The sequence below is a fragment of the Enterobacter cloacae complex sp. OE43NF genome, assembly GCF_023544405.1.
Taxonomy (GTDB): Bacteria; Pseudomonadota; Gammaproteobacteria; order Enterobacterales; family Enterobacteriaceae; genus Enterobacter; species Enterobacter cloacae.
The window spans coordinates 1-57177 of record NZ_JAMJFW010000008.1; the positions used below are offsets into that span (position 1 = coordinate 1).

Here is a 57177-nt window from a genome sequence, read left to right on the forward strand (position 1 = left end):
TCCTGCGGGAGAGGGCATCAGACCGCACACCACCCCACAATAAACTCAGCAATCTTATCCTCATCATTTAAATCCAGCACCGGAACCTCAACATCGAGAGCGACATCGCTGGCCACCGCAATGACATGCTCATCCAGCGTTAACTCGCTAACATCATGCCCGGCATCGTTTCTGAACAGCAGGATCTTTGCAACGGCCTCATGCTTAAACCCCTCAACCAGCACCAGATCAAGCGTGGAGTGATCCATCCGACTGACCAGATACGCGAGATCCAGCGGTGCTTCATCGGGCGTTTCCGTCATTAATGCCCACCGCTCACGACTTGCCACCATGGTTTGCGCGGCACCTGCCTTACGCAGTTCATAGCTGTCTTTACCCGGTTTATCGACGTCCATATTGTGGTGGGTATGCTTAATCAGCCCAGGGCGGATGCCTCTGGCACAAAGTGCGGGTATCAGCTTTTTGAGCAGCGTCGTTTTCCCGGTACCACTCCAGGCGGCGATAGCTAAAACAGGCGTCATTTTTTCTCCTGCATGGTCTGTAAATCTTCCGTCGTATTCACGTTCACAAATGCAGACTTCCAGTCGCTAAAATCAACGGAATGGCCGCCTGACTGACGCATAAACACCATGACTCTTCGCTCTCCCGCCGTCAGGTAATCCTGCAGCGCTGGAACTAATGATCTATGAATCAGCGTAATAGCAGGATGGTCGCGCTCACCGTCATGCACCCAGACAACCGGTGCACCATCACGAGACTGCACGAGACGCTCGACAAGGCAGGAGGGAATAAACGGCGTATCACACGGGCAGAAAACAAACCACTCTGCCTCAGACTGCTGCATGACCGAGAGCATGCCGGCCAACGGTCCTGGGTAATCCCCAAGAGTATCCTGATAAACGGGGTATCCGCTGCGCTGATAAATATCGATATGGCGATTGGCACTGATGGCTATTGCCGCAACCTGATCTGCAAGCGTGGCAGCAACATGCTGCCAAAGTGGCTTACCGTTAAGGTGCTGAAGCCCCTTATCTTTTCCCGCCATGCGCGTTGCCTTGCCACCCGCCAGAACCACTCCGATGATTTCCTGACCCGGATTCACGAATATCGCCTCTTTTATTGTGGGATTGACCCTGCTAACGTGTCACTCTAAATGAAAGGAGCACCACCATGAAATGTAAACGTCTGAATGAAGTCATTGAACTCCTCCAGCCAGCCTGGCAAAAAGAGCCAGAGCTGAATCTGATGCAATTTTTACAGAAACTGGCGAAAGAGTCAGGTTTTGAAGGTGAACTGACAGACCTTTCTGACGACATCCTGATCTATCACCTCAAAATGCGTGACTCTGCCAAAGATGCTGTTATTCCTGGTATTCAGAAAGATTATGAGGAAGATTTTAAAACCGCATTGCTGCGCGCCCGAGGCGTAATTAAAGAGTAAAAGCTTGTAAGCGGCGGCACCGAAATCGCCACAAGATGATATCCTGAATCATTCGTATAATTTCCGGATGATCGGATGAACGACCAGGCTTTTACTTTCCAGACATTACACCCGGATACCATTATGGATGCGCTGTTTGAGCAGGGTATTCGGGTGGATTCCGGGCTAACCCCGCTAAATAGCTACGAAAACCGCGTCTATCAATTCCAGGACGAGGATCGTCAGCGCTTCGTTGTTAAGTTCTATCGCCCCAAGCGCTGGTCCGCTGAACAAATTCAGGAAGAGCATCAGTTTGCTCACGATCTACTGAATGACGAAGTTCCTGTTGCCGCACCGATAAAATTCAATAACCAAACGCTGCTTACGCACGAAGGGTTCTACTACGCTATATTTCCCAGTCTGGGTGGTCGCCAGTTTGAAGCGGATAATATCGACCAAATGGAGTGGGTTGCCCGCTATCTGGGACGCATCCACCAGACGGGACGCAAAACGTCGTTTATTGCCCGCCCGACTATCGGTATTCAGGAATACCTTATTGAACCCCGCCAGGTCTTCGAAACCTCAGCGCTTATTCCCTCTGCATTAAAGGACGCGTTTCTCAGCGCGACGGATAAACTTATTGGGGCGGTAAAAGCCTGCTGGCGCGATGATATTTCTGTCCTGCGTTTGCATGGTGATTGTCATGCCGGGAATATTCTCTGGCGCGATGGCCCTCTGTTTGTTGACCTCGATGATGCGAGGATGGGGCCTGCAGTGCAGGATTTGTGGATGTTGCTCAACGGCGACAAAGCCGAGCAACGTATGCAGCTTGAAACGATTATTGAAGCCTATGAAGAGTTTAGCCCTTTTAATTCAGACGAAATTGCCCTGATAGAACCTTTACGTGCGATGCGTTTTGTTTATTATCTCGCATGGTTAATCAGGCGTTGGGATGATCCCGCATTTCCTCGTAATTTCCCGTGGCTTACCGGAGAGGATTACTGGCGCAGCCAGATATCCACATTTACTGAGCAGGTTAAGGTTCTTCAGGAACCCCCACTGCAACTAACGCCGATGTATTAATTGGACACACCCAGGAGAGAGTTAATCATGAAAAAAATTTGGCTGGCGCTGGCAGGTATGATTCTGGCATTTAGCGCTTCTGCTGCACAGTTTACCGACGGCAAACAGTACATCACGCTGGACAAGCCCGTCGCTGGCGAGCCACAGGTTCTCGAGTTCTTCTCGTTCTATTGCCCACACTGCTATGAGTTTGAGCAGGTGCTGCATGTTGCTGACAACGTGAAGAAAAAGCTGCCGGAAGGCACCAAAATGACCAAATACCACGTTGAGTTCCTGGGCCCATTGGGTAAAGACCTGACCCAGGCGTGGGCGGTTGCGATTGCGCTGGGTGTGGAAGATAAGATCACCTCCCCTATGTTTGAAGCGGTGCAGAAAACCCAGACCGTCCAGACCGCAGCAGATATTCGTAAAGTGTTCGTTGACGCAGGCGTGAAAGGTGAAGACTACGACGCCGCGTGGAACAGCTTTGTCGTGAAATCGCTGGTTGCTCAACAGGAAAAAGCCGCAGCCGATCTGCAGCTCCAGGGCGTTCCGGCGATGTATGTTAACGGCAAATATCAGCTGAACATGCAGGGCATGGACACCAGCAGCATGGATATCTTCGTACAGCAGTACGCAGACACCGTGAAATACCTGGTCGAGAAGAAGTAAACCCAATGATATAAAAACGCCGGTCAATGACCGGCGTTTTTGTTTGAAGCTTTGATGTTCTCTATCTGCTCATCTTTCTCTTTCCAGAGCGTATTAAGCCAAAGCTGGAAACGACGTTTGAAGTTCTTATCGTTAACGTAATCCCCATGCAGTTCGGTATCAATTGGCACCAGATCGACACGAACCACTATACGCGTCAGCTTGCCGCTGAGCATATCGAAGAAAGGCGTCTTATCGTTTTCCGGATAGCAGAGCGTCACGTTCAGTAATTTATCGAACTGTGCCCCCAGCACGTTAAGCGCCATGGCAATACCCGCCGCCTTGGGTGGCAGCAGGTTCTGATAAGGGGAGCGAGTCTGAAGACGCTTCTCTTCTGTAAACCGCGAGCCTTCGACAAAATTCACAATCGTTGTCGGATGTGCGCGAAACTTCTCGCAGGAACGACGCGTCGTTTCCACATCCTTACCCCGCCGCTCCGGGTGGCGAATCAAATAGCTGCGCGAATAGCGTTTCATAAACGGCATATCCAGCGCCCAGCAGGCCAGGCCGATAAACGGTACCCAGGCCAGCTGTTGCTTCAGGAAGTATTTGTTCATCGGGATATGCTTACGGAACAGCACACATAACACCACGATGTCGGCCCAGCTGTGATGATTACAGATCAGCAGATACCAGTTCTTTTTGTTGAGTCTTTCCAGACCCTCAACGTCCCACTTCAGGTGAGGATTCAGGCGCAGCAGGATGGCCAACCCTTCGCACCAGCAGTACATCATGAAATTACAAAACGCCGACACGGCTCGCCAAACCGTAGGCAAAGGTAACAGCAGTTTAATTATCCCGGCGATGATGATCGGTACAGAACAGGCGATCGTTACCAGAATAGTTAAAATGATGCTTAACAGTAATGTTATTGCAGCGAGCAATCTCGACATGATGAGCTTTTTCAAATGGTTAGCTGTAAGTTAGCGACCGACTATCCGGTGCAGGGCGCTGATTTTATCAGAAATCAGACAAAATAATGGCGCTTTCATACGGAGAGTTGACAGGCAGCATTTCGCTGCAGAAGATTTCACTACTATTACGCAGCAAACCGGGCATATATCCACATATGCTATATCCTCATTAGCTAGCAATATAAATCACTGTCCTTATATAACTAATTGATAAATAGATGGTAATTATGTAGCTTCACGCTTTTTTTGCCTTTGTTAGTCATATGAAGTGAAAGTATTCACAAACTTATCCACAGTTTAAATTTTGCGAGCGATCCTTACGATCGTAAAATCTTTTCCTGTATCAGGCGCTAATAACTGATGTTTTCATCCTTCTGTGGCATCCTTTAGTCATAAATTGATTAAAGGCACGGACATTATGGTTCAGATCCCAGAAAACCCTCTTATTCTCGTCGACGGCTCTTCTTACCTGTATCGGGCGTATCATGCGTTTCCTCCTCTGACCAATAGCGCAGGGGAACCCACCGGCGCGATGTACGGTGTACTTAACATGCTGCGTAGCCTGATCCTTCAGTATCAGCCAACCCATGCGGCAGTCGTTTTTGATGCGAAAGGCAAAACTTTCCGCGACGAGTTATTTGAGCATTACAAATCTCACCGTCCGCCAATGCCTGACGATCTGCGTGCGCAGATTGAGCCGCTGCACGCGATGGTGAAAGCGATGGGGCTGCCACTGCTGGCGGTTTCTGGTGTTGAAGCGGATGACGTCATTGGCACCCTGGCGCGTGAAGCCGAAAAAATGGGCCGTCCGGTTCTCATCAGTACTGGTGATAAAGATATGGCGCAGCTGGTGACGCCAGGGATCACTCTGATTAACACCATGACCAACACCATCCTCGGCCCTGAAGAGGTGGTCGCAAAATATGGCGTGCCACCAGAGTTGATTATCGATTTCCTCGCGTTGATGGGCGACTCATCGGATAACATCCCAGGCGTGCCAGGCGTTGGCGAAAAAACGGCACAGGCACTCCTTCAGGGACTGGGCGGGCTGGATACGCTGTATGCAGAGTCTGACAAAATCGCCGGGCTCTCCTTCCGTGGCGCAAAAACCATGGCCGGGAAGCTGGAAGAGAATAAAGAGGTGGCTTATCTCTCCTATAAGCTGGCGACGATTAAAACCGATGTTGAGCTGGAACTGGGATGTGAGCAGCTTGAGGTACAACAACCATCTGCGGATGACCTGCTGAGCCTGTTTAAGAAATACGAATTTAAGCGCTGGACCAGCGACGTGGAAGCCGGTAAATGGCTGCAGGCAAAAGGCGCCAAACCGGCTGCGAAGCCAAAAGAGACGATTGTCATTGATGCCGACGATCAGGCTGAAGAAGAAGCCGCAGCGCTCTCTTTTGAGCACTACGAAACCATTCTTGAAGAGTCACAGCTGGTTGCCTGGATCGAGAAACTGAAAAAAGCACCGGTGTTTGCTTTCGACACGGAAACCGACAGTCTGGATAACATTACCGCCAATATGGTGGGCCTGTCCTTTGCGACAGAGCCGGGTATCGCTGCCTATGTTCCCGTCGCGCACGATTACCTGGACGCACCGGAGCAACTCTCTCGCGAACGCGTGCTGGAACTGCTGAAGCCGATTCTGGAAGACGACAACGCGTTGAAGGTGGGGCAAAACCTCAAATACGACCGCGGTATTCTGCAAAACTACGGTATTGAGCTGCGCGGTATCGCGTTTGATACCATGCTGGAATCCTACATTCTGGACAGCGTAGCAGGCCGTCATGATATGGACTCCCTGTCTGACCGCTGGTTAAAGCACAAAACCATCACGTTTGAAGAGATTGCCGGTAAGGGCAAAAATCAGCTCACCTTTAACCAGATTGCGCTGGAAGAGGCGGGACGCTATGCGGCAGAAGATGCCGACGTCACGCTGCAGCTGCACCTGAAGATGTGGCCAAAACTGCAGAAGCACGAAGGGCCGCTGAATGTGTTTCAGAACATCGAGATGCCGCTGGTACCTGTTCTTTCACGCATCGAGCGCAACGGCGTAAAAATCGATCCGACGGTACTGCATAACCACTCGGGCGAACTCGCCCAGCGTCTGACCGAACTGGAGCAAAAGGCGCATGAGCTTGCCGGTGAGCCGTTTAACCTCTCATCGCCAAAACAGCTGCAAACCATTCTGTTTGAAAAGCAGGGGATCAAACCGCTGAAGAAAACCCCTGGCGGTGCACCGTCCACCTCTGAAGAGGTGCTGGAGGAGCTGGCGCTGGATTATCCGCTGCCAAAAGTCATTCTGGAGTACCGTGGTCTGGCAAAGCTGAAATCGACTTACACCGATAAGCTGCCGCTGATGATCAACCCGAAAACGGGTCGTGTGCATACTTCATACCATCAGGCTGTGGCGGCCACCGGACGTCTCTCCTCGACCGATCCGAACCTGCAGAACATTCCGGTACGAAATGAAGAAGGGCGTCGCATTCGTCAGGCGTTTATTGCACCTGATGACTATCTGATTGTTTCTGCTGACTACTCGCAAATCGAGCTGCGCATTATGGCGCACCTCTCGCGTGATAAGGGCCTGTTGACGGCCTTTGCCGAAGGGAAGGACATCCACCGGGCAACCGCTGCGGAAGTCTTTGGTCTGCCGCTGGACAGCGTGACAAACGAGCAACGCCGCAGCGCGAAAGCAATCAACTTCGGCCTGATTTACGGCATGAGCGCCTTCGGTCTTTCACGCCAGCTCAATATTCCGCGTAAAGAGTCGCAGAAGTATATGGATCTCTACTTCGAGCGATATCCGGGCGTACTGGAATATATGGAACGCACCCGCGCGCAGGCGAAGGAAAAAGGCTACGTTGAAACCCTGGACGGTCGTCGTCTCTACTTACCCGACATTAAATCCAGCAACGCGGCACGCCGTGCCGGGGCAGAACGTGCTGCAATCAACGCCCCGATGCAGGGAACCGCAGCTGACATCATCAAGCGCGCGATGATCGCCGTGGATGCCTGGCTGGAAAAAGAGAAACCGCGCGTGAAAATGATCATGCAGGTACACGATGAACTGGTGTTCGAAGTGCACAAAGACGATCTCGATAGCGTGTCGAAGACGATCCACGAACTGATGGAAAACAGCATGAAACTCGATGTGCCGTTGCTGGTGGAAGTGGGAAGTGGTGAAAACTGGGATCAGGCTCACTAATGGTTCGGCGAATAACGCGCTTTTTATGTAAGTTAGCAACATAACGACGTGAGTTTTGTGACGATCATTAGAATTCCCTATGTAAAGAATGAAAAAAAACTACAAAAAGTGCTTTTTCTGCAGCAAAAAAAGGGGTAGAGTTAGCGGCGTAGGGTACAGAGGTAAGATGTTCTATCTTTCAGACCTTTTACTTCACGTAATCGGATTTGGCTGAATATTTTAGCCGCCCCAGTCAGTAATGACTGGGGCGTTTTTTATTGCGGCAAAGAAAATTTCGGACAAAAAAAAGCGCGGCCATGGCCGCGCCCGGTATTACTCTTCTTCCGCTTCTGTTGCGGGCTCCAGCTCACTGAACCAGCTGTCGAGCTTCTGACGCAGCTTATCCACACCCTGCTTTTTCAGCGAGGAGAACGCTTCAACCTGCACATCTCCGTTGAATGCCAGTACCGCTTCACGAACCATATTCACCTGCGCTTTACGCGCGCCGCTCGCCAGTTTATCCGCTTTTGTCAGCAGCACCAGAACGGCAATATCGCTTGCCACAGCCCAGTCGATCATCTGCTGATCAAGGTCTTTCAGCGGGTGGCGAATATCCATCAGCACCACCAGGCCTTTCAGGCACATGCGCTTTTCCAGGTATTCACCCAGCGCGCGCTGCCACTTGATCTTCATCTCTTCCGGTACCTGCGCGTAACCGTACCCCGGTAAATCGACCAGGCGTTTTCCTTCGGCCACTTCAAACAGGTTAATCAGCTGGGTACGGCCAGGTGTTTTTGAGGTACGCGCCAGGTTCTTCTGATTGGTCAGCGTATTCAGTGCGCTGGATTTCCCCGCATTCGAGCGGCCAGCAAAGGCCACTTCGATGCCGGTATCAGAGGGCAGGTGGCGAATATCGGGCGCACTGGTGACAAAATGCGTCTGTTGGTAGTTCCAGGTAGTCACGTGGTCGTCTCCAAAAATCGTAATCTGCGGGGGATTATACCTGAATGCAGGCAAAAGACTTTTTTGATTGCACCTGGTCTGTAGGCTTAAGCCCTGGCCGATGTGAGACATCGGCTATAGATGTTATGAGAAATTTCAGAGAAATCGCAGGTGTAAAAAAATACAAACTGTTTTAAATCATAAGATTAATATTGAGTGATTATCTGAAAATCCGTTTTTGTACCCTTTCGTTGCTTGTTAGTTTAAATGAACAAGGTAAAGTGTGCGTCAAGGCGGGGATGCCAACAGGATAATGACTTAGGGATAAGGGTCAGGAGCGCCAGGAGGCGAAGACGCAGGATTGTCAGGATGACCAGCGCCTGGAGGCGTTTTAACAGGAAAAGGAACCGTATCACGGACGGTATCAGCCAACGGATAAACAGGGTTTGTTGTAGGCAAACACGGAATGTCTGACCCGTTAAGGGTTATGAGTCAGGAAAAAAGGCGACAGATTGCTCTGTCGCCTTTTTTCTTTGCTTGCTTTCTGCTAGATTTCGCCGCAATTCTATACTGAAGAAAACGACTTAAAGATAAAACATCATGAAAAAACCGACCTCCGCAGCGGGCGCGAAACGCCCTGCCAAAGCACGCCGCAAAACGCGCGAAGAACTGAACCAGGAAGCGCGCGATCGCAAACGCGAAAAAAAACATCGCGGTCATGCTGCGGGTAGCCGTGCAAACGGTGGCGGTGCATCTGGCGCTTCTGCTAAAAATAAGCCGCAGAAAGATCCACGTATCGGCAGTAAAACTCCCATTCCACTGGGCGTGACAGACACCCCGGTCACTAAGCAGCACAAACCAAAGAGCGAGAAACCTATGCTTTCACCGCAGGCTGAGCTGGATTTGCTGGAGAACGATGAGCGCCTGGACGCGCTGCTGGAACGTCTTGAAGAGGGTGAAACCCTGACCGCTGAAGAGCAGTCCTGGGTGGATGCCAAACTGGATCGCATCGACGAACTGATGCAGAAGTTGGGCCTGTCATACGACGATGACGAAGATGAAGAAGAAGATGAAAAGCAGGAAGATATGATGCGTCTTCTGAAGGGTGGAAACTAACATTTGCACCCGGCAGGAACGATAGTCCTACTTATAACCCTTCCGGTTATATGTTATCTGGTGTGGTTATTCGTTAAACTACGGCGGTTGTCGCGGCGACAGAAGTGGCTGCGCACCCGAATGATGGTCCGCAATGGGGCCAGAACGGGCCGCCGTATACGAACGCGACACCAACGGAAGGAGTGAGCATGTCTGTACCATCTATCGACTGGGATTTGGCCCTGATCCAGAAATATAACTATTCCGGGCCGCGTTATACCTCATACCCCACCGCGCTGGAGTTCTCCGATGCCTTCGGTGAGGGTGATTTTCAGCAGGCCGTCGCGCGCTATCCAGAACGCCCGCTGTCGCTCTACGTCCATATTCCGTTCTGCCATAAGCTCTGCTACTTCTGCGGCTGCAATAAAATTGTCACCCGTCAGCAGCATAAAGCCGATCAGTATCTGGATGCGCTGGAGCAGGAAATTTTACACCGCGCGCCGTTGTTTACTGGCCGTCACGTCAGCCAGCTTCACTGGGGCGGCGGTACGCCAACCTATCTGAATAAAGCGCAGATCAGCCGTTTGATGGCGCTTCTTCGCGGCAATTTTCATTTTAATGACGACGCCGAAATCTCGATCGAGGTCGATCCGCGTGAAATTGAGCTGGATGTGCTGGATCATTTACGTGCCGAAGGCTTCAATCGCCTGAGTATGGGCGTTCAGGACTTCAATAAAGAGGTTCAGCGTCTGGTGAACCGCGAGCAGGACGAAGAATTTATCTTTGCCTTACTCAACCATGCGCGTGAAATTGGTTTCACCTCAACCAATATCGATCTGATTTACGGCCTGCCAAAGCAGACACCGGAGAGCTTTGCCTTTACGCTGAAACGCGTGGCTGAACTTAACCCGGACCGCCTGAGCGTGTTCAACTATGCGCATCTGCCGACGCTCTTTGCTGCGCAGCGCAAAATCAAAGATGCCGATCTGCCTTCTGCTCAACAGAAACTGGATATTCTCCAGGAAACCATTACCTCGCTGACCGAGACCGGATATCAGTTTATCGGTATGGATCACTTTGCCCGTCCGGATGACGAGCTGGCTGTTGCTCAGCGCGAAGGGGTACTGCACCGTAATTTCCAGGGCTATACCACCCAGGGCGATACCGATTTGCTGGGGATGGGTGTTTCCGCCATCAGCATGATTGGCGATTGCTACGCGCAAAACCAGAAAGAGTTGAAGCTCTACTATCAGCAGGTGGATGAAAAGGGCAACGCGCTGTGGCGCGGCATCGCGTTAACACGTGACGACTGCATTCGTCGTGATGTGATTAAGGCGCTTATCTGCAACTTCCGTCTCGATTTCAGCGACGTTGAGTCGCAGTGGGATCTGCACTTTAGCGATTATTTTGCAGAAGACCTGAAGCTGCTGGCGCCGCTGGCGAAGGACGGGCTGGTGGATGTGTCGGAGAATGCGATTGAGGTCACGCCGAAAGGACGTTTATTGATTCGTAATATCTGCATGTGCTTTGACGCTTACCTTCGGCAGAAAGCGCGTATGCAGCAGTTCTCGCGGGTGATTTAAGCCGCGAAAGCATGAAACGTAGGCCGGGTAAGGCGAAGCCGCCACCCGGCTTTTACATTTTTACCCGCTAGCTAAACAGACCAACCAGCGCCGCACACAACACTGCAGCAACTGCGGTTTGCGGCGTGTGGCTTTCTGCGGCTCCGCTAGAGAGCATATGTACTAATGTTTCCAGCATGATGTTCACCCCCAATTTCCGGGCACGATCATACAAAACTCATCGACACAGTAAAGCGCAAAATAACGGCAATTTGCGCTCAATTAGTAATCTTTACACAGCGGTGAAGATTACTCCATTCCCAGCTCTTTAAGCTTACGCGTCAGGGTATTACGTCCCCACCCCAGCAGGCGGGCTGCTTCCTGTTTATGGCCCTGCGTATGACGAAGCGCGGTGGTTAACAGCGTGCGTTCCATCTCCGGCTGCGCCTCAGAGAGCAAATTTTGATGACCGGAACGCAGCGCGCGATCGGCCCACTGCGCCAGCAGCGTCGCCCAGCTGTCCGGCAGCGCATGGCCCGTACTGCTTTCAGGGGCAGTTGCTTCAAACAGCTCGGCCGGTAGATCCTGAATCAAGACCTCCTGTCCGGCGGCCATGACGGTGAGCCAGCGACAGGTATTTTCCAGCTGACGCACGTTACCCGGCCAGGCCAGGCGGGTGAGAGCGGCATCGGTTTCCGGGTGAAGCTGTTTGGCTTCGACACCCAGTTCACGCGCGGCGACCTGCAGGAAGTGACGCGCCAGGCGAGGGATATCTTCGCGACGTTCACGTAGTGGCGGTAGATGGACGCGGATGACGTTCAGGCGATGGAATAAATCCTCACGGAATTTTCCCTCCTGCACGCGTTGCTCCAGGTTCTGGTGTGTCGCGGCAATAATGCGTACATCCACTTTCACCGGCGCATACCCGCCCACGCGATAAAACTGTCCGTCGGCCAGCACGCGCAGAAGACGGGTCTGAACATCCAGCGGCATATCGCCAATTTCATCCAGGAATAACGTCCCCCCGTCAGCCTGTTCGAAGCGGCCCTGACGAATGGTATTTGCCCCGGTAAAGGCGCCTTTTTCATGGCCGAACAGTTCGGATTCAATCAAATCTTTCGGGATAGCCGCCATATTCAGGGCGATAAACGGCGCTTTTGCCCGCGGGCTATGGCGATGTAAGGCGTGCGCGACCAGCTCTTTACCGGTGCCCGATTCGCCATTAATCAGTACGCTGATGGACGAACGCGACAGACGGCCAATAATGCGAAACACATCCTGCATCGCCGGTGCTTCGCCAATGATGTCCGTGGTAGGGCCGAAATCGGGCGCATTACGCGGCTGTTGCTGCTCCTGGTAATGGCTAATGGCGCGCTCAACCAGCGCGACTGCTTCGTCGATATCAAATGGCTTGGGCAGGTAGTCGAATGCCCCTTGCTGATAGGCGCTAACGGCGGCATCCAGATCGGAGTGTGCCGTCATTATGATGACCGGAAGCATAGGGTGGCGTTGTTTGATCTGCTTTAAAAGCGCCAGCCCGTCCATACCCGGCATACGAATATCCGACAGCAGAACATCCGGCGTTTTGGTGGTGAGTGCGTCGAGCACTTCGCTGCCGCTCTCAAACGTCGTGCAGCTTAATCCCGCCCCTGTGAGCGCGCGTTCAAGCACCCAACGGATGGAGCTATCGTCATCGACTACCCAGACTATCCCTCGTTGCATAAACGTCACCTTTATTTTTTAATCGGCAGGAAAACCGAAAACTCGGTATGTCCCGGCCAACTGGTAAATTCAATTTTTCCAGAGTGTTGATCGATCAAACTGCGGGCAATGGATAATCCCAGCCCGGTACCGCCTTCGCGACCGCTGACCATCGGGTAGAACAGGGTGTCCTGCAGATGAGATGGGATCCCCGGCCCGTTATCCTCAACGTCGATGCGTGCCGCCAGCCGATAGCGCACGCCATGCAAGGTGAGCTGGAATGCGGTACGGGTACGCAAAATGATTTCGCCGCCTTCCGGTCCCAGAGCCTGCAGCGCATTACGCACAATATTCAGCAGGACCTGCTCAATCTGGTCCGGATCGTGCGCCAGTTCCGGCAGGCTGGGGTCATAATCACGCACCAGCGTAACGTTCTCCGGCAGCTCCATTGAGACGAGCTTCACCACCCGTTCAGCTACTTTATGAATGCTTTCGGTGACATGCATACCCGGCTGTTGCGGCCCGAGCAGGCGGTCAACCAGGTTACGCAGGCGGTCGGCCTGCTCAATGATGACGTTGGTATACTCCGCCAGCGCAGGATCCGGCAGCGCTTTGGTTAACAGCTGCGCCGCCCCGCGTAATCCGCCCAGTGGGTTTTTGATTTCATGCGCCAGACCCCGCACCAGATCGCGGGCGGCAATTTGCTGCGCATGCTGAAGTTGCTCCTGGCTCAGTCGGCGCTGATTGTCCATCGGTGCCATTTCGAGCAGGATCAGCCCTTCAGGAAGACGTTGCGCGGTAAGCGACAAAATATGCGAGCGCCCGTCGATCACTAACGTCACTTCGTTATCGGTGAACCCCTGACCGGCCTGCAGACTTTCCTGCATCAGGCCAATGTTCAGCGAAAAATAGCTCAATAATTCTGGCAGCGGAGTGCCAAACAGTTTGCGTGCGCTTTGGGCGAGCAGTTGCTGCGCCGCCGGGTTGGCGTAATGAACAGCCAGCTCGTCGTCGACCAGCAAAATGCTGTTAATTAACGAATTGAGGATCTGCCCAGCATCGGGCAGCGTGCCAGTTGCCATTCAGCAGTCTCCTGGAGTTGGTTGCACTAATTTAGTGCAGTATAGCTTTTTCGTCGTAAAAAGCGCGTGAGATCAGGTTGTTGGTGGAGAAAAAAGCCCATCCGGAGATGGGCTGAAAGTTTCCACGGCAACAAAAAAAAGCTTTCGGGGCCGCGCCTGAAGGGGGGCGCGAAACCCGTTGTAACTTAAACGCTGTAATACAGTTCGAATTCAACCGGATGCGGAGTCATGCGCACGCGGTCGTTCTCTTCAGTACGCAGGGCGATGTAAGCATCGATAGCGTCGTCAGTGAACACGCCACCCGCAGTCAGGAACTCGCGGTCTGCGTCCAGTGCTTGCAGGGCTTCTTCCAGAGAGCCTGCAACCTGTGGGATCTCTTTCGCTTCTTCTGGCGGCAGGTCATACAGGTTTTTGTCCATTGCTTCGCCTGGGTGGATCTTGTTCTTGATACCGTCCAGACCGGCCATCAGCAGTGCTGCGAAGCACAGGTATGGGTTAGCTGCTGGATCCGGGAAGCGCACTTCGATACGACGCGCTTTAGGAGAAGCCACCACCGGGATACGGATAGAAGCAGAACGGTTACGCGCTGAGTAAGCCAGCATAACAGGTGCTTCGTAGCCTGGGACCAGACGCTTGTAAGAGTTGGTGGTTGGGTTCGCCAGGGCGTTGATCGCTTTAGCGTGTTTGATTACGCCGCCAATGTAGTACAGCGCCTGCTCAGACAGACCTGCATATTTGTCACCAGAGAACAGGTTGGTACCGTTCTTGGACAGGGACATGTGGCAGTGCATACCGGAACCGTTGTCGCCAAACATTGGTTTTGGCATGAAGGTCGCGGTTTTACCGAAACGGTGTGCAACGTTGTGCACAACGTATTTGTAGATCTGAATTTCGTCCGCTTTTTTGGTCATGGTATTGAAGCGGGTTGCCACTTCGTTCTGACCAGCAGTCGCCACTTCGTGGTGGTGAGCTTCAACTACCAGGCCCATCTCTTCCATCACCAGACACATGGTGGAACGGATGTCCTGTGAAGAATCGACCGGAGGAACCGGGAAGTAACCGCCTTTCACGCCAGGACGGTGACCTTTGTTACCACCTTCGTATTTGGTGGAGGAGTTCCATGCACCTTCGATGTCGTCGATAGCCACGTGGGAGCCAGAGATAGAGGCACCGAAACGAATGTCATCGAACAGGAAGAATTCTGGCTCTGGCCCGAACAGAACGGTGTCTGCGATGCCGGTAGAACGCAGGTACTCTTCTGCACGTTTAGCGATGGAGCGTGGGTCACGGTCGTAGCCCTGCAGCGTGCCTGGCTCGAGGATATCGCAACGGATGATCAGGGTTGGCTCTTCGAAGAACGGATCAATGACCGCCGTGGTCGCGTCTGGCATCAGAACCATGTCAGATTCGTTAATGCCTTTCCAGCCACCAATGGAGGAGCCGTCAAACATTTTGCCTTCTTCAAAGAATTCGGCGTTTACCTGATGAGCAGGAATAGTGACGTGCTGTTCTTTACCTTTAGTATCGGTGAAGCGCAGATCAACAAACTTCACTTCATGTTCGTTCAGCATCGTCAAAACGTGTTCAGCGGACATACTTAACTCTCCAGATTGGTCATTGTCGTCGTGGTAACGAGGTCTTCAACTTCTATCAAGGTGGCTATGAGGCCATCTTTTTGCCGTATTTTTATAAAGCGAAATCTGTGCCAACTTTTAAAACACCCCAAAAAGGCGTTATCATGCGCACCATAGTGCAAAAGTGCTGCACCACAATGGTTATGTTGCACCAGTATAGTGCTTCAGTGTGAACACTGAGCACCATATTGGTGCAATTTTCGTTAAAGTGCCCTTTTTACGCTCCGTGAAAGCGATCACAAAGCATCTCTGCAATACTTGTTTGCGGGGGATGTTTGTGATCCTGTTTTGTAGTGCGATTAATCCGTGTACAATAACGCGCTATTTCTAATGCCTGAGGCAAAGTTGTGATCGAAAATTTGCGTAACATCGCCATCATCGCGCACGTTGACCATGGTAAAACTACCCTGGTTGATAAGCTGCTGCAGCAATCCGGTACGTTTGATGCACGTGCCGAAACTCAAGAGCGTGTGATGGACTCCAACGATTTGGAGAAAGAGCGTGGGATTACCATCCTCGCGAAAAACACCGCTATCAAATGGAATGACTACCGTATCAACATCGTTGATACCCCAGGGCACGCCGACTTCGGTGGTGAAGTTGAGCGCGTGATGTCCATGGTGGATTCCGTGCTGCTGGTGGTTGACGCCTTTGACGGCCCAATGCCGCAAACGCGTTTCGTGACCAAAAAAGCATTTGCCCATGGCCTGAAGCCTATTGTTGTTATCAACAAGGTTGACCGTCCTGGCGCACGTCCTGACTGGGTTGTTGATCAGGTGTTCGACCTGTTCGTTAACCTTGACGCGACCGACGAGCAGCTGGACTTCCCTATCATCTACGCTTCGGCGCTGAATGGTATTGCAGGTCTGGATCACGAAGATATGGCGGAAGACATGACCCCGCTGTATCAGGCGATTGTCGATCACGTACCGGCTCCGGATGTTGATCTTGATGGTCCTCTGCAGATGCAGATCTCCCAGCTGGACTACAACAACTACGTTGGCGTTATCGGTATCGGCCGCATCAAACGCGGTAAAGTGAAGCCGAACCAGCAGGTTACTATCATCGATAGCGAAGGCAAAACCCGTAACGGTAAAGTGGGCAAAGTGCTGACTCACCTGGGTCTGGAGCGTATCGACAGCGATCTGGCTGAAGCGGGCGATATCATCGCAATCACCGGTCTGGGCGAGCTGAACATCTCTGACACCATCTGCGACCCGCAGAACGTGGAAGCGCTGCCAGCCCTGTCTGTTGATGAACCAACGGTAACCATGTTCTTCAACGTCAACACCTCTCCGTTCTGTGGTAAAGAAGGTAAATTCGTTACCTCTCGTCAGATCCTTGACCGCCTGAACAAAGAGCTAGTGCACAACGTTGCGCTGCGCGTTGAAGAAACGGAAGACGCTGATGCCTTCCGCGTATCCGGTCGTGGTGAACTGCACCTGTCTGTTCTGATCGAAAACATGCGTCGTGAAGGTTTCGAGATGGCGGTTTCCCGTCCGAAAGTTATCTTCCGCGAAATCGACGGCCGTAAACAAGAGCCGTTCGAAAACGTAACGCTGGACGTTGAAGAGCAGCACCAGGGTTCTGTGATGCAGGCTCTGGGTGAGCGTAAAGGCGACCTGAAAAACATGAATCCAGATGGCAAAGGCCGCGTACGTCTCGACTACGTGATCCCAAGCCGTGGCCTGATCGGCTTCCGTTCTGAGTTCATGACCATGACTTCCGGTACTGGTCTGCTGTACTCCACCTTCAGCCACTACGACGACGTACGTCCGGGTGAAGTGGGCCAGCGTAACAACGGCGTGCTGATCTCTAACGGTCAGGGTAAAGCGGTTGCGTTTGCGCTGTTCGGTCTGCAGGATCGCGGTAAGCTGTTCCTGGGTCACGGTGCTGAAGTGTATGAAGGCCAGATCATCGGTATTCACAGTCGTTCTAACGACCTGACGGTAAACTGCCTGACCGGTAAGAAACTGACCAACATGCGTGCGTCCGGTACTGACGAAGCAACGGTTCTGGTTCCACCGATCAAGATGACGCTGGAGCAGGCTCTGGAATTCATCGATGACGACGAACTGGTAGAAGTGACTCCACTGTCTATCCGTATCCGTAAACGTCACCTGACCGAGAACGATCGTAAACGTGCAATGCGCGGTGCGAAAGAAGAGTAATACGGTCAATCCGTTAGCCGGGTAAGCGCATGCGCCGCCCGGCAGTAAAAAGCCGCTGATTGCTCAGCGGCTTTTTTATTAGAACGAATACCGCAATCCCAGGCGAATCCGGTACTGCTCCCGGTTGTAATCATTCCATCTGTCCAGCCACTGCAGTTCAAGATATGGCAGCCAGTTTTTGTCGATCTTGTAGCTGAATTTATTGGTAATTTCCCAGTGATGATCTTTGCCATTTTTGCTGTGGTAATCATTCACCCGCTGGAAAAAGTGCGGTTCAAAGGTATAAAAAAACGCATCCGTCACTTTGAAATTCCAGTAGTTAGCAAACTCGTGCGTATCGTTCTTATCCATCTGCCCGTTATAGTCCGGCGTATCGTAATTGTTATGGTTATAGCGATAGCGGAACGTCAGGTTGAACCCGTCCGTAAATTTATAATTGGTATCTAAATAGACCGCACCACCCGATCCTGCGCTGCTGTCGTTAATCAATCCGCCGGGCTGGAAGGTGAGCTTATCGGTGGGTTTAAAGAGCGGATACCACCCCTCTATTTCGTTATAGCTGTGCTTAAGCTCATCCCATTTCCCCACGTTATAGGCATTGGTGAACATCAGCCCCGCGCCCATATCGAAGTTATAGCCTGCACGCAGGATCACCTCGTGCAGCTCAGAGGCCGTATTGTATGCTTCGCGGGTTTCGACATAAGCCCCGGCAAATACCGGGCAGGACACAGACGACACGATCAGTACAGTAATGATTCTTTTCATAATTTGTCCATGTATCAGGTACAGAAAGGCTTCCCTCCTGATGAACAGGAAGGACATAGTGGCCGGTTTTATTGTTATAAAGTGACTGCTGACGCTTTATTGTTGGTGGTTATCTCAGGGGTATTCGCGGTTTGTTTTTTCCGTTTTCCAATCTCCTCGATAATAAAGGCGAAGCGCGCTTCGTTGAGTTTATAAAACAGCCCCATGGTCACGGCGGCAACGACAGCCAGGCCGCACGGCCAGAGGAAAATAAGCTGACGCAGACCAAGTAGCGTGCCAGCGCTCTGCACCGCATGGGGAACGTAGCCAATCTGGGTCAGCATGATGCCAGGCAGAAAACCGGCGAGGGCGGCAGAGATTTTGCGCGAGAAGGTATAGCCGGTATAAACCGACCCTTCAGCACGAATGCCCGTTTTCCACTCGCCGTAATCAACGGTATCCGGTACCAGCGCCCAGTTCAGGCTGTTCACAAACGCCGTGCCGAAAAACGCCATGCAGGAAAACAGCACGAACAGCAGGGAACTGGTCCCCCATAAGAAGTTCAGCACGTCGCCCACCGCCCACAGCGCCAGCCCGCCCAGATAGACCGGTTTTTTGCCAAAGCGCTTCACCGCGCCGGGCACCTGAAACACGCCAATCAGAATGCAGCCCATGCTGAAAAAGCCCATCCACGACAGCAAATGCAGATCGTTTAGCACGTACTGGGTGTAATAGACCTGAATCGCCAGCTTGATGTTAAAGGCGGCAAGGGTACACAGGTTGGCGATACACAACACCAGCAGCGGCGGATTGCGGAAAATCGCGCAGAATGATTTCAGAATGCCGGGCTTATGGTGATCGGGCGTAAGCTCCACGTAGCGCTCTTTCACGCCGCTGTAGCACCACCACATGCAGAACAGGCCACCGGTGACGAACACCAGCGCCGCCACCAGATAGCCGAGGGAGGGCTGGCTGACGAACAGCGCCTGAATGGGCATAAAGCCGACGGTGCAGAGCAACAGCCCCACGGTTGCGCCGCCCTGACGCCACGCCGCAAGCTGTGCGCGCTCGTTCGGGTTTTTGGTAATGGCCGGGACCATCGCACCGTAGGCGCAGTTCATCAGGCTATAGCAGAGGCCAAACATCATGAAGAGCACGGTGGCGAGCGCCGTTTTCACCGTCAGGCTAAAGTCGTTGGCCATAAACTGCGCCGTCGCGACCAGCGCCACCGGGACGGAGGCATAAAGAATGAATGGCCGGAATTTTCCTTTCGCGCCGATGTTACGCCGGGAGTCCAGCAGCACGCCGGTCAGCATGTCGGTGAACGCGGTAAAAAACTTCGCTACCAGGAAAATAATGCCGCCATAGAAAGCGGGCATGCCCAGTTCGTCGGTGTAAAACTTCAGCAGATACAGCGTGCCAATACACAGCATCAGATTCGAGCCAAAATCGCCCATCCCGTAGGCGCACTTCTCTCGCAGGCTCAATTTCAGGGTTAACGGATCAGTGTTATGTGTCATGGTCGATCCTCAGAGCGCCCGCAGGGCGCTCTATCTCGTCATTTATGCCGTACGTTTACGCAGTTCGATCTCTTCCACGATGCGCACATACATCTTCTCGTTGAGATTGTAGAAACAGCCCATCGCCACAATGGTGATGACCGCCAGCAGGCTCGGATAGATAAAAATCAGCTGCCGCAGTCCTTCAACCGTTCCGGCGGATTGCACCACGTTGGGCACATAGCCAATTTGCGTGAGCATGATCCCCGGGAAGAAGCCCGCCAGTGCCTGAGATACCTTCCTGAAGAAGGTAAAGCCGGTGTAAACCGTTCCTTCAGATCGCACGCCGGTGCGCCACTCGCCGTATTCCACGGTATCGGATACCAGCGCCCAGTTCAGGCTGTTCACGAACGCGGAGCCGAAGAAGGCCAGGCAGGAGAACGCCACAAAGCTCACCGAGCCGCCGCCGAAGAAGTAGTTGAGCAGATCGCCCGCCACCCAAACCATCAGCCCGCCGATATAGACTTTTTTCTTGCCGAAGCGCCGCACCGCGCCTGGCATCATAAAGACGCCGATAAAAATACAGCCCATGCTGAAGAAACCCATGTACGACAGCAGGATCGGGTCGTTCAGCACGTACTGCGTGTAGTAAACCTGGATGGCGAGTTTGACGTTAAAGGCACCCAGCGTGCAGAGGTTGGCGATGCACAGGATAAACAGCGGACGGTTTCCGGCAATGGCGCGAAACGACTGCAACAGCCCCGGTTTTTGCGCCGGATGAGCAGGCTGAGTCTCGACGTAACGCTCGGTCACGCCTTTGTAGCACCACCACATAAAGAACAGCCCGAACAGCGAGAAAAGCGTGGCGGCAAAGATATAGCCAAGCTGATCGTTGCCCTCAATCAGGTTCATTACCGGGACAAAACCGACGGTACAAAGCAGCAGGCCAAGCGTGGCGCCGCCCTGACGCCAGGCGGCCAGCGAGGCGCGCTCGTCCGGGTTTTTGGTGATGGCGGGCACCATCGCGCCGTAAGAGCAGTTCATCATGCTGAAGAACAGGCCGTACAGCATGAACAGCACCGTTGCCATCACCGTTTTACCGGTGATTTCAAACGGCGTGCCGACGAAGTTGGCAATCGCCAGCAAGGTCACCGGGAAGGCGGCATACAGCACGAACGGGCGGAATTTCCCTTTCGGGCCGATGTTGCGCCGGGAGTCGAGCATGATCCCGGTACCCATATCGGTGAAGGCGGTAAAGAATTTGGCAATCAGGAAGATGATCCCACCGTAGGTACCCGGCAGGCCCAGCACGTCGGTATAAAACTTTAGCAGATACAGCGTGCCGATATCCAGCAGGATGTTAGAGCCGAGATCGCCCATCCCGTAGGCGAGTTTTTCTTTAAACGGCAGGCGTAGGGTTGCCGGATCAGAAGTATGTTGACTCATTATTGTTCTCCGTCTGCCCGCAGGTTTCCCCGCGGGCGAGCCTTATCAGATATGACGTAAGGTATTAAACAGATCTGCCCATTCGCTTTGCTGGCGATAGAAGACCGGTGGTTTGCCGAGCGGGGCAGCAACGGTCACCTCACCGCCCTGGCAGGTTTCACCCGTCCACACATTCACCCAGTTGTCCTGCGGCAGATAGAGCGTCCAGTCGTGGCGGCCCTCTTCATGAACCGGTGCCACCAGCAGATCGCGGCCAAACAGGTACTGGTATTTCAGCGTGTAGGCGCGCGCGTCGTCTTCATAATGCAGGAACAACGGTCGCATCACCGGCAGGCCACTTTTCGCGTTCTGCGCAACCGCAGCTTTGATGTACGGCTTCAGGGTGGTGAACACGGTGGTCATACGTGCAAAGTGCGCGATGGTTTCGGCGTCGCCGTCGAACTGCCAGTTGTCACCCGGGCGGTTACCTTCGTGGGTACGCATCATCGGCGTAAAGGCGCTGAAGTCGCACCAGCGCAGCAACAGCTCTTTGGTGCGTTTCATCTCGAACAGGGTGGTATAGCCGCCGATGTCGCTGTGGTGCAGCCCGTGACCGGTCATCGCCAGAGACAGCGCAGCAGGTACGACGGACGCCAGACCGTCGTCCAGGCTCCAGTCGACGTTCTGATCTCCCGCCCACATCATTACCGAGTGCTTCTGGCTGCCGGTATAACCCGCGCGCATGAAGAACAGGATCTCGCCGAGCTTGCCGGTCTCTTCCAGCGCCTCGTAGTTACATTTGGCCCACAGGGCAGGCCAGGCGTTATGCATGATCTCCGCGCTGACGCCGTTGTGCAGGAAGGTATCGGTTGGCAGATATTCGCCAAAATCGGCCATCCAGCCACTGCAGCCCAGTTCGATCAGGTTCTTTTTGATCACCTCTTTGTACCAGCCGTAGGCTTCCGGGTTGGTCAGGTCGATGACGCCCGCGTAAAACTCGCCAAACTCGACGTGGTAGTCCTTGCCGTCGGCATTTTTGGTCAGATAGCCGCGTTTTGCCGCCTCTTCACAGAGATCTTTGTCGCTGGCGACGTACGGGTTGATATAAGAGAGGAACTGCACGCCTTCCTGTTTCCACTGTGCAATACGCTCATTAAGCTGCGGATACAGCTCGCTGTTCCACTTCCAGTTCCACATCACGCGTTTGCCAAAGGAGGTCATGCGGATGCCGGACCAGTCCTGCGCCCAGATGCCGTTCACCTTCACCCCGCCTTGGCGCATGACGTCGAGCTTGTGCTGACACACCCCGGTGCCGCCCTGAATGCCCAGCGTCACGCCGTCGTAAACCCAGTCCGGCAGCTCCGGCTGTCGCCCCAACAGGCCGGTGAGTTTTTCCAGCAGATCGACGTAGGTTTCTGCACATTCAAAGCGCAGCGTGGCGTTATCTTCCCAGAACGCCAGTTCGTGGAAATCCGGCGCGCTGAAGTCGAAGTTCATGTAGCAGCTGTTATCCACGTGGCAGTAGTACTTCTGGGTGCTCACGAAGGTAGGCTGGGGGAAGAAGGTCCAGTAATAATCGCCGCCCGCGTTCTCTTTGCAGTCGGCCTGCCAGGTCACGTAGGTCTGCTTATTGCGGCCCACCCCCTGTTCGCTGGTCCACAGCGGGAACGGCTTTCCGCGCAGATCAAAGTACGAGAACTGCTCGCCGCAGCCGTAGATATGATCTTCAGGCTGGGCCGCCAGCCGCAGCCAGATGCGGTTGTGACAGGTGGCATCATTCTTCAGCTTCAGTTCCAGACGGCCTTCCGCATCCACACCCACCAGCAGCGTCGCGCTCACCGCATCGCCACGGGTAAAGCGGATCGCCCAGCCTGCGCTTTGCTGTGTAACGGTCGCGTCCGTCAGGGCGATTTTTTCGTTGAGCTTGTCTTTGATGCTGAAGTTGCCGCGAAACATATCGATATCGGCAACGCCCGCGCCGATCCACAGGCAAGGTTCATCGGTGGAGTGGGATAAAACCAGACGGTCCTGCCAGCGCAGGGTGAAGCCATGTTCGTTATTTTTCAGATCAATATTGTGTAGGGTACGCATAGAAAACTCCGTCTTTATTATTTGGCCTGGCTATCCAGTAATCCGGCGGCTACGGCAGGGGCTAAGCCCGGGGCCAGCGGCAGGCGGGGGATCACCAGGCAGTGCAGCAGATGGTAAATATCCTGCTTGCCGTCCCAGACTTTGGTGGTCACTTCGTTGTTGGTGTCCAGCTCCTGCCACCAGGATCCGTTCTCGTAATCCATCAGGTATTTGATGCAGTAATCCCACCATTTCTGATACCAGGCTTCGTACTGCGCCTCGCCGGTTACGGTGTAGAGCGCATACGCTGTGCCCATCGCCTCGACGATCGGCCAGCGCACGCGTTCGCGCACGATAGGCTTGCCGTCCCAGCCAACGGAGTAGACGAACCCATCGGCTCCGTCTGGCGCCCAGGCATCGCGGATGGTGGCGTGGAACAGTCCTTTTGCGTCTTCCAGCAGCCACGCCGGTGGGGTTTCGAAGCGGGCTTCCAGCGCGGCACGCAGGTGCAGCATCAGGCGGCCCCACTCAATCCAGTGCCCTGGTGTGCCGCCGTAGGCGCGAAAACGGTGGGCGGGATTATCGATGTTGTAGTCGCGGATCGGGTTCCAGTTGGTATCGAAATGCTCGTTAACGCGATACTCACCTTTGCGCGCCACGTCGTGAATAATCACTGAGGCGATGCGCAGCGCGCGGTCGAGCCATTTACGATCGTGGGTTACGTCATACACGATGAGGAAGGCTTCCACAGCGTGCATGTTGGCGTTACCGCCGCGGTAATCTTCCGTTTTGCTGAACGCTTCATCCCAGGACTCCAGGCACATCTGCTCCTGTTCGCTCCAGAAGTAGCGCTCAATCACCTCAATGGCGTCGTCCAGCAGCCTGCGCGCCTGTGGGTGTCCGGTGGTGACGGCGCTCGCCGCACCCAGCAGCACGAAGAAGTGCTGATAGCCCTGCTTGGAGGCATCCACCACGCCTTCATCGTTAACACAGGCGTACCAGCCGCCGTACTGTTTGTCGCGCAGCGGGCCGTTCAGGGCATTGATGCCGTGCTCAACCAGGGCATACGCACCGGGACGACCCATGTTCGCCGCCACCGCGTAAACGTGCAGCATACGGGCGGAGATCCACAGATGCGTGCCCATATCGCTGCGAACCTGCCCGTTATTGCCCAGCCAGCCGAAGCCGGTCGGTACGGCTGCGTTTTTACCGAAATCAAGAATGCGGTCGGTCTCTTGTTCGAGCCAGCGGTTATGGCTCAGGGTGTTAAACCATTTCATGTTCGGGTCCTTTCTTAACGGCGAGCCATCATTTCGTCGACGATCTCACCCAGGCGCTGCAGTTTAGGTACGGAAATATCGCGAAGCATCAGCCCGGTGTCCGGCAGGCCAATCACCGATGACCAGACGGCGCGACCGGCTAAAAAGCCTGATGCCCCCGCCTGCATGGCAACGCTCACGGCGCGCGGGAATAATTTTTCGTCCACGCCGGAGGAGAGGATCACCCACGGCATGGCGATGTGCTCGTTCAGCTTCTGCGAGGCCGCCAGCAGTTCCTGCTGCGTGCCTTTACCCAACAGCGGCATCTCCACTTTGTAGAGGTCCGCACCGCTGTCACCCAGCTCTTTGGCCGCATCGATAATCGCCTGTTCGCGGTTAAACCCGGCGCCGCGACGCGGTGGACGCACCACCGGCTCGATAATGCTCAGCAGGCCGTTGTCGTGGCACAGGGAGTTAAATGCCTTCACCATCTCAAGACGCTGCTGCGCGTCTTCATCGCTACGCCATAGCACCAGTAATTTCAGCGCCTTGCCGCCATCGCGTTTGACCGCCTGCGCATCGACGTTCTTGTCGATCGTCACGCTGTCGACGGGAATACCGTTCCCTGGAATAAACTCGTCGGCCGCCACAATCAGCGCGCAGCTTTTAGCTACGGCCTGCTGCTCCACAATCTGGCGATAACAGAACTGCTGGTCGACGAGAATGGCAGAGGCGTACGGCGACAGAATTTTCGCTGCGTTGACCTTAAAATCCGTCAGATGCTGGTCCGTGACCGGCACCGGCGCACCTGCTGCGGCAAACATCAGGCGCATCGCTTCGCGCTGATCGACGGCCAGCATCGCAAAACCGCCGGAAGGTCGGGTGATATCTTTCAGGGTGTACATCGTCATTCCTCAGTCCTTTCGTATCAGTGTGATTTTTTCAGCCCGGCAGATGCGCGAACCTGTTCAAGAATGGCTGTCCAGTCTTCGCGCCCGCGCCCGGCGGCGCGTGCCTGGTTGTAAACTTCGCGGGAAGCCGCGCCCAGCGGCATCGGAACGTGGAGCTGGTTGGCCACGTCCAGGGCGATCCCCAGATCTTTATGTGCAAGGTCGATCATGAAGGCGGGTGAAAGATCCCCTTTCAGCACCTTGTTCGGCCAGGAGGTGGTGAAATGGCCTTTACCTGCAGGCGTGCCGCTCATGACCTTGAGCGCCACCTCAAAGGAGAGACCGAGCGCTTCACACAGCACGGCCGCCTCGGCGGACAGGGCGTTTAGCGCAATGCTCATGTAGTTATTGATAAGCTTCACGCGGATGCCCATGCCCGGCCCGCCGGCGTTAATCAGCTCATTGCCCATCGCCATTAAGACGGGGGTGGCGCGCTCAACCTGCTCCGCCGTGCCGCCTGCCAGCAGGAGCAGCGTGCCGGCGATGGCATGGTCTGAGGTGCGCCCGACAGGTACGTCCATCAGGCTGAAGCCACGCCCGGCCATGTCGTGGATCAACGCGTCGGTTTGCAGGGGATGAATGGTCGACATATCGATCACCAGCGCGTTGCGAGATAAGCCTTCGCAAACGCCGTGTTCGCCAAACAACACGCTGCGCACCAGGTCGCCGTTGGGCAGCATGGTAATGACGAACTCGGCATCCGTTGCGGCCTGCGCGGGCGTTGCCGCCGCCTTCGCGCCGCTCTCCACCAGGATCTGAACCGCCTGCGGGTTCACATCAAAGACCTGAAGCTGGTGACCTTGCTTCAACAGATTCTTCGCCATTGGCGCGCCCATCTGCCCTAAACCGATAAATGCGATTGCTGACATGCCTCTCTCCTGTCATATCGTGTCAATTTTTGCGCGTTTATGTTGTCTGTTTTTGATCGTATTTGTAATTTATAGTCAAAAAATTGACAGGGGTCACTTTTTAAACATTTGATGAAATTAAAATGAAGGCATCAGAAATTGCAGAAGGAAGCACCATGACTCGCATCGTTTGTGTCGGCATAACCGTGCTGGATCGCATCTGGTATCTCGATGATTTACCGAAAGAAGGTGGGAAATATGTCGCAAAAGACTATACGGAAGTGGGCGGCGGCCCGGCGGCAACTGCGGCGGTGGCGGCGGCAAAACTGGGGGCATCCGTGGATTTTATTGGTCGGGTGGGTGACGACGATACCGGCAGAAGGCTGCTTGCGGAGCTGGAATCCCTGGGGGTGAACACCCGCTATACGCGTATAGTGAAAGATGCCCGCTCGTCACAATCGGCGGTGCTGGTGGACGGCAGCGGGGAACGCATCATCGCGAACTATCCCAGCCCCGATCTTCCCGCTGCGGCAGACTGGCTGCAGGGTATCGACTTCTCGCAATGGGATATTGTTTTAGCCGATGTGCGTTGGCATGAAGGGGCGAAGCAGGCGTTTACCCTTGCCCGTCAGCAAGGCGTCACAACGTTGCTCGATGCGGATACAACCCCTCAGGACATCGCGGAACTTATCGCCCTCAGCGATCATGCTGCCTTTTCCGCGCCGGGGCTGCGTCGGGTAAGCCATCTTGAGGAAACGGAAGGTGCGCTTAAAAAAGCACAAACGCTCACAAATGGACACGTCTATGTCACGCAGGGCCGGGACGGCTGCTTTTGGCTGGAGAACGATGCCCTGTGCCATCAGCCGGGTTTTGAGGTCGAGGTGGTTGATACCACCGGGGCGGGGGATGTTTTCCACGGTGCCCTGGCGGTCAGCCTGGCGCAACGGTTATCTCCAGCGCAAGCCGTGCGTTTCGCCAGCGCCGTCGCCGCGCTGAAATGTACTCAGCCCGGCGGTCGCGCAGGTATACCCGACTGTGATCAAACCCGCTCTTTTTTGTCACTTTTTGTATAAAATGCGGGGCGTGATGGTTTTCAGAGGACAGCCCATGAGCCTTACCGAACTGACCGGCAACCCGCGTCACGATCAGCTGCTGACGCTGATAGCCGATCGCGGATATATGAACATTGATGAACTGGCGCAGCTGCTGGACGTCTCGACGCAAACCGTGCGCCGGGATATCCGCAAGCTGAGCGAACAGGGACTGATTACGCGACATCATGGCGGTGCGGGCAGGGCATCCAGCGTGGTGAACACGGCCTTTGAGCAGCGCGAAGTGTCGCTGACTGAAGAGAAGCGGGCGATTGCCGAAGCAATTGCCGACTATATTCCTGATGGTTCGACTATTTTCATCACCATTGGCACGACCGTGGAGCACGTGGCCCGTGCACTGCTCAACCATAACCATCTGCGTATCATCACTAACAGTCTGCGGGTGGCACACATCCTCTATAAAAATCCGCGTTTTGAGGTGATGGTGCCCGGCGGTACGCTGCGTCCACATAACGGCGGCATTATCGGTCCGGCGGCGACGGCGTTCGTGTCTGGCTTTCGGGCGGATTATCTGGTGACCAGCGTGGGGGCGATTGAACACGACGGCGCGATGATGGAGTTTGACGTCAATGAAGCCAGCGTGGTGAAAACGATGATGGCTCATGCCAGACATATTTTACTGGCGGCCGATCATACGAAATACACCGCCTCTGCCGCCGTGGAAATTGGCAACGTGGCGCAGGCAACGGCGCTCTTTACCGATGAACTGCCCGGCTCTGCGCTACATAACCATCTCAAATTCAGCAAGGTAGAAGTTGTCGAAGTCAGCACAGGCGACGAGCAGCAGGCTGGATAACCTTTCTGACGGCCCGAAAATCCCTTCGGGCCGTTCCTTTCTTTAAGCTGAATCTGGCGCATAGCCAAACCTTATCTTTCCCGCTACAGTTACTTTTCCACGGCGAGCAGGAGATAAACATGCTTTATATCTTTGACTTAGGAAATGTAATCGTCGATATCGATTTCAATCGGGTGCTGGGCGCATGGAGCGATTTTAGCCGTGTCCCGCTGGCGACGTTAAAACAGAGTTTCGCCATGGGCGAGACATTCCATCAGCATGAACGGGGTGAGATCAGCGACGAAGTGTTTGCTGAACGTCTGTGCCATGAAATGGATCTGCCGTTAAGCTACGAACAGTTCTCCCACGGCTGGCAGGCTGTATTTGTCGCTATCCGCCCTGAGGTTATCGACATCATGCATAAACTTCGCGAGCAGGGTCACCGGGTCGTCGTGCTGTCGAACACCAACCGCCTGCACACCACGTTCTGGCCTGAAGAATATCCAGAAGTTAAGGCCGCAGCAGATAAAATCTACCTCTCGCAGGAGATGGGGATGCGTAAACCCGAAGCGCGGATTTATCAGGCGGTACTGCAAGCGGAAGGATTCTCCGCGTCCGATGCGGTCTTTTTCGATGACAATGCCGATAATATAGAGGGAGCTAACCAGTTGGGTATTACGTCAATTCTGGTGACCGGAAAAGAGACGATACCGAACTACTTTGCGAAGCAGTTATGCTAAAAACCGTTCATCAAAAAGCCACGCACCATACTCGCCCGCTCAGGGCCTGGCTAAAACTCCTCTGGCACCGTATTGATGAGGACAACATGACCACGCTGGCGGGTAACCTCGCCTACGTGTCGTTGCTCTCCCTGGTACCGCTGGTGGCGGTTATTTTTGCCCTTTTTTCCGCTTTTCCCATGTTTGCAGAGGTCAGCCTGCAGCTGCGTCACTTCGTCTTTGCGAATTTTATTCCTGCCACTGGCGATGTGATCCAGAACTACATTGAACAGTTTGTCGCAAACTCCAGCAAGATGACGGCAGTGGGGGCGTGCGGGCTTATCGTCACCGCGCTTCTGCTGATGTACTCCATCGACAGTGCGCTTAATACGATCTGGCGGAGTAAAAAAGTCCGCCCGAAGGTCTACTCCTTTGCTGTTTACTGGATGATTTTAACTCTCGGCCCGTTGCTGGCGGGGGCGAGCCTGGCGATTAGCTCCTATCTGCTCTCCCTGCGCTGGGCCAGCGATCTCAACGGTGCCATTGATAACGTGTTGCGTATCTTCCCGCTGATTTTATCGTGGCTCTCTTTCTGGCTGCTCTACAGTGTGGTGCCGACCACGCGCGTGCCGAACCGTGATGCGGTTGTTGGCGCACTGGTGGCAGCGGTACTCTTCGAACTGGGCAAAAAAGGGTTTGCCCTTTACATCACCATGTTCCCCTCCTATCAGCTCATTTATGGCGTACTGGCGGTGATCCCCATTTTGTTTGTCTGGGTTTACTGGACCTGGTGTATCGTCTTGCTTGGTGCGGAAATAACTGTCACTCTCGGCGTATACCGCGAACTTAAAAAAGCAGCAGAAGCTGAAAAACAACAAGAAGCAGACCAACCATGATTGCATTGATACAGCGCGTAACCCGTGCCAGCGTCACCGTGGAGGGAGAGGTGACGGGTGAAATTGGCCCAGGACTTTTAGTGTTGTTAGGTGTCGAAAAGGATGACGACGAACAAAAAGCCAACCGCTTATGTGAACGCGTGCTGGGCTACCGTATCTTCAGTGATGCGGAAGGCAAGATGAACCTTAACGTCCAGCAATCGGGCGGAAGCGTGCTGGTGGTTTCCCAGTTTACACTGGCCGCCGATACCGAACGCGGCATGCGCCCGAGTTTCTCAAAAGGTGCGGCCCCGGATCAGGCAGAAGCGCTTTACGAGTACTTTGTTGAGCGTTGTCGCCAACAGGAAATGAATACGCAAACCGGACGATTTGCTGCAGATATGCAGGTATCGCTGGTGAACGATGGCCCCGTTACATTCTGGCTCCAGGTATGAGCCAACTGGCGGCGTGGCCGCGGGTAACAAGAGAGAGTACAGCTATGTATCACCTTCGAGTACCGCAAACGGAAGAAGAGTTAGAAGCCTATTACCAGTTCCGCTGGGAAATGCTGCGCAAGCCATTACATCAGCCTAAAGGGTCTGAACGCGACGCCTGGGACGCCATGGCACATCATCAGATGGTGATGGACGAAGAGGGTAACCTCGTTGCCGTCGGGCGTCTGTATATTAATGCCGATAACGAAGCCTCTATTCGTTTTATGGCGGTCCATCCCTCCGTGCAGGACAAAGGGTTAGGTACGTTGATGGCCATGACCCTGGAGTCAGTGGCCCGTCAGGAAGGCGTTAAGCGCGTGACCTGTAGCGCCCGCGAAGATGCCGTTGAGTTCTTCGCCAAACTCGGTTTTGTTAATCAGGGGGAAATTACGACCCCGCAAACCACGCCGATTCGCCACTTTTTGATGATTAAACCCATCGCCACGCTGGATGATATTCTCCACCGCGCGGACTGGTGCGGACAGCTTCAGCAGGCCTGGTATCAGCACATCCCTCTCAGTGAAAAGATGGGGGTGCGTATTCAGCAGTACACCGGGCAAAAATTCATTACCACCATGCCGGAAACCGGCAACCAGAACCCACACCACACGCTATTTGCCGGCAGCCTGTTTTCGCTCGCCACGCTCACCGGCTGGGGGCTTATCTGGCTGATGCTGCGTGAACGCCACCTTGGCGGCACGATCATTCTGGCTGATGCCCATATTCGCTACAGCGCCCCCATAAGCGGCAAACCGAGCGCCGTGGCCGATCTCGGCTCTTTGGGGGGCGATCTCGACCGCCTGGCGCGCGGCCGCAAAGCCCGTGTACAGATGCAGGTTGAACTCTTTGGCGATGAAACCCCAGGCGCGGTGTTTGAAGGTACCTATATCGTTCTGCCTGCGAAGCCGTTTGGCGCGTATGAAGAGGGCGGGAACGAGGAGGAATAAGGTTCCCCGATGTTATCGCCGGGCGGAGTTGATCCGCCAGGCGATGTCCCGAAGAACATCTCGCGCTGATGGACTGACGCCGGCAAGCTGGAAGAAGCCGTGGATGACACCCAGCCAATGCTGCGCTGTGCAAATAACCCCTTGTTCTGTCATATGTTGATAAAGCGCCTGACCCTCGTCGCATAGCGGATCGTACTCGGCGGTAATAATGTGTACCGGCGGCAGGCCGTTGAAATCATCCCGCCAGAGTGGGCTGGCTTCAGGGTCCCGGCGGTCTGTCTCTGCCAGGTACATGTCATAACCACTCAGCAGCGTATCGCGCGTGATAACGTAGTCCTGCCCATTATGGGTGTAGCTTGCAAAGCTGGCTGTGGCGTCGAGCATAGGGTAAATAAGGATAAGCTGGGCCGGATTCCACTGTGTTTTAGCCTTGAGCCGCAGCGCGGTGACCAGCGCCAGATGGCCGCCTGCACTGTCACCACAAAGCGTGATGCGGTTTTTATCCACGCCGACTTTTTCTGCATGTTGCCAGACAAGCTCCGCCGCTCTCTCTGCATCATCATGCGCAGCGGGGAAGGTATGCTCCGGTGCCAGCCTGTACTGAACCGCAATCACCCGACACTGACCGTAAAACGCCAGCTGGCGGAGCTGATTGTCATGGGTTGCAAACCCACCGCTGACAAAACAACCGCCATGGTAGTAGAGGGCACAAGGTAACGTTTCAGCGACATTGAGAGGCGAGAATACCCGAAAGGTAAGGCCATCAATGACAAGCGTTTCAACCTGCACGCGGGTTTCGGTTTCGCCGGCAAGTACAGTGCTGGCTACATATCCGGCTCTCCGGTCATCAATACTCTGCTTACGCGCGCCAGGTCGGCCTGCAGCGATAAAATCCTGCACAAGCTTATCAATACCCTTTTCCAGTGCCATGGTGATGTCCTTTTGCTGTATGTATATACAGATTTATAGCCTGATTTAGTGCAGATGAAAACAGCGAAATCTGAGGATGCAAACGATATGGAAAGCGGCTCGCAAAATTGATTACTCTCGAAAAAATGCCCTTTAACCCTAAATTGATAAGGTGTATTTTGCCTGAAAATTAACCGCAGATGATATACTAAGGTGATATATGAGTGTTTTGGCGGAACTGGATATGGGCAGAATACTGATCGATTTATCTGATGACGTGATTCAACGGCTGGATAACCTCAAGCAACTGCGAAATCAGCCGCGCGCTGAGCTGCTACGGGAGGCGATAGAGCTGTATCTCGACCAGCAGAGTTCGTCTGTTATCCGCGCTGCGCTTGGCTTGTGGGGAGACAAGAAAGAAGACGGACTGGAGTATGAACGTAAGCTGCGTGAGGAATGGTGATCGTGAATAATATGGCCGTGTTTGATACCAATATTCTCATTGATCTCTTCAACAACCGTGTCGAAGCTGCGGATGCGATTGATCATGCCGCGTCACATCGAGCCATTAGCTTAATTACCTGGATGGAGGTGATGGTGGGCGCACGCAGGCATGGTCATGAAGCGAAAACGGCAGCCGTGATGGGCGCTTTCGAAATTATAGATGTGTCTCGGGATATCGCGGAAAGAAGCGTTTTACTGCGTGAAAAGCATGGAATGAAACTGCCTGATGCCATCATTCTGGCCACAGCCCAGAGCAGAAAATGTCCGTTGATTTCTCGAAATACGAAAGATTTTTCGGGTATTGATGAGGTCGTTACGCCTTATCAACTGTAGGCCGGGCAAGCTTGCGCCGCCCGGCACTATTACAGGGGATTACTCCCCTTCACCCGGGAACAGGAACGGGTTGATAGAGCTACGGGCAAAGCCCTCCTGCTCCATTTTGGCGTCCAGAATCAGCGAGGCGAGATCGTCGGCCACCGCTTCAACTTTCGGGTCTTTTTCCTGATACAGAATCTTCAGATACGTACCGCAATCGCCGCAACTTTCGGCTTTTACCGCCGCGTCTTCATTTTCCAGCGACCAGTAGTTCAGATCGCGGGTCTGCTCGCAGTTGCTGCACTTCACGCGCACCACATGCCACTCTGTTTCACACAGGTTGCAATGCAGGTAGCGCAGCCCCTGGGTGGTGCCGATCTGTACCATGCTGGAGACTGGCATTGAGCCACACACCGGACAGAACTGGCGCGCTTCGCCGTATTCGGCGCGCGCTTTACCGGGGATCAGACTGGCCATTTGCGCCCAGTAGAGCGACAGCGCAGCCCAGATAAACGGCGCTTTATCGCTGCTGACCAGCGAGAAGTCAGAGGCAAACAGCGCGCTCGCCATCTCTTCCAGCTCCTGATCGGAGGCTTTTTCCAGGTTCTCAATGACCGCCAGCGCGGTGCCGCTCATCTCGGGCTTCAGCTCGGCAATCAGAGAATGCAGCAGCTTATGCCAGTGCTTGTCACGCGGCAGGACGTGAATAGCCAGCGGCGGCTTGCCCTGCTCACTGGCTTCTTTGATGCGCGCAGTCAGATCCATTTGCAGCGGGTGGTCGTACAGCACCACTTCCTGCGCATGGGCAACCAGCGCGGCAAAACGCAGAAAATCGCCCAGCGGGTTGTTCTCTGCCAGCTCGCGCAGGCGCTCTGCACGGCGGTTGTAGAGGTTCTTGAGTCTGGGGAATAACAACGGCGGAATATATTCCGCCGTGCGTTTCTCGCTCGACCCCAGCTCATCTTGCGGGATTATGCGAATACTCATTCAGATGACTTTTCCTGTTTCTGGCGGACTTCACGGTACCAGCGCGGGTGATGTTTCTTCGCCCACGTTTTGGTTACCCATCCTTCCACCATCGCGGTAATGGTGCCTTTCACCCAGAGGGCGGCGTAAATATGCACCATGATAACCACAATTAACGCCACTGCGGCAAATGAATGCAGCATCAGCGCGAATCGGATCACCGGGATTGAGAAAGCAGGCGCAAAGTACGGACGCCAGATGATCACGCCGCTCACCAGCAACAGGACCAGGAAGATAATCGCCGCCCAGAATACGCACTTCTGGCCGAAGTTATAACGCCCGGTGTCACCCACTTCCTCGTTGACGACGATCTTACGAATATTCTTCGCCCAAAAGATATCATCCCGATTGATTAGGTTATGGTGCCAGTAACGGAAAAACATGATGATAAACGAGGCAAACATCACCACACCCACGAACGGGTGAAGGATGCGCGCCAGTTGCGGCGTACCCAGTATCTGCATCAGCCAGTTGAAGGACGGGAAGAAGAACCCCAGCCCGCTTATCGCCGCCAGCATAAAGCAGAAGGCGGTGACCCAGTGGTTGATGCGTTCCGGCGCGGTGTAGCGCACGATGGTGTCACGTTTTTTCATTTGCGCACCTCGTCTTTCTCTTCATGCAGGTTGTCGTCTTCCTCTTCCGCGCGGTTCGGACCGACGCCGACGTAGTGGAAGATGCTCGCTGCGAAGGTGGCAGCAAAGCCTACCGCTGCCAGCGGTTTCCAGATGCCTTTCCAGAACTTCACGGTGGCGCTGATTTCCGGGTTCTCCGGCAGGCCGTGATACAGATTCGGCTTGTCGGCATGGTGCAACACGTACATGACGTGCGTACCGCCCACACCGGCCGGATCGTACAGGCCAGCGTTATCGTAACCACGGGTTTTCAGTTCACCCACGCGTTCGGCCGCCAGCGTTTTCATATCCTCTTTGGAGCCAAAGTGGATGGCGCCGGTTGGACAGGTTTTCACGCAGGCTGGCTCCTGGCCAACGTTCACGCGGTCAACGCACAGCGTACATTTGTAGACGCGGTTGTCTTCCGGGTTCAGTCGCGGCACGTCAAACGGGCAGCCCGCGATGCAGTAGCCGCAGCCGATGCACTGCTCGGACTGGAAGTCGACAATGCCGTTGGCATACTGAATGATAGCCCCTTCTGACGGACACGCCTTCAGGCAGCCCGGATCCGCACAGTGCATACAGCCATCTTTGCGGATAAGCCATTCCAGTTTGTCGTTCTGCTCCACTTCAGAGAAACGCATTACCGTCCAGGACTTGGCGGTCAGGTCGGCCGGGTTGTCGTACACCCCGACGTTGTGACCCACTTCGTCACGGAGGTCGTTCCACTCTGAACAGGCCACCTGACAGGCTTTACAGCCGATACAGGTGGTAACGTCGATAAGCTTCGCCACTTCCTGCTGGTGGTCCCGCGCCTGAGGCGCGGGCGTGAAACCGTTAGTCGCGGAACGACGAATAATGTCCTGAGATTGATAAGCCATAAGTCGTCTCCGTTACACCTTTTCCACGTTCACGAGGAAGGCCTTAAACTCCGGCGTCTGCGTGTTCGCATCACCGACGAATGGCGTCAGGGTGTTCGCAATGAACCCTTTCTTCGCCACGCCCTCATAACCCCAGTGAATCGGAATACCGATGGTATCCACCTGCTGACCGTGTACGTTCAGCGTGCGAATACGCTTGGTCACTACCGCCTTGGCCTTGATATAGCCACGGTTGGAGGAGACCTTCACGGTATCGCCATGGGCAATGCCGAGCTTGTTCGCCAGCTTCTCGCCGATCTCCACAAACTGTTCCGGCTGCGCGATGGCGTTAAGCAGCGCGTGCTTGGTCCAGTAGTGGAAGTGCTCGGTCAGACGGTAAGTGGTGCCCACATACGGGAACTTGTCTTTTTTACCCAGCGCTTCAAAGTCGCCCTTAAAGATACGGGCAGCCGGGTTAGAGACCACGTTCGGGTGCAGCGGGTTAGTACCCAGCGGCGTTTCAAACGGCTCGTAGTGTTCCGGGAACGGCCCTTCCGCCATTTTATCGATGGCAAACAGGCGTCCCATCCCTTCAGGCTGCATGATAAACGGCCCGACATCGCTGCCTGGTGCGGCAGTGCTGTAGTCCGGAATATCCACGCCGCCCCATTTCGCGCCGTCCCATTTCAGAAGCTGACGCTTCGGATCCCACGGGTTGCCCTGCGGGTCAGCGGAGGCACGGTTATAGAGAATGCGGCGGTTCAGCGGCCATGCCCAAGCCCAGCCCAGCGTATTGCCAAGGCCCGATGGGTCAGCGTTATCGCGGTTGGCCATCTGGTTGCCTTTCGGCGTCCAGCTACCGGTAAAGATCCAGCAACCGCTTGAGGTGGTGCCGTCATCACGCAGGTGCGCGAAGGTGCTGAGCTGATCGCCTTTCTTCGCCAGCACGGTACCGGTGGCCGGGTCGATAACGTCCGCCAGCGCCTTACCGTTGCTCTCCATCGCCACTTCTTCCGGGGATGGATTCTCCGGCGTCGAGTAGTTCCAGGTCATGTTCAGAACCGGTTCCGGGTTCGCGCCGCCTTCTGCCGCGTACATCTTACGCAGGCGTAAGAAGATACCGGCCAGGATCTCGCCGTCGTTCATGGCGATGCCCGGGGCGTCCGCACCTTTCCAGTGCCACTGCAACCAGCGGCCAGAGTTGACGATAGAACCGTTCTCTTCCGCGAAGCAGGTTGATGGCAGACGGAACACTTCGGTCTGAATTTTTGACGGATCGACATCGTTCGATTCACCGTGGTTCTGCCAGAAGGTAGAGGTCTCGGTGTTGAGCGGGTCGATGGTAATCAGGAACTTCAGTTTCGACAGCGACTCGACAACCTTGTTCTTGTTCGGGAACGAGGCGACCGGGTTAAAGCCCTGGCAAATGTAGCCGTTGACCTGACCCTGGTGCATCATCTCGAAGTACTGCAGAACGTCGTAACCTTTGTCCCACTTCGGCAGCCAGTCAAAGCCCCAGCTGTTTTCCGCCGTCGCTTTGTCGCCGTAGAAGGCTTTCATCAGCGAGACGAAGAACTTCGGATAGTTGCCCCAGTAGTTCACCTGGCCTTCAAGCAGCGGTTTTGGCGTGCTGGCTGTCAGGTAGGTTTGCAGGTCCGGTTGTTTCTCGCTTGGCAGGTTCATATAACCCGTCAGGCTTTGTGACAGCAGGCCGAGGTCGGTCAGACCCTGAATGTTGGAGTGACCGCGCAGGGCGTTCACGCCGCCGCCTGCCATCCCCATGTTGCCGAGCAGCAGCTGAACCATCGCCATGGTACGGATGTTCTGCGCACCAATGGAGTGTTGCGTCCAGCCGAGGGCATACAGGAACGACGCGGTTTTGTCTTTCGCGCTGGTTTCGGCGATAAGCTCGCAGACCTTCAGGAAGTCAGCCTTTGGCGTACCACAGATGTTCTCAACAACGTCCGGCGTATAGCGAGAAACGTGCTCTTTCAGCAGGTTCCACACGCAGCGCGGGTGTTGCAGGGTGGTGTCGCGCTTCGCAAAGCCGTTCTCGTCCAGCTCGTAGTTCCAGCTGGTTTTGTCGTACTTGCGTTTTTCGGCGTCGTAACCGCTGAACAGGCCATCTTCGAAGTGGTAATCCTCACGCACGATCAGGCTGGCGTTGGTATAGGCTTCGGTGTATTCGCGGTTGTATTTTTCGTTAGTCATCAGGTACAGCAATACGCCTGACAGGAAAGTGATGTCAGTACCTGAACGAATAGGGGTGTAGAAATCCGCCACTGACGCTGTACGCGTAAAGCGGGGATCGATCACAATCAGTTTCGCACCGTTGTGGATTTTGGCTTCCATCGCCCAGCGGAACCCGACAGGGTGCGCTTCAGCGGCGTTACCGCCCATCACCACAATGAGGTTGGCGTTCTTGATGTCGACCCAGTGGTTGGTCATCGCACCGCGACCAAATGTTGGAGCAAGACTTGCTACCGTTGGTCCGTGTCAGACACGCGCCTGGTTGTCGACCGCGAGCATACCGAGTGCGCGCGTGAATTTCTGAGTTAAATAGCCGGTTTCGTTACTGGAAGCCGATGCACACAGCATCCCGGTGGAGAGCCAGCGGTTGACCGTCACGCCGTCGGCGTTCTTCGCAATAAAGTTGGCATCGCGGTCTTCTTTAATCAGTTTAGCGATGCGGTCAAATGCTTCTTCCCAGCTGATTTGCTGCCATTTATCAGAGCCAGGCGCGCGATATTCCGGGAATTTCAGACGGCTTTCGGAGTGGATAAAGTCCACCAGACCGGCCCCTTTCGGGCACAGCGCGCCGCGGTTGACCGGGTGGTCCGGGTCGCCTTCGATGTGGAAGATAGACGCTTTGGCGTTTTTAGCACCGTCGCCGAGGCTATACATTAACAGCCCGCAACCGACAGAGCAGTACGTACAGGTATTACGGGTTTCACGGGTGCGCAGCAGTTTATACTGCCGCGTTTCCGCCAGCGCTACGCCAGGCGCAAAGCCCAGTGCCGCTGCCGTGGTGCCTGCCATACCGCCAGCGCAGATCTTAAAGAACTGCCTTCTGCTGACCTGCATGGGTCACTCCTTGTTTCGACATTGCTTACATATGTAGTTTTGACTTCGCGGTTGAATAATGACCGCAAAGGAAAAAAATTTGCGTTAATCCCTCATTTCTCCGGGGGATATCACCAGAATACCACAATGTCGGTACGCCTGTTCCAATGGCGTTAATACAAAGTGAACGTATTATCACCGTGTTGATTATAAAGTGTGATATCAATCACATTATTAACCCCGCATGTTACAGGGGTGTAGCATGGCGCCGGTTGCACCTCTCCAGAATGAGTAGGTAAACTTGAGGCGGTTGGGTGCTGAAAAGTTGATCCATACTATGCGTAAGGCCTGTGGTTTATGCTGCAATAGCAGGCTCACCTCCGTGGTTGTTCAGGAAAACCGTTGTGTCTAAACAAAACCGTGCTACCCACTCGTCACCGCTGCCAGCAGGCATTGTGGAGCTGTCGGTACATCGACCCCCTCACATTACCCACGCCACGCCCGATTTTCTGGCGGAAGAAGTTCCCGTCGCCCTGGTGTACAACGGCATCTCGCACGTTGTGATGATGGCGTCGCCAAAAGATCTTGAACTGTTCGCCATCGGGTTTTCGCTCTCGGAAGGCATCATTGCGCATCCGCAGGACATTTACGGCATGGATGTGGTTCAGGCCTGCAACGGTCTGGAAGTGCAGATCGAACTCTCCAGTCGTCGCTTTATGGGGCTGAAGGAGCGTCGTCGCGCGTTGGCCGGGCGAACAGGGTGCGGCGTCTGTGGCGTTGAGCAACTGAACGATATCGGCAAACCTGTCGCGCCGCTGCCCTTTACGCAGACCTTCAATCTGGCCAACCTCGACCACGCGCTTGCCCACCTCAACGACGTGCAGCCCATCGGTCAGTTGAGCGGCTGTACGCATGCGGCGGCATGGGTTCTGCCATCAGGCGAGATCGCCGGTGGGCATGAAGACGTGGGACGTCACGTGGCACTGGATAAACTGATGGGGCGACGGGCGCGGGAGAGCGATCTCTGGCAGCAGGGCGCAGCGCTGGTTTCCAGCCGCGCCAGCTACGAGATGGTGCAAAAGTCTGCGATGTGCGGCGTCGAAATCCTGTTTGCGGTCTCGGCGGCGACGACGCTGGCGGTAGAGGTGGCAGAGCGTTGTAACCTGACGCTGGTCGGCTTCTGCAAACCGGGAAGGGCTACCGTTTACACGCATCCTCAGCGTTTAATTGTTGATCAATAATTTTGAATGATATTAGCAAATCCTTCCGCTTTTAGTTGTCGGTCATGAGGTCTAGTATTTATCTCATCAAGGCACGGTGCCTTACCTAAACAACTTAACGAAAGGGTTTATATCATGAAAAGCATCAAAACTTTTGTCGCTGTAATCGCTCTGGCTGCTTCATTCGGTTCTTTTGCTGCACAGACTGTCACCGCTTCCGCCTCCACGCTGGATGGCGCAGAAGCGAAAATCGCCGCTCAGGCTCAGGAAGCGGGCGCGTCCTCTTACAAAATTACTCAGGCATTCTCTGGTAACCGCGTACATATGACCGCTGAACTGAACAAATAAGTTGTGTTGCCACTGTCCCTTGCTCTTCGGAGCGGGGACAGGTGTAAAAAACTCATCCCGCTTCTCGCTTGCAAAGGCGAAATCTCCTCTCCCTTCTCAATTGTTATTCCTGTTTAACGCTTATCGTTAAATAACCCTCTTAAATAATTTGTCTGATAAGACTGTCGATAACATAATTCCCTTCAATGCTTTTAAGCCGCTGGCGCTATTTACATTCATATTTCAAATAATTGATCTTAATAGTTAAGGAATTCCTCAGGTCTAAATCCTAAAGATGGGTCAGACAATTGATAGCGGTTATTGATGCTGGTATTTTCCGGCAATTAATATTGCTTATCGATACCCTCGGCCAAATGTTGGCATTTGGCTTTCTTTTGTATTTCACCTTAATAAGGAAATTGAATGAACGCATTGATCAAAAAAGGAATGCTGGTTACAGCGTTAGCCATGTCGGTTAATACAGCTATGGCTGCACAAAGCATTGATATTAAAGTAACAGGTAAAATCCTTCCATCCTCATGCACTCCAGCCTTCCCAAGCGGTGGCGGTGTGGCTGACTTTGGTACCATGAAGGTTGCCTCACTCAACTCGACCAGCATGACCCCGCTGACGGAAATGAAAGAAATTCCTGTTGCCATTACCTGTGAAGAAGCCACGCGTGTTGCTGTGAAGTTTACCGATTCGCGTGATGACTCTTCACCCACTGAAAACGTCGTAATGGGTAATGGCTTTACCGGTTCGCCATCTACTGTGTTTGGTCTGGGAATGTATAACGATAAAAAAATTGGTGCCTATGCATTAGCGTTATTCCGTACTCAAGGTGCAAACACTAACAGTAATGGGGACCCGCTTTATCCATTGGCGAGTATAGATGGTGGAAAAGGCTGGGTTGTTAGAGGCGCCGACTATATGCAAATTTACAGTGACAATTCTGAAATTTATGCCTTTGCTTCAGATAAAACGAGTGGCGCGCCTTCTGCAGAAAGCAAGATCAACTTTAAGGTTGCTGTGAGCGCCACAATCAACCCAACCAACGATTTAAACGTCACGGATGAAGTGACGCTGGACGGTTTAACCAACGTTGAGCTGGTTTACCTCTGATTATCACAGTGCTGATAATTCACTGCTCCTCTGATTAGGGGAGCAGTTTCCATCAATATTAACGGACTAATATTATGATTCTCTCTAAAAAAACGTTGCTCTGCGTTTGCCTGCTTTCGTCGTTGCAGACATTTGCCGCCGGTATGGTGCCAGATACTTCCCTGCTGTTGATTAACGAAGACGAGCGGGGAGCGAGCATGGATGTGAAAAATAGCGACGATACCGCCCAGCTTCTTTATACCCGTGTTGTCGATTTACCGGACGATCCCACACCTGGTGTTATTGTCACTCAACCGGTGGTACGTGTAAATGCCGGTAAAACGCAGCGTGTCCGCTTTGTCTTAAAAGACAGCGCGGAAAAATTAAAAACAGAACACTTAAAACGCGTCATTTTTTCCACTATTCCGCAACGAGAGCAGAATAAAGTGAAAATGGTGTTCAGCCAGAATCTCCCGGTCATTATTCACCCGGCGGGTCTCGACGTGAATATGGAGCCGTGGAAAGATCTGCGCTGGCAGATTAAAAACGGCAACCTGACGGTGGTAAACGATACACCTTATGTGGTGCGTATGGAGCAAAACGCCACGTTATTACCGTCACGAATTAAGGTCAAATTCGATAAAAGCTATATTCTTCCCGGCCAGACGATGATAGCGACGTCAGAAAACAAAATATCCGGGCAGAATAACAAAGTAGAAATGTACCCTGCTACCCGCTTTGGCTATAAAGCCAGTTCTTACGTTGCTGAATTAAAATAATAATACCCGACGGAGTGGCCATGAAAATTTCCCCCTGTAAAACAGGCGTGCTGGCATTTTGCCTGAGCGCGGTGGCATTCGGAATTCGTGCAGAAATTCTGCCAACGGCAGCGCCCAGTATGGAGCTGGCAAGAGCGTTTTTCGATACCCAGGCGTTAAAAGAGAATGGCCTCGATCCGGCTATTGCTGACTATTATGCCGTCGCCCCGCGATTTATGCCGGGTTACCATAATGTCACCGTGCTTATTAACGGCAAAAAGCGCGGCATTATGCCCGTGAAATTTAATGATGAAGGTCTTCCGTGTATTGATGGGGAATTTCTGGACGCCGCCGGGTTATATAAAAAGCTCAAGCGTGAAACGTGCCCTTCAATTCACCAGTACTGGAAAAACGCAACGGTCGTCACTTCTCCAGACGTAGACGAAATTTCACTGGTTGTTCCGCCGGAGGCCATTAACCCGGAAAGTGGCCGCCAGGTGGCTGACGTGCGTGGCGGACGCGCGGCTATGCTGAACTACTCCATGTTTGGCACCCATTACGACTTTGATGATGATAAGTCCGATCGCTTTCAGGCTTCGTTTGAATTTGGCTTTAACGCAGGCGACTGGATTGTGCGCAGTTCGCAGTTTATCAGCGACGGCAGCGGCATGTCGTTCGAGAGCGACTCGCTCTACACCTATGCACAGCGCACCTTTACCGACTACGGCGTGATGGTGCAGGGGGGGCAAATTAACATCGCCAACAGCCGCTTCAGTATCCCCGGCATCTATGGCGTACAGATGATGCCGGATAACGCTCTCCTGCCGGGCTACAGCAGCGGTATTGAGGTGAGTGGTATTGCCCGCAACGCCCAGGCGCGCGTGGACATTCGCCAGGGTGGACAGCTGATCTTCTCCACGCTGGTACCTGCCGGGCCGTTCACCTTAAGCGATGTGCCGGTTGCCAACCTGAACACGGATTTAAAGGTCACGGTGACGGAAACCGACGGCAGCGAAAGCCATTTTACGGTTTCCGCCAGCACCTTCCGTAGCAACCACGTGGGCCGCGCGCCGGGGTTTTCACTGGCCGTCGGGCGTGCAGAGGACATGGAGACAAACTTTACGCAGCCGTGGATTGTCGCCGCATCAAACGGCTGGTCCATTAACAACCGGATGAACTTTCTCGCCGGCATGGTGATGGCAGATAACCACTATTACGGTTTCTCCGCCAACATTGACACCGTGCCGATGCAGCATATGTATGCCTCGCTGGGTTTTCTCGGCTCCATTGATAACCTCTCGCAAACCGACGGTAACAAAACCACGCTGGATCTCGGCTACGCCTTACCGTGGGGGCTCGGCCTGTCCCTTGGCGGGAGCTACGGTACGCCGAAGTATCGTGAAATGCAGGAGTTATACAGCGATGACGATGACTACTCGACCACAAAATACGACACCAACGTTGGCGTGAGCTGGTCGAACCCGACGCTGGGCCGTTTCTCTCTGAGCTATTACAACAACCAGACATGGAACAGCGAATACGACAGCCGCCGCATCATTTCGTCATGGTCGCGGTCGTTCCGCTATTTTAACGTCAGCGTAAACTGGGAATCAGACATCAGCCACGGTGATAAGTACACCAGCGACAGCGATATGTTTTATGTGAACGTCTCTGTGCCGCTGGGCCGCACCGGCGTGTCCACCAACAGCTGGTACCGTGAAAACGAGGGCAAAGCCTCTTACGGGACCCGCGCCATGGGGTCATTTAACGATGAAAACACCTACACGGTGGGCGTCTCTCAGGATCACGATGACAGCGTAACCAACTGGGATGGTTCGCTGAACAGTAACCTGCACTACACCACGCTCGCGTTGGGGATTGGCGGTGACAATGAAAGTAACCGTAACTCCTCGATCGCACTGAGCGGCGGCATTGTCGCGCACGGTGATGGCGTTACCTTCTCACCTTATCCGGTAACAGATACCTATGCGGTAGTGGCGCTGGACAAGCCCGTTGCCGGGGTGGCGATAGGTACCCCGCGCGGTAACGTCTGGACGGACAAATGGGGCAGAGCGGTTGTGCCCGCCCTGACACCGTTCAGCGAAAGTACGGTTGAAATAGATACCCAAAGCCTGCCGGGCAATGTTGACGTCAGCAACGGTCATGCGTCGCTGAAGGCCTCCCACGGAGCATTTGCTCACTGGAAGTTCACCACGCTGAGCCAGCGCCGCGTGCTGCTGAACATTACGCGCGCGGACGGCACGCCGTTACCGAAAGGCGTCTCTGTCGTGAACGGGAAAGGGGAGTACATCACCTCAGCACCGGAAGACGGCATCATTTTCCTGAATGATATTTCCGCCAGCCAGACGCTGTATGCGAAGCAGGATGCTGGCCGTTGCACGCTGAGTTTCACTTTGCCGGAAGCGGACCCCACTCAATTCTACGAGGAGATAAACGGAAAATGTCTCTGATTATTCATCGCACGTGTTTACTGCTGCTGGCCTGCGTCGCCCTCAGCCATGCTCCCTCCGTCCTGGCAGAAGAAGAGTGTCAGGTGGTTTCGTCAGTAAAGAGTATCAATAATGGTCTGCTACGTCGGGAGGCGATGCGCGAGGTCAGCACGGATATTGCCGGAAAAACGTACCGGGGTTATGCCTCGTCAGAACGTGAGATCCAGGTGTCGGTGATCTGCCCGGACGCGCGCAAGATCCGCCTGCAGGTGGACGGCCCGGCCCGTGGAAATAAAGCGTATCGCTTTAGCGACAACGGTGTGCTGAAAATCACGGCGAAAGAGGCCCGCATGGATAATGGTGCCGTGCAGCTGGCGGCCGTGCCGCGCGGCGCGGCGCAGGTCACCGCGGGTGCAGCGGAGGTTACGCTGCCACCGGATACGTCGCTTGTGGCGGTGAACGGCAGCGAGGTGGCGGGCAAACAGCTGGTCGTTACGCTCTCGGTGGTCACTTATCTCAACGATAACGCGTTCAGGACCGGCAACACGGCGGAACTCGAAGAAATGCTGACGGTGAATTACGTTACCCTCGCGGCGCAGTAAACGCCGCCTTGCCCGACGGACGCGTGCTGTCGGGCTTTTTTATGCCATGCCCGCCAGACGCAGCAGCGCCGTAACGACCGCCGCCGCCACGATCACCACAATTAACGGCATTTTTCGCCAGGCCAGAAACACCGCAAACGCCACGCCCAGCACCCGCGCCATCCCGGCGAAATGTTCCCCTTCATAGAAGGTGGTCGCCAGCGCCACGGAAAACAGCAACACCGTTGCCGCATCCGACAGCAGTGCCTGAGATCGCTCGGACAGCGCCAGTCGGCTACCCAGTTTCGCCCCGCCAAGACGCATCAGATAGGTCCCTGCTGACAGAATGGCGATACCGAGGATAAAGAGGGTCATGTTTTCCATTATTTTTTCCTCGCGGCGAGACCGAGTAAAGAGAGCAGTACCGGTAAGCCCACCGGAGCGAACGGTACGGCGGCCAGCGACAGGGCGGCGCCGCTGCAGGCGCGGATAAGCGTGGTGCGGTTTTTAAACGCCGGAACCACTAAGGCCAGCAAAATGGCCGGAAATACCGCGTCCAGCCCGATGGTTTCCGGGGCCGGCAACAGTTTTCCGACCATGGCACCCAGCAGGGTACCCAGCGGCCAGAGGATGGCAACGCCCAGGCCGCACAGCCAGTAGGCCGTTTTGCGCTGCTCCGGGGTTTTTTGCGACAGCCCAAACACCACGCTTTCGTCGTTCATGATGTGGCAGCCCAAAAAACTTAAACCGCGTTTACCCACCAGCTCGCGCACCGTAACGCCAAACGGCACATGGCGGGCGTTCACCAGCAGCCCGGCCGCGGCCGCCGCCAGTGGGTTACCCCCGCTCGCCACGATACCGATAAACATAAACTCCGAGGCCCCCGCCAGCACGGTAATAGACAGTACAAACGGTACCCACAGCGGGAAACCGTAGGCCATCGCCAGCGAGCCGTATGACATCCCCACCACGCCAACGGCGAGGCAAACGAGGATAATTGCTTTGATGGTGTCGCCTTTCAGGCAAGAGAGAGAACGTTTCATACAATTTTAGCCATATCGAACGTGTATCCATTATAATGAACGGATCAGATTCGGTTTACAAGATGAACGAATCGTTCGATTTATAGAACAAGAGGCCGTTTATGACGCAGCCAATCAGCGTGATCGCCAAAAGTCTGGTGCGAGAACGCCTGCGAACCGGACTTTCACTGGCGGAAATTGCCCGCCGTGCCGGTATCGCTAAATCCACACTTTCGCAGCTGGAGTCCGGCAATGGCAATCCCAGCCTTGAGACGCTGTGGTCGCTATGTGTGGCGCTGGATATTCCCTTTGCACGGTTGCTGGAGCCGCAGCAGCCGACCACGCAGGTGATCCGCCGCGGTGAAGGCACAAAAGTGGTCGCCGGGCAGGCCAATTACGAAGCCATTCTGCTGGCGGCATGTCCCCCGGGTGCGCGGCGCGATGTCTACCTGCTCATCACCCAGCCAGGTGCCGATCGTATTTCCCAGCCCCATTCACCGGGGTCAGTTGAGCATATTATTGTGACCCAGGGCCGGGCGCTGGTCGGTCTGCTTGATGCCGCTGAGGTGCTGGAGGCAGGGGATTACATTTGCTATCCCGCCGACGAGCCGCATATCTTCAAGGCCCTGGAGCCAGACACCTACGCGCTACTGGTGGCGGAACAAAATTAACCAGGAAACGGAAACGCATGTCGCTTAAAGCTATCGCCAAAGAACTGGGGCTTTCGGTTACCACCGTCAGTCGTGCCCTCAACGGATATGACGACGTCTCCAGCGAGACGCGCGCCCGCGTGGAAGCGGAAGCCCAGCGACGCGGCTATCGGCCCAATACCTTTGCCCGTCGCCTGAAGATGGGCAAGATCGACGCGGTGGGGCTGGTTTTCCCGGTACATCCTGTTCCGCTCAATAACAGCGTATTTATGGACATGGTCGGCGAAATTAGCCATGAACTGGCGCGACATGAAATCGATCTCCTGCTGATTGCCGATGACGATCTGGCCGATAAACATAGCTATATGCGCATGGTGCAAAGCCGTCGCGTGGATGCGCTGATTGTGGCGCACACGCTGGATCACGATCCGCGCCTGGAGCAGCTTCAGGCTGCCGGGTTCCCCTTTCTGGCTCTCGGACGCAGTCAGCTGCCGCAGCCCTATGCATGGTTTGATTTCGACAACTACGCCGGTACGTATCAGGCCACCCGCTGGCTGATCGAAAAAGGCCATCAGCGTATTGCTTTGCTTGGCGAAAGTAACAACCAGGCGTTCATCACCCAGCGTCGCCAGGGGTATCTGGATGCGCTGCGTGAAGCCGGGCTGTCCAGCGAGTGGCTGCGCGCCATGCCGCCTTCCCGCCGGGTCGGCTACGCCACAACAAAAGAGCTGCTCTCTCTGCCGCAACCCCCCACGGCCATCATCACCGACTGCAACACCCACGGCGACGGTGCGGCAATGGCGCTGGCACAGCTTGGCCGTTTAACCGGCGAGAATGCCGTATCGCTGGTGGTCTACGACGGTTTGCCCCAGGACAGCATCGTCGATATCGACGTGGCGGCGGTGATCCAGTCTACCCGTCAGGGCGTCGGGAAACAGATTGCCGATATGGTGCGTCAGCTGATTAACGGCGACGACATTGACAAACTTCAGGTGCTCTGGCAGCCGGAATTCTCCCCAGGCCAGACGGCTTAAACAACGCAAAATTCCAAACCCGATCACAGATCCGAAACGTTTTGGTTTGTATCCGAAACGTTTCGGATCAACACTCAGGACATCCCGATGACTGGAGATGTCTGATGCAAGATTCCGTTTTTCGACTCGTAAGCAACACGGTGGACGTGGTGATAAAAACGCACCCGTTTGCCGAAATTCTCTACTGGGGGCCGCACCTTCAGCACTTTTCGCCGCAGGATGCCGCTACGCTCGAACGCCCGGTGGCTAACGGCAGGCTCGACGTGGATTCCCCGGTTACGCTGATGGCTGAACCTGGACACGGCCTGTTTGGTTCACCCGGCATTGAGGGGCACCGGCAGGGGCTGGATGGTTCCCCGGTTTTCAGCACCACCGACGTGCAGCAGCAGGGACAAACCCTGACGATAACGGCAGAAGATGAACACGCGGGCCTGCGCCTGACCAGCGAGCTGGCGCTGGACGCCAGCGGCGTGCTGGTCGTGCGGCACGGCGTAACCAACCTGAAATCGCAGGCGTGGCAGGTGGACCGTTTTGCCGTCACGCTGCCCGTGGCGGAGCGCGCCCGGGAGGTGATGGCGTTTCATGGCCGCTGGATCCGTGAATTCCAGCCGCACCGCGTCATGCTGGAGCATGACAGCTTTGTGATTGAGAACCGCCGGGGTAGAACGTCTCACGAACACTTCCCGGCGCTCATTTCAGGCACGCCGTCGTTCAGCGAAATGCACGGCGACGTCTGGGGTGTTCATCTGGGCTGGAGCGGCAACCATCGCCTTCGCGCTGAAGCCAAAACCGATGGCCGTCGCTATCTGCAAGCGGAAGCGCTCTACCTGCCAGGGGAGATGGTGCTGGAAGAGGGACAAACGCTCTGGACGCCACGCCTTTATGCGAGCTACTCCGCGCACGGGCTGAACGGCATGAGCCAGCAGTTTCACCGCTACCTGCGCGACAACATCATCCGTTTCCCGGAAAACAAACCGCGTCCGGTCCATCTCAACACCTGGGAGGGGATCTACTTCAACCATGATCCGAACTACATCATGCGTATGGCTGACGAGGCGGCCGCGCTGGGTGTGGAACGCTTTATCATCGACGACGGCTGGTTTAAAGGTCGCAACGACGACCATGCTGCGCTGGGCGACTGGTATCTGGATGAGAAAAAATACCCGAACGGCCTGCGGCCAGTGATCGACCATGTCAAAAACCTCGGCATGGAGTTCGGCATCTGGATTGAACCGGAGATGATCAACCCGGATTCCGATCTCTACCGCGCGCACCCCGACTGGGTTCTGGCGCTGCCCGGCTACCAGCAGGCCACAGGACGTCACCAGCTGGTGCTCAACCTGAACATTCCGCAAGCGTTTGATTACCTGGTGGAGCGCATGAGCTGGCTGCTGGGTGAGCATGCGGTTGATTATGTGAAATGGGATATGAACCGCGAGCTGGTGCAGCCTGGCCATAACGGCAGAGCCGCCGCCGACGCGCAGACCCGCCAGTTTTATCGACTTTTAGATGTGCTGGGCGAGCGTTTCCCGCATATTGAATTTGAATCCTGCTCCTCAGGTGGCGGACGAATCGATTACGAGGTGCTGACCCGCTGCCATCGCTTCTGGGCGTCCGACAACAACGACGCGCTGGAGCGCAACGCTATTCAGCGCGGCATGAGCTACTTCTTCCCGCCGGAGGTGATGGGCGCGCATATCGGTCATCATAAATGCCACGCGACGTTCCGCCAGCACAGCATTGCCTTCCGCGGCCTGACGGCGCTGTTTGGCCATATGGGGCTGGAGCTGGATCCGCTCACCGTCGATGAGAAAGAGCGCGAAGGTTATTGCCATTACGCTGCGCTGCACAAGCAGTGGCGCGAGGTGATCCACCACGGCACCCAGTGGCGCGTAGATATGCCGGACGTCACCACGCTGGCACAGGGGATCGTGAGCGAAGACAAGTCGCAGGGACTGTTTATCGTCAGCCAGCTCGCGATGCCGGATTATACCCTGATGATGCCGCTGCGCATGCCGGGGCTGGAGGCCAGCGCGCAGTACCGTATCTCGCTGCTCGATCACCCGAATATTCAGATTACGGGAGAGGGCGGGCACACCATGCGCAAGCTGCCGGCATGGATGGAGACACCGCAAACGGTGAGCGGTGAGTGGCTAATGCAGGCGGGTATTGCGCTGCCGATTCTCGATCCGGAAACCGCCATTCTGATTGGTGTGGAACGCGTGTAAGGGTGACGGGCCGGGAAACTGGCCCTCCGTTGAGGATAAAAATAATGAACACAACAACCTGTACCCACAAAGACAACCCTAACTTCTGGATCTTCGGGCTGTTCTTCTTTCTCTACTTCTTCATCATGGCCACCTGCTTTCCGTTCCTGCCTATCTGGCTGTCGGACATCATCGGCCTGAACAAAACCCATACCGGCATTGTTTTCTCCTGCATTTCGCTGTCGGCTATCGCCTTCCAGCCGGTGCTGGGGGTGATTTCGGACAAGCTGGGGCTGAAGAAGCATCTGCTGTGGATTATCTCTGTACTGCTGTTTCTGTTCGCGCCCTTCTTCCTGTACGTCTTCGCGCCGCTGCTGAAAACCAACATCTGGCTGGGCGCGCTGAGCGGCGGGCTGTATATCGGCTTTGTTTTCTCGGCCGGGTCCGGGGCGATTGAGGCCTATATCGAACGCGTGAGCCGCAACAGCGCCTTTGAATACGGCAAGGCGCGCATGTTCGGCTGCCTCGGCTGGGGATTGTGCGCCTCAACGGGGGGCATCCTGTTTGGCATCGATCCGTCGTATGTTTTCTGGATGGGCTCGGCGGCGGCGCTGTTGCTGATGCTGCTGCTGATGGTCGCAAAGCCGAAGCCCAATCAGACGGCACAGGTGATGAATGCCCTGGGGGCCAACCAGCCGCAGATCACCGCGAAAACGGTCTTTAACCTGTTCCGTCAGCGCAGAATGTGGATGTTTATTCTGTACGTGATTGGCGTGGCCTGCGTCTATGACGTTTTTGATCAGCAGTTCGCCACCTTCTTCAAAACCTTCTTCGCCACGCCGCAGGAGGGCACTCGCGCCTTTGGTTTCGCGACGACGGCGGGGGAGATCTGTAACGCCATCATCATGTTCTGCTCGCCGTGGATCATTAACCGTATTGGCGCGAAAAATACGCTGCTGATCGCCGGGTTGATTATGGCGACGCGCATCATCGGCTCGTCGTTTGCCACCACCGCCGTGGAGGTCATCGCCCTGAAAATGCTGCACGCGCTGGAGGTCCCGTTCCTGCTGGTGGGAGCCTTCAAGTACATCACCGGCGTGTTTGATACGCGACTCTCGGCCACTATCTATCTGATTGGCTTTCAGTTTGCCAAACAGTCAGCGGCCATTTTCCTCTCCGCCTTTGCCGGAAATATGTATGACCGGATCGGCTTCCAGGAGACGTATCTGATGCTGGGCTGCTTCGTGCTGGCAATTACCGTGGTATCGGCGTTTACGCTGAGCAGCAGGCAGGAGATAGCCGCTGCCGCGGGCGCGGCAGCGTTAACCAGTCAGTCCAGATAAAACACCTCTTCCAGCCCGGTACTCACCGGGCTGTTGTCCGGGTTCGACGGCATTACATCACGCATGTGTTTCCACCAGCGCTGGCAGACGTCGGTATTCGCGACCGCGCTCCAGCGCTCCTCCGATTCAATCTCTACGGTGGCAAACAGCAGGTTACGTTCCCGGTCGAGATAAATAGCGTAGTGGTGCGCGCCGTGGTCCTTCAGCTCCGCTTCCAGCTCGGGCCAGATGGGGTTGTGGCGACGCGCGTACTCCTCGTGCGCGTCCGGGTTTACCTGCATCACAAAGGCTTTGCGGATCATAATGCCTCCAGATACAGCTCGCGCACCTCGTCGCGGCTGGCGGTGCGCGGGTTGCATGGCGCGCATGGGTCGGCGAGGGCTTTATCCAGCCAGCCTTCGATATCGGCTTTGGTGACACCAAGCTTGCTGAAGCCGGACGGAATGCCGACGCGGGCGCTCAGGTCGCGAATCGCCTGAATCGCTGACAGACTGGCCGCTTCGTCGCTCATGCCGCGCGTGTCGACGCCCATCGCCTGCGCCACGCGAGCAAACCGTGCTACGGCGTTCGGGCGGTTAAAGTTTTCGATGATCGGCAGCAGGATGGCGTTACACACGCCGTGCGGCAGATTGTGCGTCGCGCCCGGCTGGTGCGCCAGGGCATGCACGAGGCCGAGGCCAGCACTGTTAAACGCCATGCCCGCCAGATACTGACCAAACGCCATCTGCTCGCGTGCTTCCAGGTTATGACCGTCGTCGACCGCTTTGGGCAGCCAGAGGTTAATCAGGCGAATTGCTTCCAGCGCGTTGGCATCGGTCAGCGGGTGCGCGCCAACGGACACGTAGGCTTCAATGGCATGGGTTAACGCATCCATTCCCGTTGCGGCAGTGACGGACGCAGGAATATCCAGCATCACGCTGGCATCATCCACGGCGATATCCGGAATGATGTTCGGGTCGATGATCACTTCTTTCACCTGACGCGCGGAGTCAATAATCACCGCGTTGCTGGTCATCTCCGCCGCCGTGCCTGCGGTGGTGTTGATCGCCACCAGCGGCACACCCGGGTTTTTCACCTTGCCGACGCCGGAATAATCGGTGGACGGACCCGGATTGGCGGTGAGGATTTTAATCGCTTTGGCGGTATCAATCGGGCTGCCGCCACCAAAGGCGATAAGATAATCACATTCCGCGTCCCGGTATGCTGCATAGCCTTTTTGCACCAGCGCCTCCGTCGGGTTGGGAAAGACCGCGTCAAACAGCTGATATGACATCTGGTGCGCATCCAGCGCGGTAAACAGACTGTCCAGCAGGCCCAGCTTCACCAGCTGGCCGTCGGTGACAATCAGCGCTTTGCCCCACCGTTTGTTCGCCACCAGCCTGACCATGTCGCCAATAGCGCCCGCGCCGTGCAGGCTGATTTTTGGCAGTGCCAACATAAAGCTCATGATAATTCTCCTTAACTATCGCCCGGACCGTCCGGTCAGCGAGGGTTTATGCATATATTTCCAGCGCTGAACGGAGCGGGGTTACGCCGAAGCGCTTGCCGAGCGCAATAAGTTCTTCGCGGGTAATGGTTTGCTTCATACCGCCCATGGAATAAACCTTTACCAGCACTTCAGCGGATTTCTCGGCGGTGTCGATCAGGCCGAAGGTTTCATCAAGCGTAGGGCCGCTGCCAAAGACGCCGTGGAACGGCCACAGCACCAGCGAATGTTTTTGCATATCGCTGGCGGTCGCCTGGCCGATTTCGTCGGTGCCCGGTACCATCCACGGCAGAATGCCGACCCCGTCCGGGAAGACCACCAGACACTCGGTGCTGCCTTCCCACAGCTTGCGGGTGATGAAGTCAGAGCTGTTTTCCAGCACATAGGTCAGGGCGATCAGGTTGGTGGCGTGGCAGTGCATGATCACGCGGTCTTTGCCGTTGGTCGCCTTAATGCGCTCGCAGTGCGAGAGGAAGTGCGCCGGCAGTTCAGACGTGGGTACCGCCTCATCGGTCAGGCCCCACAGGATGTGGTAGCCCGCGCCGTCGCTGTCCACTTTCACCACGCCAAGGTTGGCCTCAGGATCAAGCTGGACGTTACGGAAGAACTTGCCGGAGCCAGTGACGATAAACGGCGTATTGGCGAGCAGCGGCATGGGCTGGCTCAGGGCAATATAGCGCGGCTTCTGGTGGAAATCGGCGGTGTAGGGTTCGATATCCGCGTCGTCCAGGCGCAGCGTCAGGTTGCCGCCGTTACGCTCGTCCCAGCCCTTCAGCCAGGCATCGGAGGTGGCTTTGATCATGCCCTGGACGAACCAGGAGGTGGTGATGGTCTGCATAGTTTTCTTTTCCAGTTATCGCGGTGAGGTTGAACCCCTCACCCTAACCCTCTCCCCAAAGGGGAGAGGGGATGGTTTGCTCCCTCTCCCCTTTGGGGAGAGGGCAGGGGTGAGGGGGCAGTTACCCGCGCTGACTCAATACGTCTTTCTCATACGCCCGCACGTTTTCCAGCCACTGGCTGCCTGCCGGCGTGTCGTTACGCTGGCAGTACATCTCCCACACGGCCTGCCACGGCAGGGATTTCTGCTCTTCCAGCAGCGCCAGGCGCGCGGTGTAGTCGCCGGTTGCTTCCAGCTGTTTCAGCGCTGCGGTTGGCTCCAGCAGCGCGCGCAGCAGGGCTTTTTTCATATTGCGGGTGCCGATCACCCATGCCGCGATGCGGTTGATGGAGGCGTCAAAGAAGTCGAGGCCAATGTGCACGCGGTCAAACAGGTCATGACGGATGATTTCGCTGGCAATCGCCTGGGTTTCGTCATCCAGCAGCACCACGTGGTCGCTGTCCCAGCGCACCGGACGGCTGACGTGCAGCAGCAGGCGCGGTACGAAGAGCATGGCGGCGGAGATTTTGTCGGAGATCACTTCTGTGGGATGGAAGTGACCGGCGTCCAGGCACAACGCGGTCTGGCGGCTGGTGGCGTAACCCATGTAGAACTCGTTCGAGCCGACGGTGTAGCTCTCCGCGCCAATGCCGAACAGCTTGCTCTCCACCGCGTCGATGTGGTGCGCCGGGTTGAGTTTTTCGCTGATGGCCTCATCCAGCGCGGCCAGCAGGCGCTGACGCGGGGCGAGACGGTCGACGGTGATGTCTTTCATGCCGTCCGGGATCCAGATGTTCATCACCGACGGCGTGCCAAGCTGCTCGCCAAACCAGGCCGAGACGCGCCGGCAGGCTTTAACATGGTCGATCCAGAACTGACGGATGTCGTCGTTGGCATGCGCAAGGGTAAACCCGTCTGCGCTCAGCGGGTGCGAGAAGCAGGACGGGTTAAAATCCAGACCCAGTTTGTTGGCTTTGGCCCATTCCACCCAGTTTTTAAAGTGCTCCGGTTTGATTGCGTTACGCGCTACCGGCTCGTCGGACTCCAGATAGATCGCGTGCAGGTTCAGGCGTTTTGGCCCCGGGATCAGGCTCAGCGCCAGTTCCAGATCCGCACGCAGTTCTGTGGCGTTGCGCGCTTTGCCCGGGTAGTTACCCGTCGCCTGAATGCCACCCGTCAGAGAACCGCCCGGGTTCTCGAAGCCGGCGACGTCATCGCCCTGCCAGCAGTGCATGGAGACAGGCAGACGGTCGAGCTGGCGCAGCGCCGCGTCGACATCCACGCCGACGGCGGCGAAACGCTGTTTAGCCAGGTCCCAGGCTTGTTCAAGTTGAGTGGTCATGCGCAAAGCTCCTTAGTCAGTCGTTTTTGCTGAAACTGCGCCCGGTAGCGGGCAATTTCATGGCAGGGATTAGGGGTAAAGGTGGTCAGGCGGGTATTCGCGGTGACCACCGAACGGAATTCGTCGACGTCTGAAAGTTCGTCCAGAGTCATCAGTTGAATACCGATGTTGCCGAGCGTTGAGGCCTCCACCGGACCCGCCACCACGGTGATGCCGCAGGCATCGGCGCAGAGCTGGTTCAGCAGCTGGTTCTGGCAGCCGCCGCCCACGATATGCAGCTGGCTGAACGGTTTGCCGCGAAGGCTCGCCAGCTCGCTCAGAACATCCGCGTAGAGCAGGGCCAGGCTGTCAAAAACGCAGCGCGCCAGCTCGGCAGGACGGGAAGGCACCGGCTGACCGGCTTCGAAACAGGCGGCCTGGATTTCGGCGCTCATATGCACCGGGTTAATAAAGCGGTCGTCGTTCGGGTTGATCAGGAACGTACAGGCCTTCAGCTTTTCGGTCTCTGCGATAAGCGCAGGCAGGTCGGCAATGTGCTGCTCTTTCAGCACCCGCTGGAGCAGCCAGAGCCCCATGATGTTCTTCAGCACGCGGTAGCGGCCTTCGGCACCGCCTTCGTTAGTGATGTTTGCTGCCATCGCGGCGTCGCTGGTGTACGGCGTTTTGCTCTCAAAGCCCATCAGCGACCAGGTGCCGGAAGAGAGATAGGCAGCGTCTTTACCGGCCAACGGAGATGCAATCACCGCGCTGGCGGTGTCGTGACTGGCGACGGCGACCACCGGGATTTCATTCCCCTGCGGGCAAATCCAGTAACCGATTACGTTGCCCGGATGGGTCGGCGTGCCGAACCAGGAAGGCGAAGCGCCGGTCCAGGCCAGCAGGGTTTCATCCCAGCTGTCGGTGTTAATGTTGACCAGCTGCGTGGTGGTGGCGTTGGTGTATTCCCAGTTCATGTTGCCGGTCAGCCGGTAGCTTAAGTAGTCCGGGATCAGCAGCGCGTGCGCCACCTTTTTGACCAGCTCCGGCTGCTGCTCAACCAGCGCGCGCAACTGATACAGGGTGTTAAAGGGCAGAAACTGAATGCCGCTGCGGCCATAGATGTTGTCCTTGCCAAGCTGCGCGATGGCCTGTGCCATCAGCCCGTCGGTGCGGCTGTCGCGATACGAGACGGGCAGGCCGACGCGGTCGCCGTGGCTGTCGAGCAGAACGTAGTCCACCCCCCAGGTATCAATGCCAATGCTGTCGATGCGAATGCCGTCGTTGCAGACGTTGTTCAGCCCGGTACGGATCTCCGCTTCCAGGGCATCAATATCCCAGGTATCAAAACCGTCCTGTTTTTGCAGGCAGTTGGCGAAACGGTGCATTTCGCGAAGCGTAAGTGTGCGCTTGCCGCAGTCCCAGGTGGCGAGCATTACGCGGCCGCTGGATGCGCCTAAATCGACAGCCACACAATGGCGAAAAGTCATGGTCAGGTCCCTTCTTAAGTCATTGGTGCTGAGTGTAAAAAAGGGAAGAAAAGACCACCTTCTCGTCACTGACAGCCCGAATCTCGCGCTGGCAAGAAAGCAAAGATGAACGTGAGGGAGTTCACAATTTCCAGTCAGGGCGGGGTTTTCGGGCAATGTGACGCTGACCGCATTTCCCGATTTTTCCGTCTGTTTCTTGAAAAATGGACAGCTTTTGCGACGTTTGCTGTCAAAAATTTAAGGTGAGTGTGGAAGGCCTTAATTACTATTTTGAGAACTTTTCTCATTGGTGGGGGCCGTTATGACCGTACTGCACAGCGTCGATTTTTTCCCGTCGGGAACGTCTCCGGTCGCGATTGAGCCACGGCTCCCGCAGGCTGCGTTTCCTGAACATCATCATGATTTTCATGAAATTGTGATTGTCGAGCATGGGACAGGCATTCACGTCTTTAACGGCCAGCCGTACACCATCAGCGGCGGTATGGTGTGCTTCGTGCGCGATCACGACAGGCATTTGTATGAACACACCGACAACCTGTGTCTGACCAACGTGCTCTATCGTTCGCCGGACGCGTTCCAGTTTCTGTCGGGGTTGAATAAGCTCCTGCCTCAGGAGCAGGATGGGCACTACCCGTCTCACTGGCGGGTGAATCAGTCCACGTTGCAGCAGGTGCGCCAGCTGGTGAATCAACTGGAGCAGAGCGAGGACGGGCAGGAGACCCATGCCATTGCCACCCGCGAGCTGCTGTTTATGCAGCTGCTGGTGCTGCTGCGTCGCAGCTCTCTGGTGGAAGGGCTGGCAAATAACGACGCGCGGCTGAACCA

At 55.2% G+C, this 57177-nt stretch carries 54 protein-coding genes (1 of these 54 only partly in view); 27 read left to right on the forward strand and 27 right to left on the reverse strand.

Going from position 1 to position 57177, the window contains the following annotated elements; genetic code table 11:
• Positions 1–17: 17 nt before the first annotated feature.
• Entirely contained in the window at positions 18–521 is a 504-nt protein-coding gene (mobB, locus tag M8370_RS05490) for a molybdopterin-guanine dinucleotide biosynthesis protein MobB (protein ID WP_058650930.1), read from the reverse strand.
• Positions 518–1102, reverse strand: coding sequence for a molybdenum cofactor guanylyltransferase MobA (mobA, locus tag M8370_RS05495; RefSeq protein ID WP_102752904.1), 585 nt, complete (start codon positions 1100–1102; stop codon positions 518–520). The genes mobB and mobA overlap by 4 nt, the downstream gene beginning before the upstream one ends.
• Before the next feature lie 68 nt (positions 1103–1170).
• On the opposite strand from mobA, the gene M8370_RS05500 reads away from it, so the two are divergent.
• The 3 genes from M8370_RS05500 (at position 1171) to dsbA (ending at position 3153) form a co-directional block, all read left to right on the forward strand.
• Entirely contained in the window at positions 1171–1440 is a 270-nt protein-coding gene (locus tag M8370_RS05500) for a YihD family protein (protein WP_013099387.1), read from the forward strand.
• Between the two features lie 75 nt (positions 1441–1515).
• Positions 1516–2502, forward strand: coding sequence for a serine/threonine protein kinase (locus M8370_RS05505; RefSeq protein ID WP_045901558.1), 987 nt, complete (start codon positions 1516–1518; stop codon positions 2500–2502).
• A 27-nt stretch (positions 2503–2529) separates the two neighbouring features.
• The gene (dsbA, locus tag M8370_RS05510) at positions 2530–3153 is read left to right on the forward strand and encodes a thiol:disulfide interchange protein DsbA (protein ID WP_013099385.1); all 624 of its coding nucleotides are present in this window, start codon (positions 2530–2532) and stop codon (positions 3151–3153) included.
• A 23-nt stretch (positions 3154–3176) separates the two neighbouring features.
• On the opposite strand, the gene yihG is transcribed toward dsbA, so the two are convergent.
• Positions 3177–4085 (reverse strand): 1-acylglycerol-3-phosphate O-acyltransferase, YihG family, encoded by a 909-nt coding sequence (gene yihG, locus M8370_RS05515; RefSeq protein WP_013099384.1) that lies wholly within the window; start codon positions 4083–4085, stop codon positions 3177–3179.
• Between the two features lie 439 nt (positions 4086–4524).
• Here yihG and polA point away from each other — a divergent pair, with 439 nt between their 5' ends.
• Together polA and spfP are read left to right on the forward strand one after the other, a co-directional pair.
• Positions 4525–7317, forward strand: a complete 2793-nt coding sequence (gene polA, locus M8370_RS05520) for a DNA polymerase I (protein ID WP_230794111.1) — start codon at positions 4525–4527, stop codon at positions 7315–7317.
• A gap of 166 nt (positions 7318–7483) precedes the next feature.
• Complete coding sequence (gene spfP, locus M8370_RS23595; protein WP_071892919.1) at positions 7484–7531, forward strand: small protein SpfP; 48 nt, start codon at positions 7484–7486, stop codon at positions 7529–7531.
• A gap of 98 nt (positions 7532–7629) precedes the next feature.
• On the opposite strand, the gene yihA is transcribed toward spfP, so the two are convergent.
• A complete protein-coding gene (gene yihA, locus M8370_RS05525) occupies positions 7630–8259 on the reverse strand; it encodes a ribosome biogenesis GTP-binding protein YihA/YsxC (protein WP_020686870.1) in 630 nt (209 codons plus the stop codon).
• Between the two features lie 579 nt (positions 8260–8838).
• Between yihA and yihI the strand changes: the two genes are divergently transcribed.
• Positions 8839–9354, forward strand: coding sequence for a Der GTPase-activating protein YihI (gene yihI / locus M8370_RS05530; RefSeq protein WP_013099380.1), 516 nt, complete (start codon positions 8839–8841; stop codon positions 9352–9354).
• A gap of 188 nt (positions 9355–9542) precedes the next feature.
• Positions 9543–10916: an oxygen-independent coproporphyrinogen III oxidase gene (gene hemN, locus M8370_RS05535; RefSeq protein WP_020686871.1), complete on the forward strand. Its 1374-nt coding sequence runs from the start codon at positions 9543–9545 to the stop codon at positions 10914–10916.
• Between the two features lie 67 nt (positions 10917–10983).
• Here the strand turns inward: hemN and M8370_RS05540 are convergent, their stop codons facing one another.
• The 4 genes from M8370_RS05540 to glnA form a co-directional block, all read right to left on the reverse strand.
• Positions 10984–11094 (reverse strand): YshB family small membrane protein, encoded by a 111-nt coding sequence (locus tag M8370_RS05540; RefSeq protein WP_032618432.1) that lies wholly within the window; start codon positions 11092–11094, stop codon positions 10984–10986.
• 110 nt (positions 11095–11204) lie between these two features.
• Complete coding sequence (glnG, locus tag M8370_RS05545; protein ID WP_013099377.1) at positions 11205–12617, reverse strand: nitrogen regulation protein NR(I); 1413 nt, start codon at positions 12615–12617, stop codon at positions 11205–11207.
• A gap of 11 nt (positions 12618–12628) precedes the next feature.
• Positions 12629–13678 carry a nitrogen regulation protein NR(II) gene (glnL, locus tag M8370_RS05550; protein ID WP_008501857.1) on the reverse strand — a complete coding sequence of 350 codons (1050 nt, stop codon included), beginning with the start codon at positions 13676–13678 and terminating at the stop codon, positions 12629–12631.
• Positions 13679–13863: 185 nt separating this feature from the next.
• Positions 13864–15273 (reverse strand): glutamate--ammonia ligase, encoded by a 1410-nt coding sequence (gene glnA, locus M8370_RS05555; protein ID WP_013099376.1) that lies wholly within the window; start codon positions 15271–15273, stop codon positions 13864–13866.
• Between the two features lie 386 nt (positions 15274–15659).
• Between glnA and typA the strand changes: the two genes are divergently transcribed.
• Entirely contained in the window at positions 15660–17483 is a 1824-nt protein-coding gene (gene typA / locus M8370_RS05560; protein WP_008501854.1) for a ribosome-dependent GTPase TypA, read from the forward strand.
• 78 nt (positions 17484–17561) lie between these two features.
• Here typA and ompL read toward each other — a convergent pair whose 3' ends face one another.
• From ompL to yihU, 7 genes are all read right to left on the reverse strand, one after another.
• On the reverse strand, positions 17562–18248 hold the full coding sequence (gene ompL, locus M8370_RS05565; RefSeq protein ID WP_013099374.1) for a porin OmpL: 687 nt from the start codon (positions 18246–18248) through the stop codon (positions 17562–17564).
• Between the two features lie 74 nt (positions 18249–18322).
• Positions 18323–19747 carry an MFS transporter gene (locus M8370_RS05570; protein ID WP_250020609.1) on the reverse strand — a complete coding sequence of 475 codons (1425 nt, stop codon included), beginning with the start codon at positions 19745–19747 and terminating at the stop codon, positions 18323–18325.
• Between the two features lie 42 nt (positions 19748–19789).
• Positions 19790–21172, reverse strand: a complete 1383-nt coding sequence (locus tag M8370_RS05575; protein WP_013099372.1) for an MFS transporter — start codon at positions 21170–21172, stop codon at positions 19790–19792.
• A 45-nt stretch (positions 21173–21217) separates the two neighbouring features.
• On the reverse strand, positions 21218–23242 hold the full coding sequence (locus tag M8370_RS05580) for an alpha-glucosidase (protein WP_250020610.1): 2025 nt from the start codon (positions 23240–23242) through the stop codon (positions 21218–21220).
• A 17-nt stretch (positions 23243–23259) separates the two neighbouring features.
• Positions 23260–24501 carry a sulfoquinovose isomerase gene (gene yihS / locus M8370_RS05585; protein ID WP_250020612.1) on the reverse strand — a complete coding sequence of 414 codons (1242 nt, stop codon included), beginning with the start codon at positions 24499–24501 and terminating at the stop codon, positions 23260–23262.
• 14 nt (positions 24502–24515) lie between these two features.
• Positions 24516–25391, reverse strand: a complete 876-nt coding sequence (gene yihT / locus M8370_RS05590) for a sulfofructosephosphate aldolase (protein ID WP_058651828.1) — start codon at positions 25389–25391, stop codon at positions 24516–24518.
• A 17-nt stretch (positions 25392–25408) separates the two neighbouring features.
• On the reverse strand, positions 25409–26299 hold the full coding sequence (gene yihU / locus M8370_RS05595) for a sulfolactaldehyde 3-reductase (protein WP_058651830.1): 891 nt from the start codon (positions 26297–26299) through the stop codon (positions 25409–25411).
• 155 nt (positions 26300–26454) lie between these two features.
• Between yihU and M8370_RS05600 the strand changes: the two genes are divergently transcribed.
• From M8370_RS05600 to fabY, 6 genes are all read left to right on the forward strand, one after another.
• The gene (locus M8370_RS05600; protein WP_057072639.1) at positions 26455–27351 is read left to right on the forward strand and encodes a sugar kinase; all 897 of its coding nucleotides are present in this window, start codon (positions 26455–26457) and stop codon (positions 27349–27351) included.
• A gap of 34 nt (positions 27352–27385) precedes the next feature.
• Entirely contained in the window at positions 27386–28186 is an 801-nt protein-coding gene (locus M8370_RS05605; protein ID WP_020686879.1) for a DeoR/GlpR family DNA-binding transcription regulator, read from the forward strand.
• 119 nt (positions 28187–28305) lie between these two features.
• Positions 28306–28905, forward strand: a complete 600-nt coding sequence (gene yihX / locus M8370_RS05610; protein WP_013099365.1) for a glucose-1-phosphatase — start codon at positions 28306–28308, stop codon at positions 28903–28905.
• Positions 28899–29780, forward strand: a complete 882-nt coding sequence (locus M8370_RS05615) for a virulence factor BrkB family protein (RefSeq protein WP_013099364.1) — start codon at positions 28899–28901, stop codon at positions 29778–29780. The genes yihX and M8370_RS05615 overlap by 7 nt, the downstream gene beginning before the upstream one ends.
• Positions 29777–30214 carry a D-aminoacyl-tRNA deacylase gene (gene dtd, locus M8370_RS05620; protein ID WP_250020613.1) on the forward strand — a complete coding sequence of 146 codons (438 nt, stop codon included), beginning with the start codon at positions 29777–29779 and terminating at the stop codon, positions 30212–30214. Before M8370_RS05615 ends, dtd begins: the two co-directional genes overlap by 4 nt.
• A gap of 44 nt (positions 30215–30258) precedes the next feature.
• Positions 30259–31200, forward strand: coding sequence for a fatty acid biosynthesis protein FabY (gene fabY, locus M8370_RS05625; protein WP_013099362.1), 942 nt, complete (start codon positions 30259–30261; stop codon positions 31198–31200).
• A 12-nt stretch (positions 31201–31212) separates the two neighbouring features.
• Here fabY and M8370_RS05630 read toward each other — a convergent pair whose 3' ends face one another.
• Entirely contained in the window at positions 31213–32130 is a 918-nt protein-coding gene (locus M8370_RS05630; RefSeq protein ID WP_250020615.1) for an alpha/beta hydrolase, read from the reverse strand.
• A gap of 199 nt (positions 32131–32329) precedes the next feature.
• Between M8370_RS05630 and M8370_RS05635 the strand changes: the two genes are divergently transcribed.
• Both M8370_RS05635 and M8370_RS05640 read left to right on the forward strand, forming a co-directional pair.
• Positions 32330–32572: a ribbon-helix-helix protein, CopG family gene (locus tag M8370_RS05635; RefSeq protein ID WP_020686881.1), complete on the forward strand. Its 243-nt coding sequence runs from the start codon at positions 32330–32332 to the stop codon at positions 32570–32572.
• 2 nt (positions 32573–32574) lie between these two features.
• Positions 32575–32946 (forward strand): type II toxin-antitoxin system VapC family toxin, encoded by a 372-nt coding sequence (locus M8370_RS05640; protein WP_080292722.1) that lies wholly within the window; start codon positions 32575–32577, stop codon positions 32944–32946.
• Positions 32947–32985: 39 nt separating this feature from the next.
• Here the strand turns inward: M8370_RS05640 and fdhE are convergent, their stop codons facing one another.
• From fdhE to fdnG, 4 genes are read right to left on the reverse strand one after another with little or no spacing between them, the layout of a single operon-like run.
• Entirely contained in the window at positions 32986–33915 is a 930-nt protein-coding gene (gene fdhE / locus M8370_RS05645; RefSeq protein WP_250020616.1) for a formate dehydrogenase accessory protein FdhE, read from the reverse strand.
• Entirely contained in the window at positions 33912–34547 is a 636-nt protein-coding gene (gene fdoI / locus M8370_RS05650; protein ID WP_013099357.1) for a formate dehydrogenase cytochrome b556 subunit, read from the reverse strand. The genes fdhE and fdoI overlap by 4 nt, the downstream gene beginning before the upstream one ends.
• Positions 34544–35446 (reverse strand): formate dehydrogenase subunit beta, encoded by a 903-nt coding sequence (gene fdxH / locus M8370_RS05655; RefSeq protein WP_014833793.1) that lies wholly within the window; start codon positions 35444–35446, stop codon positions 34544–34546. Before fdxH ends, fdoI begins: the two co-directional genes overlap by 4 nt.
• Positions 35447–35458: 12 nt before the next feature.
• Entirely contained in the window at positions 35459–38509 is a 3051-nt protein-coding gene (fdnG, locus tag M8370_RS05660) for a formate dehydrogenase-N subunit alpha (protein ID WP_086527976.1), read from the reverse strand.
• Positions 38510–38892: 383 nt separating this feature from the next.
• Between fdnG and fdhD the strand changes: the two genes are divergently transcribed.
• From fdhD to M8370_RS05690, 6 genes are all read left to right on the forward strand, one after another.
• Positions 38893–39729 carry a formate dehydrogenase accessory sulfurtransferase FdhD gene (gene fdhD / locus M8370_RS05665; RefSeq protein ID WP_058682052.1) on the forward strand — a complete coding sequence of 279 codons (837 nt, stop codon included), beginning with the start codon at positions 38893–38895 and terminating at the stop codon, positions 39727–39729.
• A gap of 114 nt (positions 39730–39843) precedes the next feature.
• Positions 39844–40056, forward strand: a complete 213-nt coding sequence (locus M8370_RS05670; protein ID WP_013099352.1) for a YdgH/BhsA/McbA family protein — start codon at positions 39844–39846, stop codon at positions 40054–40056.
• A 402-nt stretch (positions 40057–40458) separates the two neighbouring features.
• Positions 40459–41157: a DUF1120 domain-containing protein gene (locus M8370_RS05675; protein ID WP_047351647.1), complete on the forward strand. Its 699-nt coding sequence runs from the start codon at positions 40459–40461 to the stop codon at positions 41155–41157.
• A gap of 74 nt (positions 41158–41231) precedes the next feature.
• Complete coding sequence (locus M8370_RS05680) at positions 41232–41915, forward strand: fimbria/pilus chaperone family protein (protein WP_062729248.1); 684 nt, start codon at positions 41232–41234, stop codon at positions 41913–41915.
• Between the two features lie 20 nt (positions 41916–41935).
• Complete coding sequence (locus M8370_RS05685; protein ID WP_058651844.1) at positions 41936–44365, forward strand: fimbrial biogenesis outer membrane usher protein; 2430 nt, start codon at positions 41936–41938, stop codon at positions 44363–44365.
• Complete coding sequence (locus M8370_RS05690; protein WP_095428065.1) at positions 44356–44946, forward strand: DUF1120 domain-containing protein; 591 nt, start codon at positions 44356–44358, stop codon at positions 44944–44946. The genes M8370_RS05685 and M8370_RS05690 overlap by 10 nt, the downstream gene beginning before the upstream one ends.
• A 39-nt stretch (positions 44947–44985) precedes the next feature.
• Here the strand turns inward: M8370_RS05690 and M8370_RS05695 are convergent, their stop codons facing one another.
• Both M8370_RS05695 and M8370_RS05700 read right to left on the reverse strand, forming a co-directional pair.
• Entirely contained in the window at positions 44986–45309 is a 324-nt protein-coding gene (locus M8370_RS05695) for an AzlD domain-containing protein (RefSeq protein WP_020686891.1), read from the reverse strand.
• Complete coding sequence (locus M8370_RS05700) at positions 45309–45968, reverse strand: AzlC family ABC transporter permease (protein WP_013099346.1); 660 nt, start codon at positions 45966–45968, stop codon at positions 45309–45311. Before M8370_RS05700 ends, M8370_RS05695 begins: the two co-directional genes overlap by 1 nt.
• Before the next feature lie 101 nt (positions 45969–46069).
• Here M8370_RS05700 and M8370_RS05705 point away from each other — a divergent pair, with 101 nt between their 5' ends.
• From M8370_RS05705 to M8370_RS05720, 4 genes are all read left to right on the forward strand, one after another.
• Complete coding sequence (locus tag M8370_RS05705) at positions 46070–46618, forward strand: helix-turn-helix domain-containing protein (RefSeq protein ID WP_013099345.1); 549 nt, start codon at positions 46070–46072, stop codon at positions 46616–46618.
• Positions 46537–47631 (forward strand): LacI family DNA-binding transcriptional regulator, encoded by a 1095-nt coding sequence (locus tag M8370_RS05710; RefSeq protein ID WP_255248578.1) that lies wholly within the window; start codon positions 46537–46539, stop codon positions 47629–47631. Before M8370_RS05705 ends, M8370_RS05710 begins: the two co-directional genes overlap by 82 nt.
• 104 nt (positions 47632–47735) lie before the next feature.
• Positions 47736–49859, forward strand: coding sequence for an alpha-galactosidase (locus tag M8370_RS05715; RefSeq protein ID WP_250020618.1), 2124 nt, complete (start codon positions 47736–47738; stop codon positions 49857–49859).
• A gap of 44 nt (positions 49860–49903) precedes the next feature.
• Complete coding sequence (locus M8370_RS05720) at positions 49904–51181, forward strand: MFS transporter (RefSeq protein WP_038985220.1); 1278 nt, start codon at positions 49904–49906, stop codon at positions 51179–51181.
• Here M8370_RS05720 and rhaM read toward each other — a convergent pair.
• From rhaM to rhaB, 5 genes are all read right to left on the reverse strand, one after another.
• On the reverse strand, positions 51169–51483 hold the full coding sequence (rhaM, locus tag M8370_RS05725) for an L-rhamnose mutarotase (protein ID WP_038985218.1): 315 nt from the start codon (positions 51481–51483) through the stop codon (positions 51169–51171). The two genes, M8370_RS05720 and rhaM, sit on opposite strands and share 13 nt — an antisense overlap.
• A complete protein-coding gene (fucO, locus tag M8370_RS05730; RefSeq protein ID WP_114519383.1) occupies positions 51480–52628 on the reverse strand; it encodes a lactaldehyde reductase in 1149 nt (382 codons plus the stop codon). Before fucO ends, rhaM begins: the two co-directional genes overlap by 4 nt.
• Before the next feature lie 46 nt (positions 52629–52674).
• The gene (gene rhaD / locus M8370_RS05735; protein ID WP_250020620.1) at positions 52675–53505 is read right to left on the reverse strand and encodes a rhamnulose-1-phosphate aldolase; all 831 of its coding nucleotides are present in this window, start codon (positions 53503–53505) and stop codon (positions 52675–52677) included.
• Positions 53506–53626: 121 nt separating this feature from the next.
• Complete coding sequence (rhaA, locus tag M8370_RS05740; RefSeq protein WP_250020621.1) at positions 53627–54886, reverse strand: L-rhamnose isomerase; 1260 nt, start codon at positions 54884–54886, stop codon at positions 53627–53629.
• A complete protein-coding gene (rhaB, locus tag M8370_RS05745; RefSeq protein ID WP_250020623.1) occupies positions 54883–56352 on the reverse strand; it encodes a rhamnulokinase in 1470 nt (489 codons plus the stop codon). Before rhaB ends, rhaA begins: the two co-directional genes overlap by 4 nt.
• Positions 56353–56653: 301 nt before the next feature.
• Between rhaB and rhaS the strand changes: the two genes are divergently transcribed.
• A protein-coding gene (rhaS, locus tag M8370_RS05750) for an HTH-type transcriptional activator RhaS (RefSeq protein WP_013099335.1) crosses the window boundary here: on the forward strand, positions 56654–57177 show its 5' portion. It continues 313 nt past the right edge of the window; the window shows 524 of its 837 coding nt (coding positions 1–524); the start codon lies at positions 56654–56656; its stop codon lies beyond the right edge, outside the window.

What these genes read in the sequence shown, in the direction of transcription:
- mobB (WP_058650930.1), bottom strand. Translation starts at nt 521, where the DNA reads ATGACGCCTGTTTTAGCTATCGCCGCCTGGAGTGGTACCGGGAAAACG.
- M8370_RS05500 (WP_013099387.1), top strand. Translation starts at nt 1,171, where the DNA reads ATGAAATGTAAACGTCTGAATGAAGTCATTGAACTCCTCCAGCCAGCC.
- M8370_RS05505 (WP_045901558.1), top strand. Translation starts at nt 1,516, where the DNA reads ATGAACGACCAGGCTTTTACTTTCCAGACATTACACCCGGATACCATT.
- dsbA (WP_013099385.1), top strand. Translation starts at nt 2,530, where the DNA reads ATGAAAAAAATTTGGCTGGCGCTGGCAGGTATGATTCTGGCATTTAGC.
- yihG (WP_013099384.1), bottom strand. Translation starts at nt 4,085, where the DNA reads ATGTCGAGATTGCTCGCTGCAATAACATTACTGTTAAGCATCATTTTA.
- polA (WP_230794111.1), top strand. Translation starts at nt 4,525, where the DNA reads ATGGTTCAGATCCCAGAAAACCCTCTTATTCTCGTCGACGGCTCTTCT.
- yihI (WP_013099380.1), top strand. Translation starts at nt 8,839, where the DNA reads ATGAAAAAACCGACCTCCGCAGCGGGCGCGAAACGCCCTGCCAAAGCA.
- hemN (WP_020686871.1), top strand. Translation starts at nt 9,543, where the DNA reads ATGTCTGTACCATCTATCGACTGGGATTTGGCCCTGATCCAGAAATAT.
- M8370_RS05540 (WP_032618432.1), bottom strand. Translation starts at nt 11,094, where the DNA reads ATGCTGGAAACATTAGTACATATGCTCTCTAGCGGAGCCGCAGAAAGC.
- glnG (WP_013099377.1), bottom strand. Translation starts at nt 12,617, where the DNA reads ATGCAACGAGGGATAGTCTGGGTAGTCGATGACGATAGCTCCATCCGT.
- glnL (WP_008501857.1), bottom strand. Translation starts at nt 13,678, where the DNA reads ATGGCAACTGGCACGCTGCCCGATGCTGGGCAGATCCTCAATTCGTTA.
- glnA (WP_013099376.1), bottom strand. Translation starts at nt 15,273, where the DNA reads ATGTCCGCTGAACACGTTTTGACGATGCTGAACGAACATGAAGTGAAG.
- ompL (WP_013099374.1), bottom strand. Translation starts at nt 18,248, where the DNA reads ATGAAAAGAATCATTACTGTACTGATCGTGTCGTCTGTGTCCTGCCCG.
- M8370_RS05570 (WP_250020609.1), bottom strand. Translation starts at nt 19,747, where the DNA reads ATGACACATAACACTGATCCGTTAACCCTGAAATTGAGCCTGCGAGAG.
- M8370_RS05575 (WP_013099372.1), bottom strand. Translation starts at nt 21,172, where the DNA reads ATGAGTCAACATACTTCTGATCCGGCAACCCTACGCCTGCCGTTTAAA.
- M8370_RS05580 (WP_250020610.1), bottom strand. Translation starts at nt 23,242, where the DNA reads ATGCGTACCCTACACAATATTGATCTGAAAAATAACGAACATGGCTTC.
- yihS (WP_250020612.1), bottom strand. Translation starts at nt 24,501, where the DNA reads ATGAAATGGTTTAACACCCTGAGCCATAACCGCTGGCTCGAACAAGAG.
- yihT (WP_058651828.1), bottom strand. Translation starts at nt 25,391, where the DNA reads ATGACGATGTACACCCTGAAAGATATCACCCGACCTTCCGGCGGTTTT.
- yihU (WP_058651830.1), bottom strand. Translation starts at nt 26,299, where the DNA reads ATGTCAGCAATCGCATTTATCGGTTTAGGGCAGATGGGCGCGCCAATG.
- M8370_RS05600 (WP_057072639.1), top strand. Translation starts at nt 26,455, where the DNA reads ATGACTCGCATCGTTTGTGTCGGCATAACCGTGCTGGATCGCATCTGG.
- M8370_RS05605 (WP_020686879.1), top strand. Translation starts at nt 27,386, where the DNA reads ATGAGCCTTACCGAACTGACCGGCAACCCGCGTCACGATCAGCTGCTG.
- yihX (WP_013099365.1), top strand. Translation starts at nt 28,306, where the DNA reads ATGCTTTATATCTTTGACTTAGGAAATGTAATCGTCGATATCGATTTC.
- M8370_RS05615 (WP_013099364.1), top strand. Translation starts at nt 28,899, where the DNA reads ATGCTAAAAACCGTTCATCAAAAAGCCACGCACCATACTCGCCCGCTC.
- dtd (WP_250020613.1), top strand. Translation starts at nt 29,777, where the DNA reads ATGATTGCATTGATACAGCGCGTAACCCGTGCCAGCGTCACCGTGGAG.
- fabY (WP_013099362.1), top strand. Translation starts at nt 30,259, where the DNA reads ATGTATCACCTTCGAGTACCGCAAACGGAAGAAGAGTTAGAAGCCTAT.
- M8370_RS05630 (WP_250020615.1), bottom strand. Translation starts at nt 32,130, where the DNA reads ATGGCACTGGAAAAGGGTATTGATAAGCTTGTGCAGGATTTTATCGCT.
- M8370_RS05635 (WP_020686881.1), top strand. Translation starts at nt 32,330, where the DNA reads ATGAGTGTTTTGGCGGAACTGGATATGGGCAGAATACTGATCGATTTA.
- fdhE (WP_250020616.1), bottom strand. Translation starts at nt 33,915, where the DNA reads ATGAGTATTCGCATAATCCCGCAAGATGAGCTGGGGTCGAGCGAGAAA.
- fdoI (WP_013099357.1), bottom strand. Translation starts at nt 34,547, where the DNA reads ATGAAAAAACGTGACACCATCGTGCGCTACACCGCGCCGGAACGCATC.
- fdxH (WP_014833793.1), bottom strand. Translation starts at nt 35,446, where the DNA reads ATGGCTTATCAATCTCAGGACATTATTCGTCGTTCCGCGACTAACGGT.
- M8370_RS05670 (WP_013099352.1), top strand. Translation starts at nt 39,844, where the DNA reads ATGAAAAGCATCAAAACTTTTGTCGCTGTAATCGCTCTGGCTGCTTCA.
- M8370_RS05675 (WP_047351647.1), top strand. Translation starts at nt 40,459, where the DNA reads ATGAACGCATTGATCAAAAAAGGAATGCTGGTTACAGCGTTAGCCATG.
- M8370_RS05680 (WP_062729248.1), top strand. Translation starts at nt 41,232, where the DNA reads ATGATTCTCTCTAAAAAAACGTTGCTCTGCGTTTGCCTGCTTTCGTCG.
- M8370_RS05685 (WP_058651844.1), top strand. Translation starts at nt 41,936, where the DNA reads ATGAAAATTTCCCCCTGTAAAACAGGCGTGCTGGCATTTTGCCTGAGC.
- M8370_RS05690 (WP_095428065.1), top strand. Translation starts at nt 44,356, where the DNA reads ATGTCTCTGATTATTCATCGCACGTGTTTACTGCTGCTGGCCTGCGTC.
- M8370_RS05695 (WP_020686891.1), bottom strand. Translation starts at nt 45,309, where the DNA reads ATGGAAAACATGACCCTCTTTATCCTCGGTATCGCCATTCTGTCAGCA.
- M8370_RS05700 (WP_013099346.1), bottom strand. Translation starts at nt 45,968, where the DNA reads ATGAAACGTTCTCTCTCTTGCCTGAAAGGCGACACCATCAAAGCAATT.
- M8370_RS05705 (WP_013099345.1), top strand. Translation starts at nt 46,070, where the DNA reads ATGACGCAGCCAATCAGCGTGATCGCCAAAAGTCTGGTGCGAGAACGC.
- M8370_RS05715 (WP_250020618.1), top strand. Translation starts at nt 47,736, where the DNA reads ATGCAAGATTCCGTTTTTCGACTCGTAAGCAACACGGTGGACGTGGTG.
- M8370_RS05720 (WP_038985220.1), top strand. Translation starts at nt 49,904, where the DNA reads ATGAACACAACAACCTGTACCCACAAAGACAACCCTAACTTCTGGATC.
- rhaM (WP_038985218.1), bottom strand. Translation starts at nt 51,483, where the DNA reads ATGATCCGCAAAGCCTTTGTGATGCAGGTAAACCCGGACGCGCACGAG.
- fucO (WP_114519383.1), bottom strand. Translation starts at nt 52,628, where the DNA reads ATGAGCTTTATGTTGGCACTGCCAAAAATCAGCCTGCACGGCGCGGGC.
- rhaD (WP_250020620.1), bottom strand. Translation starts at nt 53,505, where the DNA reads ATGCAGACCATCACCACCTCCTGGTTCGTCCAGGGCATGATCAAAGCC.
- rhaA (WP_250020621.1), bottom strand. Translation starts at nt 54,886, where the DNA reads ATGACCACTCAACTTGAACAAGCCTGGGACCTGGCTAAACAGCGTTTC.
- rhaB (WP_250020623.1), bottom strand. Translation starts at nt 56,352, where the DNA reads ATGACTTTTCGCCATTGTGTGGCTGTCGATTTAGGCGCATCCAGCGGC.